Consider the following 57,671-nt stretch of genomic DNA (forward strand, 5'->3'; position numbering starts at 1 on the left):
CAACGGTCCCGCCAGGTGGCGGCTGCCCGGCACGCCTCGTGGATCACCCAGCGGTCGATCGGCAGGATCAGCCCGGTCTCCTCGGCCAGCGGCAGGAACCGGGCGGGGGTGAGCAGCCCCAGCCGGGGGTGCCGCCAGCGCACCAGCGCCTCCGCGCTGCGCACCTCGCCGGTGGCCAGGTCGACGATCGGCTGGTACTCCAGGTGCAGTTGTTCCTCGTCGACGGCGCGGCGCAGGTCGGCGATCAGCTCGGCGCGGCCCACCGCCGCCTCCCGCAGCGCATCGGTGCACGTACGGTACGCGGACTTGCCGGCCGCCTTGGCCGCGTACATGGCGATGTCGGCGTCGCGGAGCAGGTCGGTGTGGGAGGCGTGCTGCGGGCCGTACTCGGCGATGCCGATGCTGGCCGAGGGGTGCACGCCGGCCTCCTCCTCGCCGGGCGAGGGTTGCAGGGCGTCGAGCAGCCGTTCGGCCAGGCGCTCCGGGCGGACCTCCCGGTCGCCGTCGACGAGGACTGCGAACTCGTCGCCGCCGAGCCGGGCGACGGTGCCGTCGTCGGCCACGGCCGCCTTCATCCGGGCGGCGATGCTGTTCAGCAGGTCGTCGCCGGTGACGTGCCCGAACCGGTCGTTGACCTGCTTGAAGCCGTCCAGGTCGAGCAGCAGCACGGCGACCGGGGGCCCGTCGCGCAGCGCCCGGCGCAGCCGGCGGGTGAAGGTCAACCGGTTCGGCAGGCCGGTGAGCTGGTCGGTGTAGGCGAGCCGACGCAGCCGGGCGACGAGCCGCAGGTTCTCGTTGGCGGCCAGCCCCTGCCGCAGCGCGAGCACCCCGAGCAGGGCCATCATGCCGACGAAGACCAGGTGGGGGGTCTGCCCGTTGGGCCGGCGGGCCAGCACCACCGCCACGATCGCGCCGCCCACCGGCAGGTACGGCAGGGCGACGCGCCACCACGGCGGCAGCGGCGGCTCGGCGGCCTCCTCGGCAGGGCCCCAGGGCGAGGGCGGCGGATAGTGGGCGGCGACGCCGATCAGCAGGTAGCTCAGCGGCCAGCACACGTCGATCGGATGGCCGGGGGCGTAGCTGCCCTGGGCGAACAGGGAGACGTACGCGGCGTCGGCGACCGCCCGGGTGCCCAGGCTCGCCCCGATCGCGGCGAGGGGCCGCCACATCGAACGGGCCGGGCCGGCCACCGCGACGAGGATGGTCAGCTGCATCAGGTCGAGCATCGGGTAGAGCAGCCCGAAGGTGCGCAGCGGGTCGGCCAGGTCGGCGTCGGCGATGTCCCGGAACACCACCACCCAGCCGATCGGGATGAGGGCGAGCCCGACGATCACCCCGTCGAGCACGGTGCGGGCCCGGCCGACGGCGTTGCGCGACGCGGCGGCGCAGCAGAGCAGCGCGGCGGTGCCGGTGCCGATGCCGAGGGTGAACAGCGCGCCGATGAGCATCGTGTGCGGCAGGGCGTCGTCGCCGAGCCGCTGCACCGTCCACACGGTGCGGCCGAGGGCGGCGAGGCCCATGGTGACCGCGAGCAGCACCCAGAACCGGCGCAGCGGCGTCGGGTGCCGGCGGGCGGCCCGGACGCAGGCGTGGCTGGCCCAGCCCGCCACGGCGATCGCGGTGAGGTCGCTGGCCAGGGCCGCGCCGGGCAGGGCGGCGACCAGCCAGGTCAGCTCGACGAGCAGGATCGCCGCGGCCACCGCGAGCCCGACCCGGGCGGGCCGGGCCGCCCGGGCGGGAGCCGCACGGGCGGGACGTGCGTCGTGGGGCAGCACAGTGTCGTCCGGCTCTCTCTCCTGCGCGCACGGCGAACCACGAAAGCGTAGCCAGCCACCGGGCGGGCCGCCAGGCCGGTGCACAGAGGACGGTGGCGCGGCCCCGGACCGGGGCGACGGGTCAGGCCCACTCCTCCGCCGGGTCGCCGTCTCCCGGCCCGGCGGCGGGGCCGGGGGCTGGATCGGTGGGGACGGAGGCGGCCGGCGGGCCGCCGTGCGTCCACGGGGTCTCCTCCGGGGCGGGGAACGACCCCGCCGGCAGGAACCCGTCCGACAGGGTGGTGAGGCAGAGCCGCTCCCCCACCTCCGGCACCGTGCCCGGCGGGGCGGTCAGCCCCCGGCCCATCCCGCCGGAGAGCTCCAGCACCACCTCGGTCTTGCCGTCGGCCGCCGGGGTCAGGAAGACCACCCGCGCCTTCTGCCCCGGCCGGGCCGGCGAGCACAGCGTCGCGCCGACCGGCACCGCCACCGGCTCGGTGGTCACCACCTGGATGCGGGGGCGCAGCACCGGGCGCTTGCCGGTGTCGTCCACCCGCGCCGGGTCGGCGAGCGTCACGTCGCCGACGAACGCCTCCCCGGTGAGCCGGTGCTCGGCCATCACCAGCGGGTCGTCGTAGGCGCGCTGCACCGCGTAGGAGGCCGCGGCCCGCTCCAGCCGGTGCAGGCGCACGGCCGCCGCCACCGCGCCGTCGCGGCGCGGCTGCGGGCCGCCGCCCGCGTCGACGTGCTCCGCGTGGCCGGTGAAGGCGTCCCGGTCGCCGGCCCAGCGCCCCGCCACCCGCGCCCCTGGCGGCAGGGCGGCCAGCAGCCCCAGGCCGCGCCACACCAGGTCCCAGGTGGGCGCGAGCTGGCCGCGCAGCGCCACCTCCAGCTCCGCGTACGCGGACCGCCGCGTCGCCTCGTCGTCGGCCGCATCGGCGTACGCGGCGATGGCCGGGGCGAGCACCCGGTTGTCGAACTCCGGGTCGGTGGCCGGGCCGGCGGGCGGGCAGCGCGCCGGGTCCTCGGCGCGGGCCGCCGCCTGCGCGCCGGTGAGCCCCGGCGGCGGGTCGAGCCAGCCCAGCACCGCCGGCAGGTGCTGGTCCTCCACCGCGCTCTGCCCGGTGGCCCAGTGCAGGGTCAGCGCGTCGGTCAGCGCCAGCAGCGCCGACGAGCCGGGGTGCTCGGCCCGCTCGGCGAAGAACGTCAGCCAGCGCCCGAGCAGCGACACCGACGGGTGCACCGGGTAGTCGCCGTCGGTGCGGCGGAACCGGGTGGAGCGGCCGAACAGCCGCAGGAACATCACCCCGCCCGGGTTCGGCACGACGAGCTGCGGCGCGTCGACGTACCGGTGCCGCACGTCGCGGCCCCGGTCGACCGCGACCGGCTCCGTGTCGCCCCGGAACGACTCCAGGTGGGGCAGCACGATCCCGGCCAGCTCGGCGGCGAACGCGAACCGCTGGTCGCGGTTGCGCGGCTGCGGCACGATCAGCAGCCGGGGCGCGTCGGGGGCGTCGCCGACCAGCGCCGCGAGGGGTGCGTTCGCCTCGCCCGCCATGGTCAGCGGCACCAGCACCAGCGGCCGGTCCGACAGGTGCAGGTGCCGGACGGTGGCCACCGGCTGCGCCACCCCGGCGGCGAGCGCCTGGGCCTTCGCGAGCGCGCGCAGCGTACTCATGCGGGCTGGCCGGCCAGGGCGTCGGCGCGCAACCGGGCCGCGGCCCGCAGCAGCGCGGCGGCCTCCGCCTGCTCGGGCGCGCCGGGGTCGGCGCCGGAGGCCAGCGCCAGGACCTCGGCCACCGTCGCGACCCCGCCGAGCGCCTCGCGGACGGGCCGGCCCAGCGCGGCCGTCTCGGCGCGGTTCTCGTCGCGGCAGAAGTAGGCCAGCTCGCAGGCCGCCAGGCAGTCCGGCGCGTAGCGGGCCGGCACCGACGACAGCGACCGGCGCAGCCGCTGCGGGTCGGCCGACGGGTCGGCGGTGAAGTCGGCGGGCAGCCGGGCCAGCAGGTCGTCGACGCGGGCCATCCGGTCGAGCTGGCGGCGCAACACCAGCAGTTGCTTGCGCACGTCGACCAGGCTGGCGACGGGCCGGTTGGCGAAGTCGCGCGGGCAGACGAGCACCACGTCGGAGGAGACCAGCTCCGGGGCGTGCCCCTCGGCGGCGAGCAGTTCGCGCAGCGCGAGCACGTAGACGGCGGACTGGATCGCGGCGGCGGCCACCTTGCCCGGGTCGGCCTGCCCGTCGATCACCGGGAACGACTTGATCTCCACGACGTGGAACCGGCCGGCGAGCCGGGCCGCCACCAGGTCCGGTTCCAGGTGCACCCGCTGGCCGGCGACGTCCAGGCCGAGCAGCGGGTGGTCGAACAGGGCGGCCGGGTCGTCGACGCCGGCCGGCGCGGCGGCGGCCAGCGCCGCCCGGGACCGCGCGGCCCGGCCGGGCTGCCCGGGCTCCTGCTCACCGGGCTGGTCGCCCCGGTCCTCCGCGCCCAGGTCCGTCCAGGTCGCCGGGCCGGTCGGGTCCACGCCCAGCCGCTCGGCGACCAGCCGCAGCAACTCGGCCCCGCCGTCGGCCTTGACCTGCGCCTCGAAGGCGTTGCCCCGGGTGATCGCGAAGCGGGACTGCCCGAACCGGGCCGGAAACCCGACCCGCTCCGCCAGCCCCGGCTTGTCGGCCCCCGCGCTGTCCAGCACGGCCCGGCGGTCGCAGCCGGGGTTGCCGGTCAGCGCGGCGATCGTCCGGGCGTTGTGCCGGCGCGGCGCACCGCCGCCCCGGATCTCGGCCAGTCGCCGCGCGGTGCTCGTCACGACACGCCACCTTAGGCGGTCCGCGCCGGTTCGGCGCGGGCCGCGCCGCGCCGGACCAACAAGGCCACCGCGACCGTGGCGACCAGCGCCGCCCCGGCCATCGCCCAGAGCACCGTACGCAGCCCCGAGGTGAAGCCCGGGTCGGCGAGCCGGCCGGCGGTGGTGCTGGCCAACACCGCCCCGACCACCGCGATGGCGATCGTCTCGCTGGCCAACCGGGCGGTGTTGATCATCCCGGAGCCGGTGGCCGCCCGGCCCGGCTCGACGCTGCCGATCGCGATCGCGTCCAGCAGCCCGATCGACAGGCCGATGCCCACCCCCATCGTCAGCAGGGGCCCGGCCAGCGCCGCGGTGCCGCTGCCCGGGGCGATGACGGTGGCCCAGGCCGCCCCCACCGCGACCACCGCCACGGAGCACACGATCACCGCCGGGGCCGGCACCAGCCGGGTCAACGCGCCGCTGAGCAGGGGCAGCACCAGGGTCGGCGCGGTGAGCAGGATCAGCGTGCCGCCGGCCGCGCCGGGGCTCAGCCCGACGACGGTCGTCAGGTACGACGGCAGGTAGACCAGCAGCGGCACCAGCACCGCGACGATGGTGGCCGCCGCCAGGCAGACGCCGACGAACCGGGGGTTCGCCAGCAGGGCCAGGTCGAACATCGGCGCGGCGCGACGGCGCTCCACCCGCACGAAGACGGCCAGCAGGGCCACCGCCGCGACGAAGGCCACCACGATCACCGGGGCGGACCAGCCGAGCTCGGGGCCCTGCACGAAGCCGAAGATGAGCAGCAGCAGCGCGGCCGTGAACGACACGGTGCCGGGCCAGTCGACCCGCCCGGCGTGCGGCTGGCGGGACTCCGGCAGCAGCGGCACGATGCCGAGGACCGCGCAGGCGACCAGCGCCGGGACGACGAACACGGCCCGCCAGCCGAACGCCTCGATCAGCAGCCCCGCGATCGACGGGCCGAACGCGAGGCCGGCGCCGATGGCCGTGCCGAAGAGGCTGAACGCGCGGGCCTGCCCCGCCCCCGGGAACGCGCCGGCCAGCAGGGCGGCGGCGCTGGTCGCGGCGGCAGCCGCGCCGATGCCGGCGAGCACCCGGGCGGCATCGAGCAGCACGATGTCGTCGACGAACGCGCCGGCCAGCCCGGCGGCGGCGAAGAGCGCCAGGCCGGTGGCGTAGACGCGGCGGCGGCCGAGCAGGTCGGCGAGCGCGCCGGTGGCGAGCATGAAGCTGGCGAAGGTGGCGTTGTAGCCGTTCACCACCCACTGCACCCCGGCCAGCCCGGCGTCGAGGTCGCGGCCGATGTCCGGCAACGCGACCGAGGCGCCGGTCAGCGAGATCGGCAACGAGATGGTGGACAGCAGGACGGCGACCAGCACGACCGCCGGATGGTTGCGCACGATTCTCCCCGTTCTTCGCGGCGGCCCCAGCCTAGGTGTCGTGGGCGGGGCGGTGCCGGGTTGGGGCGGAGATCACAGCGCGTCGCCGCAGGCCCAAGGCGGACAGCGGTCGGCGGGCCGGTCAGGGGTCAGGCGGGCCGGTCAGGAGTCAGGCGGGCCGGTCAGGGGTCAGCGGTCGGCGGAGCGGTTCCAGGGCGAGCGGGGCAGGGCGGTGCCGGCCAGCGGGCGGCGGCGGGGCCGGCGGCCCGGGGTGCAGGACGCGCGGGAGGCGGCGCGCGCGGTCGTATCCGGCTCGGGCACGGGCTCGGTCACGGGCTGGGGACCGGTCACGGGCTGGGGCACGGTCTCGGGCTGGTCGCCGGTCAGGGGACGGCGGCCGATCAGCCAGCAGAGGAAGCGGGCCATCGGCGGGTCAGCCGACCGGGAGGCGCGCGGCCTCGGCGGCGGAGATCTCGTGCTGGACGCCGCAAAAGGTGCACTGCTGGACGTGGCGGGTGCGGATCGGGATCAGCGGGACGAAGAAGAGGGTGAACTTCGTCGACCGACGGCTGATCACCTGGGCGGCGTGGTTGCCGCAGTTGCGGCACACCTGCTGCGCCACGCCCGACCGGTCGACCCTGGTGCGGAGCCCGAAGATGAAGAACATCGCCCCGCAGTACCCAGCCGCGCCCGCTTCTGCACCTGCCGATGCCTCATGATCCGTCCACGCGCCGCAGACCCCTGCGAACGGGCGACAAGATCGTGCTCGATCAGGGAAAGAGTGGTGTCGCTCCGAGTCGGAGGCCACTCGATCCGCGATCGAGCACGATCTTCGACCTACGCCTCGGTCGACGCCGCCACCGGATCGGGCACCTCAGGAGACCGGGGTCGGCTCCGGGAGCCAGATCGGCTGCCAGTCGGGCAGCTCGTGGAACCGGACCAGCTCGCCGAGCCCCGAGACCGTGCCGCTCCACGCCCCGTACGGCGGGTTCTGCTCGTCGAAGCCGCTCTGCACGAAGGTGAGCTTGGTCCTGCCCTGCGACTCGGCCAGCTCCCAGGTGGTGACGCCCGTCGGGCCCCAGTCGACCGACATCCGGCGGCCCGGCTCCAGGTCGATGATCTTCGCCGCGTAGCCGGCCTCGAAGCCGCCCATGGCGTACCGGCCGCCGACCCAGGGCTCGATGCCGATCGGGTAGCCGAACCAGGCGCTGGCCTGCGCCGAGTCGGTCAGCGACTCGTACACCTTGGCCAGCGGGGCGGCGATGAGCAGTTCCCCGCGCAGGTCGGCGGACGTGAAGTCGGTGCGCGGCAGGAGCTGGCGGCCCTCCAGGTGGGCGGCCAGGTTGGCGATCGCCAGCGCCCAGTACGTCTGGAGCACGCCCCGGATCGTGCTGCCGCTCATCGCCTCGGCGAAGTCGAAGTGGCTCTGCCGGAGGGTGAGGATCGTCGCGTCACCGTCCGGCTCCAGGGTGAACTCGGTGGTGGTCTCCACCCCGTCGAGCAGCCAGCCGAAGCGCAGCGTCCGCTCGTCGGCGTGCAGCAGCCGCTGGTGCGGGGCGTCGCCCTCGGGGGTGTGGCGCCCCCAGAACGCGTACCGCTGGGGCAGCTCCACCTCGGCGTGCTCGGCCAGCCACACGCGCAGCTCGGCCGGGTCGGTGAGCGCCCGGTGGACGGTCTCGACGGGCGCGGCGAGGCGGGCGCGCAGGGTCATCGGTTCAGTCATGATCTTCTCCCTTGGGATAGCAGGCCACGGCGAGCTTGAAGGCGTCTCCCTCGGCGCCCCCGTAGCGGGTGAACAGGTCTTCCAGTGCGGCGCGCAGGTCGGCCAGGAACTCCTGCCGGCGCTCGGCCGGCACCCGGATCTCCCCGGAGACGCCGATCGACGGCAGCTCGGGGGCCGCCCGGTCCAGCGCCGCGACGTCGGCCTGGACCTCCTCCATGAGGTCGAGCAGGTGGCCGAGGCTCAGCTCGTCGCGGGCCCGGCGCAGCCCGCCGATGCGGCCGACGAGCCGGGGCGAGAGCCAGTAGGAGCGGGCGGCGGCCTGGTAGATGCCCTCGCTGATGCCGCGCACCCTGCGCTCGGACACCTGCTCGGCCAGGCCGGCCGCGACGAGCTGCTTGACGTGGTAGTAGACCCGCTGCGGGGTCTGGCCGAGCCGGGCGGCGACCTCGGTGCAGGTGCCGGGCTCGGCGAGCTGCCGCAGCACCTCGATCCGCTGCGGCTTGAGCAGGGTCTCGGCCTGCGACATCTCTTCGAGGTACAGGACGTCTCTCATGGCAAAACCAGTTTGTACGTACAAAAACTTCTTGTCAATAGGTTCGACGAGAGGGGACGGCCGACGCGGCCGTCCCCTCTCGTCAGCGCCCGCCGGTCAGGCCGACCAGTCCGGCCGCAGCGGGTAGCCGTTCACCCCGCGCGGGCCGTTGCGGGTGGCCAGCACCTGATGGAGCTGGATCTCGTTGCGCTCGAACGCCAGCCGCGACCCTGCCATGTAGAGTCCCCACACCCGGGCGGTGCCCAGGCCCACCTCGGCCACGCACTCGTCCCAGTGCTCGACCAGGTTGCGGCACCAGCCGGCGAGGGTCAGCGCGTAGTGCTGGCGCAGGTTCTCCTCGTGGTGCACCTCCAGCCCCGCGTCGTGGATCTCGCTGATCAGCCGGCCCGGCCCGGCCAGCTCGCCGTCGGGGAAGACGTACCGGTCGATGAACGCGCCCGAGCGGTGCGGGGCCCGGTTGTCGGCCCGGGTGATGCAGTGGTTGAGCAGCCGCCCGCCGGGGCGCAACCGGCCGCCCAGCGCCCGGAAGTAGGCCGGGTAGTTGCGGACCCCGATGTGCTCGGTCAGGCCGATCGAGGAGATCACGTCGAACTGCTCGCGCGGGGCGTCCCGGTAGTCCAGGTGCCGCACCTCGGCCAGCTCCGACAGCCCCTCCCGCTCGATGGCCGCCTGCGCCCACTGCGCCTGCGCCCGGGACAGGGTCACGCCCAGCGCCTGCACGCCGTATTCCCGGGCCGCGTGCCGGACCATGCCGCCCCAGCCGCAGCCGACGTCGAGCAGCCGCATCCCCGGCTTCAGCCCGAGCTTCCCGGCGACCAGGTCGTACTTCGCCGCCTGGGCCTGCTCCAGCGTGTCGTCGGGGCTGCGGAACACGGCGCACGTGTACGTCATCGAGGGCCCGAGCACCAGCTCGTAGAAGGCGTTCGACACGTCGTAGTGGTGGGAGATGGCGGTGCTGTCCCGGGTGCGGGAGTGCCGCAGCCCGTTCACCACCCGCTTCCAGCGCGGCGCGGCCTCCTGCGGCGGGGGCGGCGGGGGCATCAGCCGCTCCCAGCCCAGCCCGCGCACCAGGGCCAGCCCCTCGGCCAGCGACGGCGGGCGCAGCTTCAGCTCGTCCTTGAGCACCCGCAGCGCCTCGTACGGGTCGCCGGGGTGCACGCCGCCCAGCTCCAGGTCGCCGCTGACGTAGGCCCGCGCCATGCCCAGGTCGCCCGGGGCGGTCAGCAGGTAGGACAGGCCCCGCTCGGAGCGGACGGCCAGGGTGATGCCGGCGTCGGCCGGGCCGACGGCGCTGCCGTCGTACCCCGTGATCCGCACCGGTAGGGCCCCGGCCGTGACGGCACGGACCACATCGGCCACGGTCGGGGTCGCGCGCCGGCCCCCGGCCGGCGGGACGGACGGGACGTCGGCCGCCCCCTGTTCTCGGTCAATCAGGCTCATTTTCGCGCTACCGCCTTCTCGTAAAGTCCGGTGAGCCGGTGGTCCGGGTCGTAACGGTCCTTCACCGCGCGCCAGGTGTCCCCGCCGTAGAGCCGGTCGAACGCCTCGCGGTCGTAGTACGCGTCCGAGTAGAGCGACTTGTGGCCGCCCGCGTCGGACACCGCGCGCTCGACCAGCCGGTTGACGTCGCCGTCGGCGGCGCCCCCGGTGATCGGCACGGTCCCCCAGAAGCCGATGTTGACGTAGTTCTGGCCGGGCCGCAGCGGATATAGCGGCCAGGCCCGCGCCGAACCGGGGCCGGTCGGCTCGCGCAGCCGCAGCGGGCAGAGCCAGACCGGGGACATCCGCACCTCGCGGGCGAACCAGCGCAGGAAGCCGGCCGTGCCCTCCAGGGGGATCTCCACGTCCTGCACCACCCGCTCGCGGGCCGGCTGGCCGCGCAGCCGGTCGATGCGGGCCGCCACCTGGTGCCGGTGCTCCAGCCGGACGAGGCGGTGGTAGACGTCGCTGCGCCGCAACCGGGCAGGCCAGAGCCTCCGCACGACCGGGTGCTGCGCGCCGAACGCCGCCGAACACCAGAACCAGTCGGTGTCCCAGCGCCACAGGTAGTCGTGGGTGGTCAGCCAGTCGCGGGTGCGCCGGGGCAGCGAGCGGTAATAGATGCCCTGGCCGGTGTAGTCGCTTACCCGCGGCGCGTCGTCGGTGAAGGTCGCCAGCACGAGGTACGCCTCGCCGGGGCTGAACATCACCCCGTCCATCGCGTCGACCGGCTCGCCGGCCCAGGAGCCGGTGGCGGTCACCTCGCCGATCGCGTCGGTCAGCGCGTCGAGGTCGGTGAAGCGGACGTTGCGCAGGGCCACGTACGTGCGCACCGGGGCGAGCTCGATGCGCAGCCGGGTGGCGTAGCCGAGGCTGCCCAGCGAGTTGGGGAAGGCGGCGAAGAGGTCGGCGTGCTCCCCGTCGGGCCGGGCGGTGACGATCTCGCCCGCGCCGGTGAGGACGTCCAGCTCCAGGACGGACTCGTGCGGCAGGCCGTGCCGGAACGAGGTGGACTCGATGCCGAGCCCGGTGACCGCGCCGCCCAGGGTGATGGTGCGCAACTGCGGCACCACCAGCGGCATCAGCCCGTGCGGCAGGGTCGCGGCGACCAGCCGCTCGTAGGTGCACATGCCCTGCACGTCGGCGGTGCGGGCGACCGGGTCGACGTCGATCACCCCGCCGAGGCCGCTGACGTCCAGGCCGGGGACGCTCGGGGCGGATCGCGGGCGGAACAGGTTGGAGGTGCGTTTGGCCAGTCGGACGGTCTCGCCGGCGGGCACCGCGGCATACGAGCGCCGCAGCAGTTCCACCGCTCCGTCGTGGTCAACTGCATGATCCACACGGCCTGCGCGCATGAGATCACTGTACGCGCGAACGATCGTTCCGGTGGGGACGCTACCGTGGGGCGCATGCCGAAAGCCGTCTGGAACGACCTGGTGATCGCCGACAGCGACGACACGGTGGTGGTCGAGGGCAACCACTACTTCCCGCGCGCCGCCCTGCGCGACGACGTGCTCCGCGACTCCGCGACGCACACGTTCTGCCCGTGGAAGGGCACCGCCTCCTACTACTCCCTGGAGCACGACGGGCGCAGCAGCGCCGACGCCGTCTGGTACTACCCGGACCCGTTGCCGGCGGCCGAGATGGTGCGCGACCGGGTGGCGTTCTGGAAGGACGTCTCGGTCGTCGGCTGAGCCGCCGCGCGCCGGCGCAGCAGCAGGGAGAGCCCGGCCGCGCCGATCGACAGCGCGCCCGCGACGTACCAGGCCGCGGCATAGTCGCCGAGCCGGTCGCGGACCAGGCCCGCCCCGGTCGCGGCGAGGGCCGCGCCGAGCTGGTGGGCGGCGAAGACCCAGCCGAAGACCACCGCGCCGGACGCGCCGAACCACTCCCGGCACAACGCCACCGTCGGCGGGACGGTGGCCACCCAGTCCAGGCCGTAGAACACGACGAAGACCAGCATGCTCGGCTCGGCGGTGCCCGCGAAGAGGCTGGGCAGCACCAGCAGCGACGCGCCGCGCAGCGCGTAGTAGGCGCCGAGCAGCAGCCGCGCGTCGAACCGGTCGGTGAGCCAGCCGGAGGCGATCGTGCCGACGATGTCGAAGAGCCCGACCAGGGCGAGCAGCCCGGCGGCGGTGGTCTCGGCCATGCCGTGGTCGTGCGCCGCCGGCACGAAGTGGGTGCCGACCAGGCCGTTGGTGGTCGCGCCGCAGATCGCGAACCCGCCGGCGAGCAGCCAGAACGGCCGGGTCCGCGCGGCGGCGGCCAGCACGCCGACCGCGCGGGCCGCCGCGCCGCCGGTGGGCGGCGCGGGCGCGACCACCTCCGCCGCGCCGTAGGCGGGCACGCCGAGATCCGCCGGGTGCTCCCGCAGCAGCCACCCCACCAGGGGTACGACCGCCAGCGCGGCCCCGGCGACGACGAGCGCCGCCGTGCGCCAGCCGTGGTCGCGGACGAGCACGGCGACCAGCGGGAGGAAGACGAGCTGGCCGGCGGCCCCGCCTGCCGTCAGCACCCCGGTCACCAGGCCCCGCCGCGCGACGAACCAGCGCCCGGTGACGGTCGCCACGAAGGCCAGGGCCATCGACCCGGTGCCCAGCCCGACCAGCACGCCCCAGCACAGGACGAGCTGCCAGCTCGCCGTCATGAAGACCGTCAGCCCGCTGCCCAGGGCCACCAGCACCAGCGCGGCGGCCACCACCCGGCGGATGCCGAAGCGGTCCATCAGGGCGGCGGCGAAGGGGGCGGTGAGCCCGTAGAGCAGCAGGTTGACCGAGACAGCGGCGGAGACGGTGGCCAGCGGCCAGCCGAACTCGGCGTGCAGCGGGTGCAGCAGCACCGACGGGGTGGCGCGGAAGCCGGCCGCGCCGACCAGCGCGACGAAGGCGACGGCCGCCACGGCCCAGGCCGGGTGGAGACGACGGGTACGGGTCACGAACCGAGTCTCGGGCCCCGACCGCCCGACGACGAGTGGCCAGAATGCCATGGTGCGCAATAATCGGGCCATGACGTTCGTCCCGCACCGGGTCGCGGTGCTCGCCGTGGACGCAGTGGTCGGGCTCGACCTCGGCACCCCCGCCCAGGTCCTCGGCGCAGCCCGCACCCCCGACGGCGACCCCCTGTACGCGGTGGACGCCTGCACGGCGGGCGGACGCCCGGTCCGCAGCACCGCCGGCTTCCAGGTGCTGCCCGACCACGGGCTGGAGCTGGTCGCCGCCGCCGACACGGTGGTCGTGCCCGGGGTGCACGGCGGCGGGCCGATGACCGACGGCACGGTGGACCCGGCCGTGGCGGCGGCGCTGCGCGCCGCCCATGCCCGGGGCGCCCGGGTCATGTCGATCTGCACCGGCGCGTTCGTGCTCGCCGCCGCCGGCCTGCTCGACGGCCGGCGGGCCACCACCCACTGGGCGTACGCGGGGCTGTTCCGCCGGCTGCACCCCGGGATCGAGCTGGACCCGGAGGTGCTCTTCATCGACTCCGGCGACGTGCTCACCTCCGCCGGGGTCGCCGCCGGGATCGACCTGTGCCTGCACGTCGTGCGCACCGACCACGGCAGCGACGTGGCCAACCGGGCGGCCCGGCGCTGCGTGGTGCCGCCGTGGCGCGACGGCGGGCAGGCCCAGTACATCGAGCGCCCCGTCCCCCGCGACCCGGCCCACGGCACCGCCGCCACCCGCGAGTGGGCCCGGCAGCGGCTGCACGAGCCGGTGGCCCTGCGCGACCTGGCCGCGCACGCCCGGATGAGCGTGCGCACCTTCACCCGGCACTTCCGCTCGGAGACCGGGCTCAGCCCGGCCCAGTGGCTGCTCCAGCAACGCACCGACCACGCCCGGCTGCTGTTGGAGACCACGGACCTCAGCGTCGAGCAGGTGGCCCGCCGGTCCGGCTTCGGCACCGCCACCGCGCTGCGCCAGCGCCTGCACGGGCGGGTCGGCGTCTCCCCGTCGGCGTACCGCAGAGCCTTCCGAGCCCGCGCCTGACCCGCCCCCCGCCGCACCACCCCTGCCGCCCTGCTCCCTGCCACCCTGCGCCCTGCCCGCCCTGCGGCTTCGCCGCGCCGGGGCCCCACCACCCCACGGGCCCTCCCATTCCACCGGCCCCGGCGACGGCGACGGCGACGGCGCGTCTTGCGGCGCACCGATTACCTTCCGTGATGCCTTCGCCGCCGCGCGCTCGCCGCGCCGGTCTGACGCTGCGTCACCCTCCTCCCGCCTCGCCCCACCCATTCCTTCCCCTTTGCTCTGCACCCACTCACGCAACACGGCGGTCGACCTGGGCCCACGCGCAAGGCGTGGGCCTTCGGCGAGGTCGGGCCGATCGCGCTGCGTGAGCGTTGCGTATGCGGGTGCAGAGCAAAGGGGTGGGCGCGGGTGGTGCGGGCCCCGGCGGCTGCGGTTGCGGTGCGTCACCTCTCGGCGCTGAGCGAGTGTGGAGGGTGCGGTGTGGGTGGCCGGGGGCGTGTCCGGCTCGGCTCTCGCACGCGGCTGCGGGCCAGCCGAGCCGGCGCTGCCGGGCTGCTGACCCAGCCGAGCCGGCGCTGCCGGCGTTGCCAAGCCTGCCGGCGTCGACGAGTCAGGCGCGGTGGGCGTGCAACTGCGGGCGCAGGGCCCGGAGCTGGGCCAGATGCTTCGGCAGGTGGACCCGGGCGTGCAGGTCGAGGGTGCGGGCCCAGGGCAGCGTCTCGTCGACCCGCAGGTCGACGTCCTCGTGTAGCCGGGTCTCGACCGGCGTCTGCGCCGCCGGGCCCAGCCGGTCGACCAACGCGCAGAACCGGCTGCTGGTCGCCCGCAGCCGGTCGGCCAGCCCACCCAGCGCCGCCGGGCCGCCCAGCGCCGCCGGGCCGCCCAGCGCCGCCGGGCCGCCCAGCACCGCCGGGCCCTCCGACGCCGCCGACCCGACGCCGCCCGTCTCCGGGCCGGCGTACTCGGCGACGAGGGCGTCGAGCTGCGGGCGGTGGATGGCGTCCAGGTCGTAGTACGCGAACGGGGAGCCGGCGAGCACCGCCTCGGTCGCCTCGCTCATCAGCTCGTCGTTGGCCACCAGGTGCGCCACGATCTGCTCGGCGCTCAGCTCCCCGTCGGCGGGCGGCTCGAATCCGCCGGCTGCCAACTCGGCGAGCACCTCGGCGTACGCCCGCCGCAAAGCCTCGCTGTCCACCGTCCCAGTCAACCCCGACGCCGGCCCGGCCGGGCAGCGCTACCGCGCCCGGGTCACCCGGACGGGGCTCAGCGGCGGCCCCGACGGGCGCGCAGGTAGTCGCTGACCACGTACTCGCCGAGGTCGTCGAGGTCGGGGGTGAACATCCGGCCCCGGGACCGGCGGGCCACCGCGTCGACGAAGCGGCGCAGGCCGGGATCCTCGCCGAGCATGAACAGGTTGAGCATCGCGCCGGCCCGGGTCAGCCGGTCCACTTCCCGGATCGTCGCCTCGATCGTCTCGGACAGCGGCGGCCAGTGGAAGTATGCCTCCCCGTCGTCGGGGTCGAGGTGGGCGGTGGGCTCACCGTCGGTGACCACGAGGACCACCGGCTCCGCGCCCGGGTGCCGGCGCAGGTGCCGCCCCGCCAGGCGCAACGCGTGCTGGAGGTTGGTGCCCTGCTGCAGGTCCGGCTCGACGGCCGCCAGCTCCGCCTGGGTCAGCGGCGCCGCCTGCCGGCCGAACCCGATGATCTGGAGCGCGTCCTGCGGGAAGCGGGTCGCCATCAGATGCGACAGGGCCAGGGCCGTCTGCTTCATCGGCCCCCACCGCCCCTGCGAGATCATCGAGTACGACAGGTCCACGCACAGCGCGACCGCCGCCGAGGCCCGGCGCTCCGTCTCCGCCACCTCGAAGTCCTCGGCGGCGAGCTGGACCGGCACCGCCGGCACCGCCCGGCGGACCGCCCGGTGCAGGGTGCGCACCACGTCGATCGGCTGCTCGTCGCCGTACTCCCACTGCCGTGACGCCCCGCTGACCTCGCCGGCCGCGCCCGCCGTACGCAGGTCGTGCTGGCCGCGCGGCCCGGCCGTCAGGTCGGCGAAGACCTGGCGCAGCGCGGTGCCGGCGAGGCGGCGCAGCGCCTTGGGGCTCAGCGTCAGCCCGTCGGCGTCCCGGGTCACCCAGCCCTGCCGGCGCAGTTCCCGCTCCAGCTCCCGCAGCCGGCGCACGTCGTCGGCGGCGTCGCGGCCCAGCGTCCGGGCCACCGCCTCGACGTCCACGTCGTCCAGGGTCGCGCCGGGATGCTCCTGGTCCAGGGCGTCGAGCAGCTCGTCCAGCTCGGCGATCTCGGCGAGCGCGCCGGCCGCCTCGCCGTAGCCGAGCGGCTGCTCGCCGCGCACCCGTTCGCCCCCGCCCCGGTGCAGGTCGGGGCGCAGCGCCCGCAGGTTCGCGTCGAGCGCGGCCAGCTCGCCGGCCAGGCGTTCGCCGAGGGACTCGCGCATCAGCCCCGCCAGCTCCTCGCGCTGCCGGTCCGACAGCGACCGCATCAGCCGCTCCCCGGCCGCCGCCCGCCGGGCCAGCACGTCGACCAGTTCGTCGACGTCCCTCGGCTGCTCCGGGAAGAACTCGCCGTGGCGGCGCATGAACTCGGCGAACGCGTCGGTGGTGTCCTCCGACCGGGCGTGCCGGGCCAGCAGCTCGTTGAGGTCGCGCATCATCTCCGCGAGCTGCCGCTGGGCCTGCGGGTCGGCGGCGGCCCGCGCCGCGTCGCGCAGGCCGGCGAAGCGCTGCTCCAGCACGTCGCCCCGCAGCCCGTCGAGGATCCGCCGGTACGCCTGCCGGGCCTCGTCGCTGGCCCACTCGTAGCCCGCCAGCTCCCGCACGGCGCGGGCGGTGGACCGGGGCAGGTTGTCCAGCACCGCCTCGGCGAAGCGGGCCGCCTCGTCGTCGCGCCCGCGCAGCTCGTCCCGCTCGGCGGCGAGGGCCTGGTCGAGCAGCGCCCGGGCCCTCGTGACCGCCCCGTCCAGGTCGCCCCGGCGCAGCGCCTCGCGGCGCAGCCGCCGCGCCCGGGCGGCGAGGTCGTCGAGGCCGCTGCGCCCCTGCGGGCCGCGCCGCAGCAGGTCGCGCAGCGCCTCGCGGAGGTTGCCGCCGGCCAGCACCTCCGCGCCGACCGAGTCGACGGCGGCCCGCACGTCGTACGGCGGGGCGAGCGGGTCGGGGCCGCCGCGCCACTGGCCGTACCGGAACCGGTTGCCGGCCACGTCAGCCCCGGCCGCCGTAGACGGTGCGCCCGGAGTCGGTGACGTCCTTGCCCAGCCGGCGGGTCAGGTGCAGCCCCTCCAGCACGAACTCGACGCCGGCCGCCGCCTGCTCCGGCGTCGGCGCGTCGCCCAGCCCGAGCCGGTCGAGGGCCTTGGCCAGCCCGGGCACGGTGCCGACCTGCCGCAGCAGCTCGGCCGAGGAGACCAGTTCGCCGGTCTCCACGACCCGGCCGTCGTCGACCAGCGCGGTGAAGCCGGACAGGTCCAGCCCGGCGAGCCGGGCCCGGAACGTCTCGGCGGTCGCGGTACGCAGCAGGTGGGCGAGGATCTCGACCTCCCGCCCGTCCTCGCCGCTCTCGAACTCGACCTTGCCGCGCAGCGTGGAGGTCACCGACACCGCGTCGCCGACCCGGGCGACGGGCGTCTCCTCGCGTACCCCGTTGGAGGTGGCATCGGCCGCGAGCAGGCCGGAGCGGCGCAGCGCGGCGGCGGCGACGGTCTCGGCGGCGGCGATCGCGAACCGGGCCGACACGCCGGAGCGCTGGTCGACCGACGGGGATTCGCGCACCGCGCGGGCGAACCGGGCCAGCACCTCCAGCACGTGCTGCGGCACCTCGGCGACCAGGTCGGCCTCCTGCCGGATCAGGGCCAGCTCCAGCTCCAGGCCGAGCGGGTAGTGGGTGTGGATCTCCGCGCCGAAGCGGTCCTTGAGCGGGGTGATGATCCGGCCCCGGTTGGTGTAGTCCTCCGGGTTGGCGCTGGCCACCAGGAGCAGGTCCAGCGGCAGCCGAAGCTGGTAGCCGCGCACCTGGATGTCGCGCTCCTCCAGCACGTTGAGCAGCGCCACCTGGATGCGCTCGGCCAGGTCGGGCAGCTCGTTGACGGCGAAGATGCCCCGGTTGGTGCGCGGCACCAGCCCGAAGTGGATGGTCTCCGGGTCGCCGAGGGTGCGCCCCTGGGCGATCCGGATCGGGTCGACGTCGCCGATCAGGTCGCCGACGCTGGTGTCGGGGGTGGCCAGCTTCTCGCCGTAGCGCATGCTGCGGTGCAGCCAGGCGACCGGCAGGTCGTCGCCGGCCTCGACGGCCAGGGCGCGGGACGCGGGGGTGAGCGGGTGCATCGGGTGCTCGTTGAGCACCGAGCCGGCGATGACCGGGGTCCACTCGTCGAGCAGCGCCACCAGGGAGCGGATCAGCCGGGTCTTGCCCTGGCCGCGCTCGCCGAGCAGCACCATGTCGTGTCCGGCGAGCAGCGCCCGCTCGACCTCGGGCAGCACCGTGTCGTCGTAGCCGACGATGCCGGGGAAACGGTCCCCGCCGGCCCGCAGCCGGGCGAGGAGGTTGTCGCGGAGTTCCTGCTTGACCGTGCGGTAGCGGTGCCCGGCGGCCCGCAGCGCGCCGAGGGTGGCGGGCAGGTCGGCGGGCGGGACCGGGAGAACCTGGTTGGGCTCAGTCACCCGACCCACGCTAGCGCGGCCGTGTTGCAAGGAGGGGCCCCCTGTTAACGCATTCTGTAGAGGAAGGGCCCCTTCCTAACCGCCGTGGATGGCGGGACCGGCCCGACGAGACGGATCGGCGATTGACAACTCCATAGGTGGACATCGATCGTTGGAGCGCTCCCAGCCACCGACTCCGCCCCCGGAGGCACCGCCATGAACCGTCCGCGCCCCAGATTCCGTCCCGGCCTGCTGGTGCTGGCCGGCGCGCTGCTGCTCGCGCCCGTCGCCCCGGGCCTCGCCCCGGCCGCCACGGCGGCCGAGGCGGCGGGAGCAGCCGGAGCCGCCGCCCCGCCCGCAGTGACGCCGGCCTGGACGCCGGCTCCCCCGACACCAAGCACGACGCCGATGAGCCCGGGCCCGACGCCGACGTCGACCTCGACCGCGCCGCACCCGACCGACTCACCGACCCCCACGCCGACGTCGTCCAACCCGACCGACCCCCCGAGCCCCACGCCGACGACCACTCTCCGCTGCTCGGCAACGTGGCGGCTGGTCAGCGACTGGCCGGGGGCCTTCCACGCCGAGGTGACGGTGCGCAACACCGGCACCTCGCCGATGGCCCGCTGGGCGGTACGTCTGACGCTCCCCGAGGGCCAAGACGTACGCGACATCTGGAACGCCACGATCTCCTCGACCATCGACGACGTGGTCACCATCAGCAACACCGGCTGGAACGGCCGGATCGGCCCCGGGGCCGACGCCATCTTCGGGCTGATCGGGACGGGCCCCGCCGCGACGCCCACGCTGAGCTGCATCGCCGTCTGACGCTGAGCTGCATCGCCGTCTGACGGCCGCCCGGCGGCCGGGGCAGCGCCGACAAGTTGCCCCTGTCCCGGCCACCGGCGCGGGGATAGGGTCGAAACCGTGACCTACCTTGCCTCGGACGAGCGCTACCAGACGATGACCTATCGGCGCAGCGGGCGGAGCGGGCTGCGGCTGCCGGCCGTGTCGCTCGGGTTGTGGCACAACTTCGGGCCGGACCGACCGTACGAGCGGCAGCGGGACATCGTCCGGCGCGCCTTCGACCTCGGCGTCACCCACTTCGACCTGGCCAACAACTACGGCCCGCCGCCCGGATCGGCGGAGGAGAACTTCGGCCGGATGCTCGCCACGGACCTGAAGCCGTACCGGGACGAGCTGGTCATCTCCAGCAAGGCCGGATACGACATGTGGCCCGGCCCGTACGGCGAGTGGGGCTCCCGCAAGTACCTGATCGCCTCGCTGGACCAGTCGCTGCGCCGGATGGGGCTGGACTACGTCGACATCTTCTACTCGCACCGGTTCGACCCGGACACTCCGCTGGAGGAGACGATGGGCGCGCTGGACGCGATCGTCCGCTCCGGCAAGGCCCTCTACGTCGGCATCTCCAACTACGATTCGGAGAAGACCGAGCGGGCCGCCGCGATCCTGCGGGACCTCGGCACGCCGCTGCTGATCAACCAGCCGTCGTACTCGATGCTCGACCGCTGGACCGAGCGCGACGGCCTGCTGGACACGCTGGAGCGGGTGGGTGCCGGCTGCATCGCGTTCAGCCCGCTCGCCCAGGGGCTGCTCACCGACCGCTACCTGGGCGGCATCCCCGAGGACTCCCGGGTGCGCACCAGCGTCTTCCTCAACGAGAGCGACCTCGACGAGCAGAGGATGGCCACGATCCGGGCGCTCGGCGGGGTGGCGGCGCGGCGCGGGCAGTCCCTGGCGCAGCTCGCGCTCGCCTGGGCGCTGCGCGACCCGCGCATGACCAGTCTGATCATCGGCGCGAGCAGCGTCGCCCAGCTTGAGGCGAACATCGCCGCCCTGGACAACCTGGACTTCACCGCCGAGGAGCTGGCCGAGATCGACGGCCACCTCGGCTGAGCGTCACCACCCGGGTCGAGAGGGCGGGGCGCGGTCGGAAACGGGAGATCTTGGAAGCAAAGGGCCCCTCTAGGGGCCGGATTCTTCCAAGATTCACCCCGATTTGCCGCTCGTCGGCGCGCTCGCGGGTCCTGGGAACCGCCTGCCCTTTTACCGCACCTGGACAAGAAGCCAGGGCTGGAGGGAGGGCGGCTCAGGGTGCGGGCAGGAGCTGATTCGTCAGCTCGCCGCGCCAGCCTTGAGCGTCGTCAGGAAGCTGGACCAGGAGCCACCGTCGAAGGCGAGCGTCGGGCCGGTGCGGTCCTTGGTGTCGCGGACGTCGACCGCGCCGCCGACGAACCGCACCTCCACGCAGTTGGCGTTGTTGGAGCTACGAGAGGACTTGAACCAGCCCTCCCCGGAGTTGTACGACGGACTCACGTCATCTCCTTGGCGATCTGGCGAATCAGGTCAATCGAGTCTTCGGAGCGTAACGCGCGCTCGCAGGCTTCCTCGAAGGTCACCTGGTAGTCGTTCACCCGCGTGGATTGATCAATGATGTCGATGGAGGTCAGTACCTCCTGCCAGACCAGGTCAGGCAGCCTTGGCGACGCGAACGACAGGATCTGGAAGGAGCCGCCCAGCGCAGGATGCGCCCCGGCGGCGAAGGGCAGCACGCGGATGTCGATCTGCCCAGGCCGCTCGGTCGCCATCTCGATTAGGTGCTCAAGCTGTGCCCTCATCACAGCCGGGCCGCCCACCTGCTGGCGCAACGCGCCCTCGCCGAGCAACGCCGCTACTCGGATGGGGTGCTCGGTGTGGAGTCGCGCCTGCCTGGCCATCCGGGCTGCCACCCGCCGCTGCACCTCGGTGAGCCGAATGGTGGTGGTCCCGCCAGAAATGACCGCTCGGGCGTACCCCTCGGTCTGCAACAGGCCGGGCACCAGCTCGCTGTCGTAGAAGCGGATCTCCTCGGCCCCGGCCTCGTAGCCGAGGAAGCGGATGAACTCGGCCGGGAAGAGCTGGGAATACTCGTGCCACCAACCGCGCCGGCTCGCGCCGATGCGCAGCTCCTCCAGCTCTGCCGCCTCCTCCGGCTCCAGCTCGTAGACATCGATGATCTGGGCCAGCCGGGCAGCGGGGAGTTTCACCCTGCCCGCCTCCACTCCCGAGACATACGTCTGGATGATGCCGATGGCGCGACCGGCTGCCGCTGCGGTCAAGCCGATCTCCTCGCGGCGCTGACGCAGCCGCAGTCCCAGTTCCCAGGCTTGCACGACCGGCGACGGCTCCACGCGGGCCGACGATCCGCGCGGTCCCGTTGCACTCGATGACGTGGCGGGCATTGCCTCTGCCTCTCCCTCGAAGAACACCCTTAGTATTCTCATCACCACTCTTGATAGCAAGAAGAATCTAGTGCAACCTCACCTACGACCACTAAGCATGGGTGAGCAAGAGGAGGCAGCATGTTGAACGAGGTCAGGTGGTTTGCCCCGGAGCCGGAGGTGCGGCACGCGTTCTCGCTTTGCCGGGTGCTCGAAGCGGGCACGCCCGACGAGTGGTACGACCTGCTCGGGGTCGTCCGGATGCCCGTCGACCGGCAGGCGCCGGACAAGCTGCGCGGCAGGCTGCTGCCCTGGGCCCTGGCCACCCTGACGGCCGGCGAATACGGCTTCGGCCGCTACCACGCCGGCTACTCCACCCTGGACGAGGACGGCGAGCCGGACAAGTCCATCGCCAGCGAGGACATCGACTGGTCCGGCAGCACCGTCCTGGTCCCCGCCGAGGAGCTGACCGGGATCAACCGTCGCCTGTTCGGCTGAGGCGGCTCACCAGACCCGGCGGCGGCCGGCGCGGTGGTTGCGGATCCTGCACGGCAAGCCGGGTGGTGGGGCGGCGGGCCGGCGCAGGCGTACGACCAGGGTGGCCAGCAGCACGATCAGCGTGACCGCCGCGCCCGCCGTGACCGGCCACCCGCCTGGGGCGAGCCGGCTCACCGACGCCACCGGCACCCCGGGCGCAGCCTCGACGGTCTCGCCCAGCGTGCCCCCGTCGGCGGCCAGCACCCCGGGGGCGTCGGCCGGCTCCGGCTCCCCGGCCGGGACGGCGGCGGTGGTCGCCGGCTTCTCCGCAGCCGGGCCACCGCGAGCGCCCTCAGCCTCGCGGTAGATGACGTCGGAGCAGGAGTAGTAGGTGTCCTGGGTGTCGGAGTTCTGCCAGATCGTGTAGATGAGGTGCCGCCCGCTGCGGCCCGCCGGCAGCCGGCCCGTCATCTGGTACGCCCCGTCGCGGATCGGCGGGTCGGTGACCGTGAGGAACGGCTCCGCCTCCAGGTCCACCCAGGTCAGCCGCCGCCTCGGGTCGTAGTCGTCGACCGTCGAGTAGAGCCGGAACGTGCCCCGGTGCGGGATCGTCGTGCGGTAGTGGAAGGTGAACCGCGCGCCCGCCGTCAGCTCGGTCGCCGGCCAGTCGGAGCGCGCCAGGTCCAGCCCCTGGTAGGCCGACAGCCCGCCGCTGCACAGCTCCCCGTCGGGGATGCGTTGCCGGTCCCGCCCGTCGATGCGGGCCACCCGGATGTTGTCCCACTCGCGCACCGCCGCGCCGGCCGACACGGCCGCCCGGCAGGCGGGGGTCGCGGCGTGGGGGCCGCCGGGCCGGCACGCGGCGGCGCGGCTGAGCGGGTCGGTGGGGGCCCCGTGGGCGTACGCCGGGGGCGCGGCGAGGGCCACGGTCGCGGCAGCGACCGCGACGGCGGCGAACATTCGGCGTACGGCCATGGTGTCGACCTCCCACCCATGGCACGGACGCGGGGCGGCAAAGGTTCGACAGCCGTCACCCTTACCTGCCGGAGCCCGCCGCGCGGAACGGCTGCGCCTGCCAGGCGGCCGGGTCCTCGGGTCGACGGGGCGGGTAGGCGCAGAGGACGTACGAGTCGGGGGCGGTCGCGCCGTGCCGGCCGCCGAGCGCCGCCATGATCGCCCGGTGCACGTCGCGCGGGCCCGTGCGCGGGTCGGCGGGCGCGGCGTACCCGACGATCGACCGGGCGCCGACGGGCCCGTCCCGCAGCACGACCTTGGCGGTCGGGTCGCCGGTCGCCTCCCGGAGCACCCGCTCGCTGAGAGCGAGGTCGATCCAGGCGGAGTCGATCTCCACCCAGTTGTCGCCGCGCTCGACCCGGTCGAGCCCGACGAGGTCGCCGAGCCGGTCGTAGTCGATGTCCCGCTCGGCGGCGGTCAGCAGGATCCGCTCCATCGACCACAGTAGCTCCGCCGCCTCGTCGGTGGTGACGTGCCGTACGTCGTGGGTCAGGCCGACCACGACGGTGGGCCGGGTACGCAGGATGACGAGATTCACCGGGCCGGTGGTCTGCGTCTCCAGGCCGCTCTCCACCTCGGTGCCCCGCACCGGCACCCCGGCCCGCCCGTCGAAGACGCCGCCCCGGGAGGTGCTCATGTCGTTGATCACCAGGTCCCGGTGCCGCTGGCAGCCCCGCTGCGCGCCGATCGACTGGACCATCTCCTCCACGGCGGTCGCGTCGAAGTAGGCGTACTGGAAGGCGTTGAAGATGTTGAGGTGCGTCTGCCGCAGCGTCTCGTGGAACGAGGGGGCCGGCGCGAACGGGACCAGCGCGCTCTGCGCGATGCTGCCGACGAAGTTTTGCATGCGGGGCAGCGCCCGGTTGCTGTAGAGGGCCTCCAGCATCGCCCGGTCGGTGTCGGTCCACCAGCACAGCAGCGTCGCCGTGGTGGCGACGAGGACGCTGGCCGGGGTGACCCTGGCCCGCTTGGTGATCTCGGCGAGGGCCATGGCGACGGGGGTGGAGCGCAGCGTCGCGAGCCGGTGCTCTGGCGGCCCCTGGCGGCGGGCCGGGGTGGAGACGAGGCAGGGCGGCTGGGTGTGCAGTTGCCTGCGCCAGTAGTCGAGCGTCCTCGCCATCCGTCGGCGGGCCTCGGGGGTTCGCTCGTGCTCGGCCTGGTCGGCGGGCTGCCAGACCGGCGGGGCCGCAGCGCGGCCGGCGGGCGAGGCGACGAGCCCGACGAGCTCGTCCAGCACGATGTTCGCCCCGACCAGGTCCGCGACGGTGTGGGAGAACTCGACGACGGCCCGCGCGGGCGCCCCGGCGTCCGTCGTCACCGCCACCCGGACGGGGAAGTCGACGCCGTGGTCGAACGCGCGGGGCGGATCGGTGATCCAGGTGCGCTCGCGCGCCTGCGGCCCGAGTTCGAGCAGCGTCACCTCGACGTGGCCGGACCGGCACACCACCTGGGCCCGCTCGACGCCCGGGCCGACCTCGTAGACCGTCCGCAGCCCCTCGTGGCGGGACACCAGCGCGCCCACCGCGTCGAGCACGTCGTCGACGGTGCGGCCGGCGGGCAGGTCGGCGTGGAGGACGAACACCCCGCCGCTGCCCTCGCGCGGCAGCCAGTCGAAGACGTTGCTCTGCCCGTGGGGCATCGGCCAGCGGCCCGCGCGGTGCCCCGCGAAGGGCACCCGCACCGTCCGGTGGGCGGTCGAGGTCTCGACGGTGGTCACGGCGTCACCTCCAGCTCGGTCCGGTCGGGCTTCTCCTCGGCGGGCACGGGCGCGGCCACGGGCGTCGGCTTCGGGCGGGTCAGCAGCCGCAGCCCGGACAGCAGGATCACCAGCGCCAGCGCGGCCAGCAGGACGCGGTAGTCCACGACGCCGATGAGGACGGCGGCCACCCCGATGCACGCCGTCTGCGGGACCGTCACCAGCATGCCCGCCGTGGTGAAGACCCGACCCAGCAGCCGCGAGGGGGTGTGCCGCTGGAGCAGGGTGTTCCAGCCGATCGAGAACCAGGTGACCGCGAGCCCGATGCCGATCGCCCCGCCGAGCACGACCGGGGTCGCGCCGACGGCCAGGGCGGCGCAGCCGAGCCCCAGGCCGATCAGCGCCCCGCCGATGGCCCGGGCCTCGCCGACGCGGCGCAGCAGCCACGCGCCGGTGAACCCGGCGGCGATGGAGCCGATGCCCTGGACGCTGACGACCACCCCGAAGAACGCCGCCGGCCGGTGCAGCCCGTCCTCGACCACCACGAAGATGATCGGCTCCAGGAAGCCCACCGCCCCGAACGCGACGGCGCTGACCAGGGTGACCTGGGACAGCAGCGGGACCGACCGGATGTGGCGCAGGCCGGCGAGCAGCTCCGTGCCGAACCGTTCGCCGGTGGGTTCCGGCGGCGACTCGGCGACCCGTACGGACGCGAGCGCGGTGATCGCGGCGAGGAAGGTCAGCGCGTCGATCAGCGCCAGCAGGTGGCCGCCGAACGCGGCGTAGATGCCGGAGCCGACCAGCGGCGCGAGGATGCGGGTGAAGCCGAACAGCGTGCCGAACGCCGCGTTGGCCGACGGCAGGTCACGGTCGGGCAGCAGGTCCTTGAGCAGCGCGTTGCGCCCCGCCGTGAGCACCGTGGCGACGCAGCCGTGCACGATGGCGACGGCGTAGATGATCCAGGTGTCCTCGGCGCTGCGCACGCCGAGCAGCGCCAGCACCACCAGCCCGGCGATGCCGTTGGTGACCATCAGCAGCGTCTTGCGGCGTACCCGGTCGATCTGCCGTCCGGCCAGCGGGGCGAACAGCACCGGCAGGCCCATGGCCAGGAAGACCACGCCGGCGGCGGAGTTGCTGCCGGTGAGGTCCTTGACCCAGATGCCGAGGGCCAGCAGCAGCGCGGTGTCCCCGAAGCCCGACAGTGCGTCGCCGATGTACAGCCGCCGAAACCGGCCGTCCCTGAACGCGGTCACTCAACTCAGCGCCTCTCGGTGGTTGGCGGGGCGGCCGACGGGTTCCAGCCGCACCTGAAGGTGGCGATAGCCGTGGACCAGGTTGGAGCGCAGCGGCACGGGCTCCCCGAGCACGGCCACCGCCCCCGCGAACTCGGCCAGGGCGAGCAGCAGCGCCCGCAGTTCCAGCCGGGCCAGCGCCGCGCCCAGGCAGTGGTGCGGGCCGTACCCGAAGCCCAGGTGGTTGGCGGCGCGGCCGGGGCGGAACTCGTCGGGGGCGGCGAAGTGGCGGGGGTCCCGGTTGGCCGCCGGCAGCCACGCCACGACCGCCTCGCCGGTCGACACCCGCTGGCCCGGCAGGTCGACGTCGTCGGTGGCGACCCGCAGCACGTGCATCGCGGGCGACGTCCACCGGATGACCTCCTCGACGACCGGCCCGACGAGGCCGGGGTCGGCCCGCAGGCCGGCGAGGGTCCCCGGCGACGTGGCCAGCGCGTGGAAGCAGCCGGCGATCGCGTGGCGCGTCGTCTCGTTGCCGCCGACGAGGACGTTGTCGCAGTTGAGGAGCACCTCGCGCAGGTCGAAGCGGCTGTCGGCGGCCAGGGCGCTGATCAGGTCGTCGCCCGGGCTGCGCCGCCGGTCGGCCACCAGGTCGGCGAGGTAGAGGATCATCTCCGAGTGGGCGGCCTCCGGCGACATCCGGTCGAAGGTGTCGTCCGCGCCGCCGAAGGCGTGGTTGGTCAGCTCGATGAGCATGTCGCGGTCGTCCGCCGGCACGCCGAGGATCCGGCAGACGACGCTCGCCGGGATCACCGGCCCGAGCGAGGCGGCGACGTCCACGCCGCCGGCCGAGACGGCGTCGGCGACGAGCCGGCGCACCTCCTGCCGGACGACGTCGTCGAGGGACTCGGCCATCGCCCGCGACAGGAACGGCATGATCACGCTGCGCAGCCGGCCGTGCTGGGGGCCGTCGGCGACCACGAGCATCCCGCCGCCCGCCTTGTCGGGGTGGTCGCGGTCGAAGCCGATCATCATCCCGTACTCGGAGGTGAACGGCGCCTTCGGCGCGAGGATCGCCCGGCAGCCGGCCAGCGAGAACACCGACCAGAAGCCGCCCGGCGACGTGCCGGCCTCGCTCCACAGCACGGCGTCGGCGGCGGCGTGGCCGCGCCAGCGGGCGAACCGGCCGGGGTCGAGGTAGAGGTCAGGGTCGCCCAGGTCCATCGCCGTGCCCCCTCCGCTCGGTCCCGGCCAGGTCGGCGGCCTCTCGGGTGAGGTCGGTGGCCTCCCCGGCCAGGTCGGCGGCCTCCCCCGCCAGGTCGGTGATCTCGCGGGCCAGGTCGGCGAAGGCGGGCCGGCGGAACACGGTGACGATCCGCAGGTCCACGCCGAACCGCCGGTGCACCGCGCCGACCAGGTGCAGCGCCTTGATGGAGGTGCCGCCCAGCGCGAAGAAGTGGCTGTCGGCGTCGACGTCGGCGACCCCCAGCAGGTCCCGCCAGATGTCGGCGAGCCCGGCGGCCACCGGGTCGTCCGGCAGCACCCCGCCGGGTGTCGCGGCCGGATCCGGGGCGGGGTCCGGAGCCGGGACGCCGGCCGCGTCGCGGCCCAGCTCCCCCAGCAGCGCCGGCCGGTCCACCTTGCCGTTGTTCGTCGTCGGCAGCCGCCGCACCCGGTGGCACCGCGCCGGCACCATGTACGCCGGCAGGTTGGCCCGCAGGAACTCCCGCACCTCGCCGGGGTCGGCCGGGCCGGTCAGCACGGCGACCAGCTCCACCGCGTCGGCGTCGGCGACCGCCAGCACCGCGCACTCGCCCACCCCGGGGCAGTCGCCGAGGACCCGCTCCACCTCGCCGAGCTCCACCCGGAACCCGCTGACCTTGACCTGGTCGTCGCGGCGGCCCAGGAACACCACGCCGCCGTCGGGCAGCAGCCGCACCAGGTCGCCGGTGCGGTAGAGCCGCGCGCCGGGCTCGACGGCGAACGGGTCGGCGACGAACGCGGCGCTGGTGCGCCCCGGATCGCCCACGTAGCCGTCGGCCAGCCCCTGACCGCCGACGTACAGCTCGCCGGTGCCGCCGGGCGCGACGGGGGCCAGCCGGTCGTCGAGGACCCGCAGGTACGTGCCGTCGATGGCCCCGCCGATCGGCAGGACGCCCCGGTCCAGGTCGGCGGCGGTCACCTCGTGGGCGGCGGAGAAGGTGGTGTTCTCCGTCGGCCCGTACGCGTTGACGAGGTGCCGCGGCGCGCCGGCGGCCAGCATCCGCCGCACCGGCTCCAGCGCGTACTGGTCGCCGCCGATGAGCAGCGCCCGCAGGCCGGCGAACGCGCCGGGCACGTGCGCGACGATGGCGTTGAGCAGCGCGTTCGTGGTGAACATGACGCTGACGCCGGTGTCGGCGAGGAACCGCCCCATCCGGTGCGGCGACAGGGCCACCTCGCGGGGCACCACCGCCAGCGTCGCGCCCGCGCACAGCGCGCCCCAGACCTCCAGGGTGGCCGCGTCGAAGGCGGTGTTCGACAGGTGCGCGACGACGTCCTCCGGGTGCAGGCTCAGGAAGTTGGAGCGCGGCACCAGCCGCAGGATCGCCTCGTGCGGGACCACCACCCCCTTCGGCGTGCCGGTGGAGCCGGAGGTGTACATGACGTACGCGGGATGCCGGACAGTCACCGGCACCGGCGGCGGCGCGGGCCGGTCGGCGGCCCCGGCCAGCGCGGCGGCCAGGTCGACGGCCGGCACCCCGGCCGGCACGTGCTCCTGCGCGCCCGGCTGGCACAGGGCGAGCCGCACGCCGCTGTCGCGCAGGATCGTCCGGCTGCGAGCGGTCGGCTGGGCCACGTCGACGGGCACGTACGCCGCCCCGGCGCGCAGCACGGCCAGGAACGCGGTCACCGCGTCCGCGCCCCGCTCGACGGCCACGGCGACCCGGTCCCCCGGGCGTACCCCCGCCTCGACCAGGTGCCCGGCGAGCCCGGCGGCGGCGGCGTCCAGCTCGCCGTAGCGCAGGATCTCCCCGCCGTGCCGGACGGCGACCGCCTCCGGGTGGGCGCGCGCCCGCTGCGCCACCAGCTCGTGCACCGGCCGGTCGGCGGGCTGGCGGGCGTACCCGCCGGGGGCCCGGCCGGCGGGCCGCGCCGGGGCCGCCGCCCCCGGCGCGGCCGAGAGGGACGCCGCGACCGGCGACGGGGCCGGCGGCTGCGCAGGGGGCGGCGTCGCCGCGACGGGGGCGTCCGGGGCCTCGCTGAGCCGGGCGAGGTCGGCCAGCAGCCGGCCGTGCAGCTCCTCGGCCCGGCCCCGGGTGAACAGGTCGGCGGCGGCCTCCAGGGCCGACGTCGCCGCCGTCGCGCCGGTGGTGACCGTCCACAGCAGCTCGTACTTGGCGGTGCCGGTCGACAGGACGTCCCGGGCGGCGGTGGCCCCGGCCGGGGCCCAGTGCCAGGCGCGGTCGTCGACGTGCGAGATGCTCACCTGGGTCAGCGGGTGCCCGGCCGGACCGGCCGCGGCGGTCGCGTCGGCCACCAGTTCCTGCAACGGCGTCCACTGGTAGGCCAGCGCCGCGCTGACCTGCCCGCGCACCTGCGCGACGAGCTGCCGGAACGTGGTGTCGGGCCCGATGCGTACCCGGATCGGCAGGACGTTGACGAACATGCCGACGGTGTCCTCGTCGTCGGCCGTCCGCCCGCCCAGCGGCGCGCCGACCACGACCTCCGGCGCGCGGTCCGCGCCCCCGGGCGCGGCGACCCGGGCGAGGAACGCCGCGTACGCGGCGAGCAGCACCATGAACTCCGACGCCGCGCAGGCCGCCGCCAGTTCGGTGAGGCGGGCCACCAGCGCGGCGTCGACGGGGGCGGTCACCACCTCGCCGGCCGGGCCCACCACGTCGGGGCGCGGCCGGTCGGCGGGCAGCGCCATCCGGCCGCCCAGCCCGGCGAGCTGCCCCCGCCAGTGGGCGCGCGCCGCCGCCGCGTCGGGGCGTCCGGCCAGGCCCCGGCGGCGCAGCGGCGGCAGCTCCCGGGCCAGGCCGACCCGTTCGCCGTACGACTGCTGGAGCTGGCGGTCGAGCAGGTCCAGCGAGTGCTGGTCGGCGATCAAATGGTGCAGGGTGAGCAGCAGGACAGCGCGGTCCCCGGGCTCGGTGACCAGGCAGGCCCGCGCCAGGGGCGGCACGTCGGTGGGCACCGGGCGGCGGGCCTCCTCCGCGACGTGCCGGCGGGCCTCGGCGGCGGCCCGCGCGGGTTCCTCCCCGGACAGGTCCACGACGGTCCACGGCAGCGCGGCGGCCGACCGGACCAGCCGCCGGCCGTCGGCCGTGAAGCAGGTGCGCAGCGCCTCGTGCCGGTCCACCAGGTCCTGCAACGCGGCGCGCAGCGCCTCGGCGTCGACGTCGCCGGCGAACCGGTAGCGCACCGGGACGCAGTACAGCGGCGAGCCGGGGTGCAGCCGCTCGAGGAACAGCAGCCGCTCCTCGGTGGGCGACATCGGGGTCTGCCGGGCCGACGGCGCGTGCCGGGCGAGGTGCGCGGCCACGTCGACGGGCCGCCGGCAGGTGAACAGCAGGTCCAGGTCGACGGCGATGCCGGTGCGCCGGCGCAGTTCCAGGGCCACCTCGACGGCCTGGAGGGACTGCCCGCCGAGGTCGAAGAAGTCGGCGTCGGGGTCGATCCGGTCCCGCCGCAGCACCTGCCCGAAGGCGGCGTGCGCGATGTCGGCGTACGGCGCGGCGTCGGCCGTCGCCGGCTCGTTGTCGATGCTCACGCGGCCCTCCCCGCGTCGGCACCCGCGCCGCGACCCGCGTCGTCGTCCGCGCCATCAGCGGCGGCGGCGCGCCGGACCAGGTGGTCGCCGAGGACGAGCGCGTCCAGGGTGGACCGGGCGAACGTGGCGACCGCCTCGGCGGGGGTGCGGACGATGGGCTGGCCCCGCAGGTTGAACGACGTGTTGACCAGCACCGGCAGCCCCGTGCGGCGGCCCATCTCGCGCAGCAGCCCCCAGAACAGCGGCGCGGACTCGCGCTGCACCACCTGCACCCGGGCGGACCCGTCGACGTGGGTGACGGCGGGCAGCTTGTCCCGGTAGGGCTCCCGCACGCCGGTGACCATCAGCATGTGCCGGAAGGCTGCCGCCGTCCCCGGCGGGATGTCGAAGTAGGTGGCGGCGTCCTCCACGGGCACCGCCGGGGCGAACGGGCGGAACTCCTCGCGCTGCTTGACCACGGTGTTGAGGTGGGCCCGCATCGTCGGCGAGCGCGGGTCGGCGAGGATGCTGCGGTTGCCCAGGGCGCGCGGCCCGAACTCCATCCGGCCCTGGCACAGCGCCACCGTGGCACCGCCCTCGATCAGCGCGACGGTGGCGCGGATCAGGTCCTCCTCGGCGTGCCGCTCGACGGCGAAGCCGGGGCCGAGGTCGCGCAGCGCCGCCGCGACGTCGGCGTCGGCGAGGCCGTCCCCCCAGTACGGCATGTCCATGCCGGCCGGGGCCGCCGGCCGCGCCTCGCGCAGCGCGGCCAGGGCCGCGCCCAGGGCGGTGCCGTCGTCGCCGGCGGCGGGCTGCACGAACACCTCGTCGAAGAGGCCGCTGCGCAGGATCACCCCGTTGGCGGAGCAGTTGAGGGCGACGCCGCCGGCCAGGCAGAGCCGGCGCAGGCCGGTGCGGCGGCGGTACTCGGTGAGCACGTGCAGCAGCGTCCGTTCCAGCGCGTCCTGGAGGGCGGCGGCCACGTCCATGTGGTGCTGCGCCAGCTCGGAGTCGGGCTCGCGGGCCGGGCCGAGCTTCTCCTCCAGCCGGCGCAGCACGCCCTGGTGCGTCTCGCGTTCCATCGGGGACTTGTTGGCCGACAGCAGCGGCACGGCGAACCGGCCGTCGGGGTCGAGCCGGACGAACTCGTCGAGCGGGCCCCGGTAGCGCTGCCGGTCCCCGTACGGGGCCAGCCCCATCACCTTGTACTCGTCCATGCCGGGCTGGAAGCCCAGGTAGTGCGTGAAGACGCTGTAGAGGATGCCCAGCGAACTCATGATCGGATAGCTGCCGCACTGGTCGAGCGACGCGCCCCGGCCCTCGAAGACGGTCAGCGACTCCTGCTCGCCCATGCCGTCGGCCACGACCACCAGCGCCTCGTCGAAGCCGCTGAGGTAGTAGCTGCTGGCGGCGTGGGCCACGTGGTGCCGCACGTGGACGAGGCGGGGCTCGGCGACGGCGGGCGGATAGTGGGCGCGGAAGGTGTCCCGCTGGACGCGCTGGGCGTACACCTCCTCGTACCACCGGGTGGCGAGGTGGTCGAGCTGCCAGACGGGGGACGGCTCGTAGCGGAAGCCGTGGGCGACGACCTCGACGTCGCGCATCGTCGCCCCGGCCGCCCGCAGGCAGGCGTCGATCGCGTCGCGGGGGAAGCGGCCGGTGCCCTTGTCGCCGTCGTAGCGTTCCTGCGCGGCGGCGGCGATCACCCCGGTCTCGTCGACCAGGGCCGCCGCGGCGTCCAGGCCCTGGACGATCCGTTGTTCCCGCCGCCACCCGTCGCCGAGTATCGCGCGCTTGAGCGCCGTGCCGCGGTCGAGGCCGCTGAATCCCAGCGTCAGCATTGTCGTCAACCTTCGTTCGCAGGGGTGGGTTCGGGCAGGTGCGCGGCCAGCCGGCCGGGGGTGGGGTGCAGCATCAGTTCCAGGACCTCCAGGTCGACGCCGAGCGCCTCGACGCCGTGCACCAGCCGCATCGCCGTGAGCGAGTCCCCGCCGAGGTCGAAGAAGTCGTCGTCGACCCCGGCGGGCACGCCGAGGACCTCGCCGAACAGCGCGCACAGCCGGGCCTCCCAGGCGGTGACCGCCCCGGCGTCGGCGTCGGCTCCGGAGTCCGCCCCGGCGGCCGGTGCCGGCGGCGCGGGCAGGGCGGCGCGGTCGAGCTTGCCGTTGGGCGCGAGCGGCAGCGCGGCCAGCTCGACGAGCGCCGCCGGCACCAGGTACGCCGGCAGGCTCGCCGCCAGCTCGGCGCGCAGCCGGGCCGGGTCGAACGGGGTCCCCGGCTGCGGCACGACGTAGCCGACGACGCGGCGGATGCCCGGCACGTCCTCCCGGACCGCCGTCGCCGCCGCGGCCACGCCCGCGCAGCGGGCCAGCGCGACGTCGATCTCGCCCAGCTCGACGCGGAAGCCCCGCACCTTCACCTGCTGGTCGTCGCGCCCGTGGAACACCACCTGGCCGGCGGCGTCCCAGGCGGCCCGGTCGCCGGTGCGGTACATCCGCTCCCCGGGGCCGCCGAACGGGTCGGCCACGAACCGCCCGGCGGTCAGGGCGGGCCGGCCCAGGTAGCCCCGGGCCAGGCCGACGCCGGAGAGGTAGAGGTCGCCCACCACGCCCGGCGGGACCGGGCGCAGGAAGCCGTCGAGCACGTGGACCCGGGTGTTCCAGATGGGCCGGCCGATCGGCACGTACGCCGGGCGCGCGCCGGCCGGCACGGGCCAGTGGGTCACGTCCACGGACGCCTCGGTGGGCCCGTACAGGTTGTGCAGCTCCGCGCCGCAGGCGGCGTGGAAGCGGTGCGCCAGGTCGGGGTCGAGCGCCTCGCCGCTGCAGATCACCCGGCGCAGGCCGGCGCAGTACGCGGCGACCGGCTCGGCCAGGAACGCGGCGAGCACCGACGGCACGAAGTGTGCGGTGGTGACGCCCTGCCGGGCGATCAGCCGGGCCAGCCGGGTCGGGTCGCGCTGCTCCTCCGCGTCGGCGACGACGACCGCCGCGCCGGTGGACAGCGGCCAGAACATCTCCCACACCGACACGTCGAAGCTGAGGCTGGTCTTGTGCAGGACCCGGTCGCCGGCGGTCAGCCCGTACTCCTGTTGCATCCACCGCAGCCGGTTGACGATGCCGGCGTGCGGGACGACCACCCCCTTGGGCCGCCCGGTCGAGCCGGACGTGTAGATGACGTAGGCGGGGTGCCCGGGGCGCAGCGGCGCGCGCCGGTCCCGGTCGGTGGGCGCGGTGGCGGGTTGCCGGTCGAGCAGGTCCGCCACGGCCGGGTCGTCGACGGCGAGGCAGCGGTCGGCGGGGCAGCCGTCGGCGACCAACCGGCCGGCGGTGTCCCGGGTCGCGACGACGCAGACGGCCGCGCTGTCGCCGACCATCAGCGCCCGGCGCGCGGGCGGGTAGTCCGGGTCCACCGGCAGGTACGCCGCGCCCGCCTTCACGGCGGCGAGGATCGCCACGAGGCTGGCCGTGGAGCGGGGCAGCCCGACGGCCACCACCCGCTCCGGGCCGGCCCCGCGCGCGATCAGCAGGTGGGCCAGCCGGTTGGCGGCGGCGTCGAGGCCGGCGTAGCTCAGCTCCTCGTCGCCGCAGCGGACGGCGACCGCGTCGGGGGTGCGCCGCGCCTGCGCCTCGACCAGCCCGGCGAGGGTGAGCGAGGCCGGATCGTCGGCGGCCCCGGCCGGGTGGGCGGTGTCGTTGGCGTCCGCGAGCAGGCGCAGTTCCGCGCCGGTGAGCGGGGCGAGCCGGGCCACCGGGACGCCCGGGTCGGCGACGACCGCCCGCAGCAGCGCCGCCAGCCGCTCCAGCACCGCCGTCGCCGTCGCCGCGTCGACCAGGTCGGGCTGGTGGCTGACGCGGACGCGCATCCGGGCGCCGGGCAGCACGACAACGGCCAGCGGGTAGTGGGTGGCGTCGCGGCCCGCCACGGCGGTGATCCGGGCCTCGCCCACGGCCGGCGCGCCGTCGAGCGCGACGGGGTAGTTCTCGAAGACGTACAGGGTGTCGAAGAGGGTGCCCTGGGTGCCGGCGAGCCGCTGCACCGCGCCCAGCCCGAGGTGCTGGTGCGGCACGAGGGCCGACTGTTCGCCGTGCAGCCGGGTCAGCAGGTCGCCGAAGGTCTCCCCCGGGCCGGTGCGCACCCGCACCGGCAGCGTGTTGAGGAACAGCCCGACCATCTGCTCGACGCCCGGCAGGTCCGGCGGGCGTCCCGCCACCGGCGTGCCGAACACGACGTCGGCGCGGCCGGTGAGGTAGCCGAGCAGCACGCCCCAGGCGCCCTGGAGCACGGTGTTGACGGTGACGCCGCGTCCCCGGGCCAGGGCGGTCAGCGCCGCCGTCAGCTCCTCGTCCAGCTCCAGGTCGATGTCGCGCGGCAGCGCCGTCGGGTGGGCCGCGCCCGGCCCGGCCAGCAGGGTCGGCTCGGTCAGCCCGGCCAGGGCCGCCCGCCACGCTGCCTCGGCGGCCGACCGGTCCTGCCGGGCCACCCACGCCAGGTAGTCGCGGAACGGCACGGCCGGTGGCGGGGCGGCGGCCCCCCGGTGGTGCTCGTAGCCGGCGATGAGGTCGCGCACCACCAGCGACAGCGACCAGCCGTCGAGGAGGATGTGGTGGTGGGTGAAGTCGAGGCGGTGCCGCTCGGCGTCGAGCCGGGTCAGGCTGAACCGCAGCAGCGGCGGCCGGGCCGGGTCGAAGCGCCGCCGCCGTTCGGCGTCGGCGATCCGGGCGGCCTCGGCGTCGCGTTCCGTGCCGGGCAGCGCCGACAGGTCGGTCTCCTGCCACGGCAGCTCCACGCCGTCGCCGAGAACCTGCACCGGTGGGCCGGCGAGCCGCTGCCGGAACGCCGCGCCGAGGTGCGGGTGCCGGGTGAGCAGGTCCCCGGCGGCGCGGCGCAGCGCCTGCGGGTCGAGGCGGCCGGTCAGCTCCAGGGTGAGCTGGGCGGTGTAGACGTCCGCGCCGGCCTCGGCGTACGTGGCGTGGTAGAGGATGCCCTCCTGCAACGGCGCGAGCGGCAGCAGGTCCGCCAGGCGGGGATACTCGGCCCCGATCGCGTCGAGTTCGGCCTGCCCGACGTCGACCAGCGGAAAGTCCGACGGGATCCGGCCCGCCGCCGGGGTCGCCGCGCTGTCGGCCAGCACCTGTAGCGCGCGCAGCCACGCGGCGGCCAGCTCGCGGACCCGGTGCTCGGGCACGGCGTCGCCGGCCCAGGTCCAGGTGGCCCGCAGCCGGGGCCCGTCGGCGTCGTCGGTGGTCACGGCGTTCAGCGACACGGCGTGCGGCAGCGGCATGTCCGCGTCGACGTCGCCGCCGAGAGCATCCTGCGCGATGGGCGTCCAGTCGGCCTCCGCCGCGCCGCCGCCGAGCCGGCCCAGGTAGTTGAAGCCGAACTGCGGGCGGCCCAGCCCGGCGAGTTCGGGGCCGGTGACCGGGTTGAGGTAGCGCAGCAGCCCGTACCCGATGCCGTTGTCGGGCACGGCCCGCAGCCGCTGCTTGACCTCCCTGACGACGACGCCGACGCCCGCCCCGGCCGCCCACACGTCCGCCCAGTCCACGCCGGACGGGTCCACCCGCAGCGGGAACAGGCTGGTGAACCAGCCGACGGTGCGGGAGAGGTCGACGTGCTCGGTCAGCGGCTGCCGGCCGTGGCTCTCGACGTCGACGAGCAGCCCGCCGGGCCGGGCGGACGCGACCGCGATGGTCAGCGCGGCCAGCAGCACCTCGTCGACCCCGGCGTGGAACGCGGCGGGGACGCGGCGCAGCAGCGCCGCCGACAGCTCCGCCGGCACGGTCTGGGCCAGGCTGCGGGCGGTGCGGGCGGTGTCCCGGGCCGGGTCGGCCGGGCGGGTGCCGACGGGCGGCGGGGGTGCGGTCAGCGCGCCGCGCCACAGGTCCAGCTCGGCGACGCGCGCCGGCCGGGTCGCCTCCTCGGCGAGCAGCGCCGACCACCGCCGGTACGAGGTGGTGACCGGGGCCAGCTCGGGCCGGGCCCCGGCCGACGCGGCGGCCCACGCGGCGGCCAGGTCGGGCAGGATGATCCCCCAGGAGGTGGCGTCGACGGCGAGGTGGTGGGCGGCCAGCAGCAGCCGGCCCCGGGCCTGCGGGCCGGCGTCGAACCAGACGGCCTGGAGCATGACCCGCGCGGCCGGCGCGAGCCGGGCCTGCGCCGCGCGGGCGTGCGCGGCCACGACCGCCCGCAGGGCCGGCTCCTCCTCGGCCGGGTCGACGGGCACCCGGGTCAGCACCGAGGCGGCCGGCACGCTGCCCGGCGCGGCCACGTCGAGCCGCCACGGGCCGTCGGGGCAGGACGGCCGGTCCAGCCGCATCCGCAGCGTGTCGTGCCGGTCGAGGACCGCCTGCACGGCGGCGCGCAGGTCGGCCTCGGTGAGCCCGGCGGGCACGCGCACCACCATGGACTGGTAGTAGCCGTCCACCGGCCCGCCGGCCGACCGCAGCCACTCCATGATCGGCGTCGGGTCCAGCTCGCCGGCCCCGTCGTCGGCGCGGGCGACGGCGGCGTCGCGGGTGCGGTCGGCGGCGACGTCGGCCGCGAGGTCGGCGGCGGCGGCCAGCCGCGCGACGGTCGGGTGGGCGACGACGTCCCGGGGCCGGATGGCCAGCCCCGCGCTCTGCGCCCGGCTCACGAGCTGGATCGACGAGATGCTGTCGCCGCCGAGGCCGAAGAAGCTGTCCCCCACGCCGACGGTGGGCACCCCGAGCACCTCGGCGAACAGGTCGCACAGCAGCTTCTCGGTGGCGGTGCCCGGCAGGTCGTCGCCGGGGGCGGGCTCCTGGCCGGGGGCGGGCAGGGCCAGCCGGTCGACCTTCCCGTTGGGGGTCAGCGGCAGGGCGGCGAGCCGCACGAAGATGTTCGGCACCATGAACTCGGGCAGGTGGGCGGCGAGGAAGGCGCGCACGGCCGCCGGGTCGGGGGCGGGTCCGCCCGCCGCCCCGACGAGGTACGCGACGAGCTGCCGGCCGCCCGTGCCGACCTCGCGGACGACCACCGCCGCCTGCGCGACCGCGTCGTGGCGGGTCAGCACCGCCTCCACCTCGCCGGGCTCGATCCGGTGCCCCCGCACCTTCACCTGGTCGTCGACCCGCCCGACGAACTCCAGTTCCCCGTCGGGACGCCAGCGCACCAGGTCGCCGGTGCGGTACATCCGCTCGCCCGGCCCCGAGTACGGGTCGGCGACGAACCGGGTCGCGGTGAGCCCCGGCCGGCGCAGGTAGCCGCGGGCCAGCGCCCGCCCCGACACGTACAGCTCGCCGGCCACCCCGGCGGGGACGAGCCGGAGGCTGTCGTCGAGGACGTACACCTGGCAGTTGCGCACCGGGCGGCCGATGGGCACGGCGGCCCCGGCCTCGACCCGGTCGGCGCGCAGGTCGGCGCTGATGGTGGCGCACACCGTCGTCTCCGTCGGGCCGTACGCGTTGACCATGCGGCGGCCGGTCGCCCAGCGGGTCACCAGCTCGGCGGGCAGCGCCTCGCCGGCCAGCACCAGGGAGCGCAGGGTCGGCAGCGGCTGCACGGCGAGCTGGGTGAGCACCGCCGGGGGCAGCGTCGCGTGGGTGACCCCGTGCGCCCGGACGCACTCGGCCAGCGGCTCGCCGACGAGCAGCCGCTCGGTCGGCACGACCAGCGCCGCGCCGTTGGTCAGCGCCATGCACAGCTCCCAGAAGGAGGCGTCGAAGCTGGGCGAGGCGAACTGGAGGACCCGGGCCCGCCCGTCGACGCCGAGGTGGGCGGCCTGGGTGGCGGCGAGGCTGCTGACGCCCCGGTGGGTGACGACGACGCCCTTGGGGCGGCCGGTGGACCCCGACGTGAAGATCACGTACGCGGGGTGGGTCGGCAGCAGGGGGGCGCGGCGGTCCCGGTCGGTCGGGTCGCGGTCCGGGCGGCCGGCCAGCTCCGCCGCCAGCGCCGGGTCGCGCAGGTCGAGGCGGGGCAGGCCGGCGGCCTCGGCGGCGGCGCGGGCCACCGGCGCGGCGTCCGCCCCGGCGAACACGACGCAGGCCGGCTCGGCGTCGGCCAGCATCTGCTCGACGCGGGGGCGCGGGTATTCCGGGTCGACCGGCAGGTAGCCGCCGCCGGCCTTGGTGACGGCGAGGATCGCGGTGACGAGGTCGACGCCGCGCGGCAGGGCGAGCGCGACGAGCCGCTCCGGGCCGATGCCCCGGGCGACGAGCGCGTGGGCGAGCCGGTTCGCGTCGGCGTTCAGTTCGGCGTACGTCAGCCTCCGTGTGCCGCAGCGCACGGCGACCGCGTCGGGGGTGCGGGCGGCCCACGCCTCCACCAGGGCCGGCAGGGTCGCCACGGGCACCGGGTCGGGGTTGCGGGACTGGGTGGACAGCCGGTGCCGCTCCTCGACGCCGAGCAGGTCGAGCCGCCCGGTGCGGGTCGCCGTCGCGGCGGGCAGCTCTGTGAGCAGCCGGGTGAACCGGCGCAGCAGTCCCCGGGCGAAGGCCGCCGGGAACAGGTCCGGCCGGTACGACAGCCGCAGCCGCAGCCGGGTGCCCGCCGCCGCGTTGAGGCTCAGCGGGTAGTGGGCGGCGTCGTCCGCGCCCGCCTCGACGCGCAGGGGCCCGCAGCGCAGCTCCCCGGACTCGGGGAAGTTCTCGAACGCGACGCAGGTGTCGAACAGCTCGCCCGTCCCGGCGACCTTCTGCACGTCGGCGAGGCCGAGGTGGTGGTGTTCGATGAGGTGCGCCTGCTCGTGCTGGATCCGCGTCAGCAGCGCCGACAGCGGTTCGTCGCGGCGCAGCCGCACGCGCACCGGCACGACGTTCATCAGCAGGCCGACCATGCTCTCCGCGCCGGCCAGCTCGGGGGGCCGCCCGGACACGGCCGCGCCGAACGTCACGTCGGAGCGGCCGGTGAGCTGGCCGACGAGCAGCGCCCACGCGGCCTGCACGACGGTGTTGACGGTGAGGTCGTGCCGGCGGGCGAACGCGACGAGGTCCGCCGTCTCCTGCGGCCCGAGTTCGCCGGGCAGGCTGCCCGGCCAGACGGGGGCGCGGGCCGGGTCGGCGGGGGCGACGAGGGTCGGCCCGTCCAGGTCGGCCAGCGCCGCCCGCCAGGCCGCCTCGGCGCGCGGCCGGTCCTGCGCGGCGAGCCAGGCCAGGAAGTCCCGGTACGGCACCGGCGGCGGCAGCGCCGCGCCGTCGCCCCCGTGCTCGTAGAGGGCGCACAGCTCGCGGATCAGCAGGGACGTGGACCAGCCGTCGAGCAGGATGTGGTGGTACGTGACGACGAGCCGGTGCCGGTGGCCGTCGACGCGGATCAGCCGGAACCCGATCAGCGGGGCCCGCCGCAGGTCGAAGCGGCGGCCCTGGTCGGCCTCGGTGTGCCGGGCGAGGGCGGCGTCGGGGTCCTCGCCCGGCTCGACGGTCACCTCCGTCCACGACAGGCCCGCCCCCCTGGTGATCACCTGCACGGGCGCGCCGGAGCGGCGGTCCCGGAAGCTGGCCCGCAGGTTGGGGTGCCGGCGCAGCAGCCCGCCCGCCGCCGCCTTCAGCGCGGCGGCGTCGAGGGGGCCGTGCAGGTCGAGGATGAGCTGCGCGGTCTGCACCTCCGGGCCGGCGCTGCCCTGCCAGGAGTGGAACATCATCCCGGCCTGCAACGGCGACAGCGGCAGGATGTCCTCGATGTTCGTCGTCGTCATGACACCGCTCCCTGTTCCGCCGCGAGTTCCTGCTCGAGGTCGTCGATCTCGTCCTGGGTCAGCGAGACCAGCGGCAGGTCCGCCGGCGTGTGACCGCCGGCGGACGGCGTCGCCGAGCTGGCCACGACGGCCTCCAGGGCGGCGTGCCAGTCGTCGGCCAGGTCGGCCACGTCGGTCTCGGCCAGCAGCCCCGCCGGCCACGACCAGGTGGTACGCAACTGCGGCCCGGCCGGGCCGTCGACGGTGACGGCGCCGATCTCCAGGGCGTGCGGCACGGGGTCGCCCGGGTCGGCCCCGCCCCGCAGCACGAGGCCCTCCTCGGCCGGCCCCCAGTCGTCCGGCTCGGCGGCGGGGAACCGGCCGAGATAGTTGAAGGCCACCTGCGGGGCCGGCATCCGGGCGAGCGCGGGGCCGGTCCGGGGGTCGAGGTAGCGCAGCACGCCGTACCCGCCGGCCGGGGGCAGGGCGGTGAGCTGGTCCCTGACCCGCTTGACGGCGGCGCTGACGGTCGGGCCGCCGGTGCGCGCCTGCGCCCCGTCGACGGGGCCCGGGTCGAGCCGGACGGGGTGGATGCGGGTGAACCAGCCGACGGTGCGGGACAGGTCGGCGTCGGGCACGAGCCCGTCGCGGCCGTGCCCCTCCAGGGCGACCAGCACCCCGCCGGAGCCGCCCCGGCCCCGCCGGGCCAGCCAGGGCGGCAGCGCCAGCGCCAGGGCGCTCAGCAGGATCTCGTCCACCCCCGTCCGGTACGCGGCCGGCGCCGTGGTGAGCGCGGCGGAGGTGCAGGCCGGCGACGCGGTGCGGGAGACGCTGCGCAGCCGCCCGTGCACGTCGACGCGGCGGTCGAGGGGCCGGTCGCCCAGCGGCGGGTCGGGCCGGTCCAGCAGCCGCGTCCAGGCGGCCAGCTCGTCGGCGCGGTTTGGCGCGTCGGCGCGGTTTGGCGCGTCGGCGCGGTTTGGCGCGTCGGCGCGGGTTGGCGCGTCGGCGCGGTTTGGCGCGTCGGCGCTGGTCGGCCCGTCGGCGCGGGTCGGCTCCCCGGCCAGCGCCGCGACCTGCCGCGCCCAGGCGCGCAGCGTGGTGCCCGCCGGCTCCAGCGCCGGCGGTCGCCCCGCGTCGAGCGCGGCGCAGGCCGCGCGCAGGTCGGACAGCAGGATCCGCCACGACACCCCGTCGACGGCGAAGTGGTGCACGACCAGCAGCAGCCGGTTCCCGACGTGTGGGCCGGCGGCGAACCAGACGGCCTGCACGAGCACGCCGTCGGCGGGGCGCAGCCGCTCGCGGGCGGCCCGCGCCTGCGCGGCGATCAGCGCCGGCCGGTCCGCCGCGTCGGCGTCGGCGAGGTCGACGACGCGCAGGCAGTCGTCGGCGCGTACCGCCCCGGCGGGCGGGATCTCCAGCTCCCACGGCCCGTCGCCCGGCCCGGTGCGGGCCCGCATCCGCAGCGCGGGGTGGTGGTCGAGCAGCGCCTGCACGGCCTCACCGACCCGCTCGACGGTCTGCCCGGCGGGCACCCGCACCAGCATCGACTGGCTGAACGCGTCCAGCGGGCCGCCGAGCTCCTCCTTCGCCCAGGCCATGATGGGCGTCAGCGGCACCGCGCCGGTGCCGTCGTCGGCGGTGCCGCCGTCGGCACCGTCCACGGTGGTCGCCACGGCGGCCAGGGCGCGCACGGTGCGCTGCTGGTAGACGTCCTTCGGCTTGAGGCGCAGGCCGGCGCGGCGGGCCCGGCTGACGAGCTGGATGGACATGATGCTGTCGCCGCCGAGGCCGAAGAAGCTGCCGTCGATGCCCAGCTCGGGCACGCCGAGCAGCTCGGCGAAGAGGTCGCACAGGATGCGCTCGGCCGGGGTGCGGGGGGCCGGGCCGGTGGCCGACCCGTCGAGTGCGGGCTCGGGCAGCGCCGCCCGGTCGACCTTCCCGGTCGGGGTCAGCGGCAGCGCGTCGAGCACCACGAGCCGCGCCGGCAGCAGGTACTCGGGAAGCTGGTGGCGCAGCCACTCGCGTACCTGCGCCGCGGTGAGGGTGGCGGAGCCGGCGGGGGTGACATAGCCGACGAGCCCGGCGCGGCCCGCCTCGTCGGGGCGGGTCACCACGACGGCCGCGCCGACGTCCGGGTGCCGGGCGATCGTCGCCTCGACCTCGCCGGGCTCGACCCGGAAGCCCCGGATGTTGACCATGTTGTCGACGCGGCCGGCGTACTCCAGGTCGCCGTCGGGGCGCAGCCGCACCCGGTCCCCGGTGCGGTACAGCCGCCCGCCGGGCGGGCTGGCGTACGGGTCGGCGACGAACCGCTCCGCCGTGAGTCCGGGCCGCCCGACGTACCCGCGCGCCAGCCGCGCGCCGCCGACGTAGAGTTCGCCGACCGCGCCGGGCGGCACGGGCACGAGCATCGGGTCGAGGACGTGGGCGGTCAGCCCGGCCACCTCGCGGCCGATCCGGCTGAGGCCGTCGCCGACGTCGTCGGGCCCGAGGGTACGGGCGGTGACGTGCACGGTGGTCTCGGTGATCCCGTACATGTTGACCAGTCGCGGCCGGTCCCAGCCGTGCCGGGCGGCCCACCGGCGCACCGAGGCGTGTTCCAGGGCCTCGCCGCCGAAGACCACCCAGCGCAGCGAGTGGGGCCGGTCGGACCGGGAGTCCACGTCCTCGAACTGGGCGAACGAGGAGGGGGTCTGGTTGAGCACGGTGACCCCGGCGTCGGTGACCAGGCGGTGGAAGTCCTCGGGGTTGCGGGAGACCCAGTAGGGCACCACGACGACCCGGCCGCCGGTGCTCAGCGCGCCCCAGATCTCCCACACGGAGAAGTCGAACGACGAGCTGTGGAACATGGACCAGACGTCGTCGGGGCCGGCGGTCAGGAACTCCTCGCCCCAGTGCAGCAGCCGGGCGACGGCGGAGTGCGGAACGGTGACGCCCTTGGGGCGGCCGGTCGACCCCGACGTGTAGATCACATAAGCCGCGCTGTCCCCTGTCGTCGGCACCGACGGAACCGCCGCCACCGGGACCGCGACCTCCCCGTCCACCTCCACCACCCGCCACGGACCCGACGGCAACCGACCCGCCGCACCCACACCCCCCAACACCACCGACACACCCGAATCCACCAACATCCACGACAACCGCTCCGCCGGATAATCAACATCCAACGGCACATACGCCCCACCAGCCTTCAACACCCCCAAACACCACACCACCAACTCCACCGACCGCCCACCACACACCCCCACCAACGAACCCCCACCAACCCCCAACCCCCGCAACAACCCCGCCACCCGATCCGACCGCGCACCCAACTCCCCATACGTCAACACCACCTCCCCACACACCACCGCCACCGCACCCGGCGACCGATCCACCCACCGACCCACCAACTCGTGCACCAGCAGCGCGCGATCGGCGGGCTCCGGTTCCCGGGCCGCCGCCGACCAGGAGGCCAGCAGGGACCGCTCCGCCGCCCCGGCCAGCGGCTCGCGCAGGTAGCGGCGGTCCGGCGCGGTCACCATGTCCCACAGAGCGGCCACGAACCAGTCGCGCAGCAGCCGGACCTGCTCGGCCCGGACGGCGTCGGTGTGGAAGTCCATGGCCAGCAGCACCCGGTCGGACACCGGGTCGCGGACGACGCCGATGTTGAGCGGGAAGTTCGTCGGCTCGGCGCGGACGGTGGAGAAGCTGCCGATCTTGCCGTCGAGGATCTCGGTGCCCCGGCCGGAGAGCATCTCGGCCATCACGTGGAAGTGGTTGTAGACGAAGTTGACGTTGACCGGCTGGTCCATGCCGAGCCGGCGCTGCATCTCGGCCATGGGGAAGCGGCGGTGCGGCAGCATGTCGCGCTCGGCCGCGAAGACCGCAGCGATCAGGTCCGTCCATGTGCCGTCGGGCAGCGCCAGCCGGAACGGCAGCGTGTTGAGGAACAGCCCCCGCACGTCGTCGCCGCCGGCCTCCTCCGGCCGGCCGTTGGCGGTCACGCCGACCAGCACGTCCGTCGCGCCGGTGGCGTAGCCGACCGTACGCAGGCAGGCCGCGACGAAGAGGGCCTTCAGCGGGGTGCCGCACCGGTTGGCCAGGTCCCCCAGCGCCGCGCAGAGCTCGGGGCTGAGCACCGTCTCCACCGAGCCGTAGCGCTGGCGGGCGTCGGTGGCGTACCACCACTCGCCCGCGAAGCGCCGCTCGCCAGCCAGCTCCGGCACGGGGCCGTCGGGCCAGCGCAGCAGTCGGGTGTCCGGCGGTTCGGCCAGCCGCTCGCGCCAGAACCGTTCGGTCTCGGTCGAGGCGAGGGCGGCGCGTTCCAGCTCGACGAAGTCGCGGTACTGCGCGGTCAGCGGCGGGTCCGCCGGCTCGACGCCGTCGCGCAGGCCCTGGTAGACCCGCATGATCTCGCTGAGCGTGGAGTGCAGGCTCCAGCCGTCGAACACGGCGTGGTGCTCGGTGAGCGTCCACTGGAACACGTCGTCGGTGCGGCGGTGCACGTGCATCCGCAGCAGCGGCGGGCGGTCGTGGTCGAACGGGGTGACCCGCTGGTGCTCCAGGTAGGCCCGGACGATCTCGTCCTGCGCCGCCTCGTCGAGGCCGCGCAGGTCGTCGCAGCCGACCGGCAGGACCGCCTCGGCGTGCACGAGCTGCAGCGGCTCGCTGTAGTCGGTGAGCGCCAGCGCCGTACGCAGGATCGGGTGCCGGCGCACGACGTGCGCGACCGCCCGGGAGAAGGCGTCGGCCTCGAACGGCGCGCGCACCTTCATGCTGTCGACGTTGTGGTACGGCAGCCGCTCCGGGTCGCGGGTCATCTCGTAGACCATGCCGACCTGCAACGCCGTCATCGGGTACGCGTCGACGAGCCCGCCCGGCAGGTGGGCCCGGTCGGCGGCGTCGACCAGCTCGAACGGGCGGCGCGTCGGGGCGTCGGGGACGTCGACGACCGTGCAGGCGGCGGCGAGCTCGGCGATCGTGGGGCGGTGGAACAGCTCCTGCAACTCGAAGGAGATGCCGCTGGCGCGGGCCGCGCCGAGCACCCGGATGCTGCGGATCGAGTCGCCGCCGAGGTGGAAGAAGTTGTCGTGCCGGCCCACCTGGACGGGCCCGAGCGCGTCGACCCAGATCTCGGCGAGCCGCCGTTCCACCGGGCCCTGCGGCGGGACGTAGTCGCCGCTGCCGGCGGGGCGGGCCTCCTCGACGGGGTCGGGCAGCCGCCGGTGGTCGGTCTTGCCGCTCGGCGTCAGCGGGATCGCCGCCAGCTCCACGAAGCGCGCCGGCACCATGTAGTCGGGCAGCCGGTCCGCCAGGAACTGCCGCAGCTCGGCGACCGGTGCCGCCGACCCGGCCTCCGGCACCACGTACGCGATGAGCTGCGGGGCGCCCGCGTCGTCGGGCCGGACGGTGACGACCGCGCCAGCGACGCCGGAAAACTGGTGTGCGACGGCCTCGATCTCCGACAGCTCCACCCGGAAGCCCCGGATCTTGATCTGGCTGTCGGCGCGGCCGGCGTACTCCAGGGTCCCGTCGGGACGCCACCGGGCGAGGTCGCCGCTGCGGTAGAGGCGGGCGCCCGGCTCGTCGCCGACGGGGTCCGCCACGAAGCGTCCGGCGGTCAGCCCGGGCTGGCCGAGGTAGCCCCGGGCGACCCCGGGCCCGCCGACGTACATCTCGCCGATGACGCCGACCGGGCAGGGCCGCAGGTGCCCGTCGAGGACGTGGATCGCCAGGTCCGCCAGCGGGCGGCCGATCTGGGTGAGGGCGCGGGTCAGGTCGTCCGGCCCGACCTCGCGGAAGGTGTTGTGGACGGTGGTCTCGGTGATCCCGTACATGTTGACCAGTCGCGGCCGGTCCCAGCCGTGCCGGGCGGTCCACCGGCGCACCGAACCGTGGTCCAGGGCCTCGCCGGCGAAGACGACGTAGCGCAGCGCCAGCGGCACCGGGTGCGACTGCGGGTGCGGGTGCGGGTGCGGGTGCGGGTCGGCGAGCCGGGCGTCGGCGGCCTCGAACTGGACGAACGCGGACGGGGTCTGGCTGAACACGGTCACGCCCGCGTCCCGCACGAGCGCGTACAGGTCGTCGGGGCTGCGGGAGACCCAGTAGGGCACCACGACGAGCCGGCCGCCGGTGCCCAGCGCGCCCCACGTCTCCCAGACGCAGACGTCGAACGACGAGCTGTGGAACATGGACCAGACGTCGTCGGGCCCGAAGTCGAAGTCGCGGGCGGCCGAGGCGAACAGCCGTACCGCGTTGCGGTGGGTCACGGTGACGCCCTTGGGGCGGCCGGTCGACCCCGACGTGTAGATCACATAAGCCGCGCTGTCCCCTGTCGTCGGCACCGGTGGAACCTCGTCGACCTCGGCCTCAGCCTCCCCATCCACCTCCACCACCCGCCACGGACCCGACGGCAACCGACCCGCCGCACCCACACCCCCCAACACCACCGACACACCCGAATCCACCAACATCCACGACAACCGCTCCGCCGGATAATCAACATCCAACGGCACATACGCCCCACCAGCCTTCAACACCCCCAAACACCACACCACCAACTCCACCGACCGCCCACCACACACCCCCACCAACGAACCCCCACCAACCCCCAACCCCCGCAACAACCCCGCCACCCGATCCGACCGCGCACCCAACTCCCCATACGTCAACACCACCTCCCCACACACCACCGCCACCGCACCCGGCGACCGATCCACCCACCGACCCACCAACTCGTGCACCAGCGGGCCATCCGGCTCCCCCGGCTCGACGGCCGCCGACCAGGAGCGGATCAGCGACCGCTCGGCGTCGTCCATCGCCGCGAGGTGTCCGATCGCCAGCCGGGGCTGGTCGAGCGCGCTCGCCAGCAGTTGCGACCAGTGCCGGAAGAAGTGTTCGACCGCGTCGCGGCCGAACAGGTCCGTGCAGTACTCGATCTCGATGTCGAAGCGGTCGCCGACGTCGTAGACGGTGAACGTGAGGTCCAGCTTCGCCGTGTCCGTGGGCACGAACTCGCGGGTCAGGAACGACCCGCCGGTCTCGGCCCCGATCGACGGGCCGGTCTCGGCCCCGCTTGACGGGCCGGTCTCGGCCCCGCTTGACGGTCCGGTCTCGTGGAACGCGAACAGCAGCTGCACGAGCGGGCCGTGGCTGGGCGCCCGCTGCGGCACGAGGCGGTTGACCAGCCGGTCGAACGGCACGTCGAGGTGCTCCAGGGCGTCCAGCACCGACTCCTGGGTGCGCGCCACGACGGCCTCGAAGGTCGGCTCGCCGCCCAGGTCGGTGCGGGTCACCATCGTGCCGGCGAACAGGCCGACCACGTCCAGGAACCGGCCGTCCACCCGGCCGGCGACCGGCGAGCCGACGACGAGGTCGGTCTGCCCGGTCTGCCGGTGCAGGAAGACGTGGAAGGCCGCGAGCAGCACCACGTACGCCGTGACGCCGCTGCCCGCCGCCAGGGCCCGCACCCGGTCCCGGACGCCGGGCTCCACGGCGAACCGCAGGGTCTCGCCGCGATAGGTGAAGTCCCGGGGCCGGGGCCGGTCGCGGCCGAGTTCGAGCAGCTCGGGCGCGCCGCGCAACTGCTCGACGCGCCGGTCGAGTCCCCGCTGCGCCTGCGGCCCGGCCAGCCAGCGCTGCTGCCGGGCGCAGTGCTCGACGTACGTGGCCTGGGCCGGGGGCGGCACGGGAGCGCCGCCCAGCCCGGCGGCCAACTCCCGTTCGACGATCTCCAGCGAGAGGCCGTCGACGGCGATGTGGTGGAACGTGAGGTGGAGCAGCCGCACCTGGCCGTCGACGGCGAACACCGCCGCGCGGACCAGGGGACCGACGCCCAGGTCGAACGGCCGGCGGGACACCTCCCGCACCACCTCGGCGCATCGCGCGTCGCGCCCGGCGGGCGGGCAGCCGGTGAGGTCGTGGACCTCCAGGGGCAGCTCGCGGCCCGGCAGGAGGCGCTGCACCGGCTCGCCGTCGACCTCTTCGAAGGCCGTGAACAGCGCGTCGTGCCGGGCCAGCAGGCGGCCGACGGTGGCGACGACCTCCGGCAGCGGTACGGCGTCCCGCAGCCGCCACGACACCGGAACGTGGTACGCGGCGCTGGCCGGCGCCAACCGGTCGAGGAACCACAGCCGCTGCTGCTCGCTGCTCAACGGCCAACGCCGGTCGTCCTCACCCATGGGACGCGGCGCTCTCGGCCTGCTCCATGGCGAGGGCGAGGCTCTTCGGCCGCATGTCCTGCCAGTTCTCCTCGACGAAGCGCAGCGCGTCGTCGCGTCCGCCCGGCCCCCATGCCACGGCCCAGCCCGCCGGCGCCTCGGCGAATTCCGGCCACAGCGAGTGCTGCGCCTCGGCGTTCACCAGCACCAGGAAAGTGCCGTCCGCATCGTCGAATGGATTCATGATCCGCCTCCGGTCCACATCGATGCCGCAGGGAGTCCACATAGCCCCCGGAAGCGGCCGGGGAGAATCCTGCCGGGCGATAGCAGCGGCGGCCAGAAATTGCCACTTTCACCAAGTGGCAGTTGGTGTAAACGGTTTCCGCGCGGGCACGCGGACAGCCGGACGCCGCCGGCGGCGGAATTCGCCGGGGCGAAAGCGGAGGGTGAAAGGCGGCTACGCCGGGTCGGCCACCGGAATCAGCGAGACGATCTGCAGCTCACTCGCGCTCGGATCGGTGAGGGTCACGACGTCGACAAGCGTCGTCCGGTGGTCGCTGGAGAGCCGGATGCCGCGCCTGGACCGCAGCGCGCACCCGTACGCTGCGTGGGCGTTCCACAGGCAGCGGGCCTCGGGGTTGGTCGCGAGGCAGGCGTCGACCAGGGCGGCGATCCCCGCGTCCTGGGGGTGCAGCGCCTGGGCGATACGCATCTGGGTGAGCAGCGGCGCCGCCCAGTCGGTCTCCCAGTTGACCAGCCTGCGGCGCGCGTCGGCGTCGGTGAACAGCCAGCGGGGATAGCTGGGATCGCTGCGCAGCCAGGGATAGTAGGCCTCGCAGACATCGTTGTGCAGCACCACCCGGGCATAGCGGTCGAGCACGTAGGTCGCCCAGCGCTGCCCCTCGACGAACTGGCGCAGGGCGGGGCCGAGGACGACGGCGGTCGCGCCGACCGGCGACGGCGGCGGCATCCGGCCGACGGCCAGGAGATACAGCAGCTCCCGCTCGTGCCGGTCGAGGCGCAGCGCCTCGGCGACGGCGTCGAGGAAGGCGTCCGAGTAGTTGGCCCGCACCCCGCGTTCGAGGTTGCTGTACCAGACGACGCTCACCCCGACGATCTCCGCGATCTCCTCCTGGGTGACGGTCGACCGACGGGCCCGGCGTCGCCGGGCGACCTGCCGGTCGTCGGGCACCAGCCGGTGCCGCCAGGCTCTGACGCAGGCGGCCAACTCGCTGTTCTGATCCGCCGAGACCTGCCGGATGGCAACCATTTCTACCTCGTTCTGGCGCAGCCGTGAATGATTGTTCCACGCATCTGGACCTGCACCGAAAAGGAACAACGGCCACCGGTCACACGGCTCTCCCGAGAGCCGGAAGCAGGGCGGATCGATCGGTCGACGGCTGCCCGTCGCCGGGACCGACGGATCCCGTGTACGAGACATTCGGCCAAATAGGCCAAAGCCCGCTCGCGACGACACGGACACAATCGCGTCCAGCGACCGTCACGAATGTGGATGCTACCGCTCGGGGACCCGGACACCAATAGCTGTGTATCGACCAGATCACGGTCCGGTCATCTGCCTGAAATCTTTCCACCCACCTGCACCAACTCGTCACGGACTTGGCCACACTGCACCCTTGGCCACCTCCACGGAGTGCCGCACGACTTGCCCGCGATAACCACTTTGCGTAGATCATCAAGCCCCCTCCCCACCCCTCCCCTCCCACCCCCTCCCCGGCCCCTCCCGCCCACTCCCGCCCCTCCCGGCCCGGTGATCAAGAGGTTTGCGTCAACGCAGAGATCAACTCTGACGCTTTTCTCTTGATCACCGGGCCGAGGCGGGCCGGGCCGGGGCGGGCCGGGGCGGGAGGGGCGCGTCCTCCATTCATCGGGGCGGCTAATTCGAAAGCTTCGGAACAGTTTGTGGCGGGCCCGACACGGCGGGCCGGCGTGCCGTTTTTGGGCGCTGAAATGAGTCACGAAGAAGCTCGGAGTCCCAATCGCCGCAGTTGCGGCCGGCTTCCCGTCCGGGGCGCATATCCCCTGGTAGAGGCGGTTTCGGTGCGCCGCGAGACGCACGTCATACGAAACGCGGGAGAAACGAGAGCTGGTTAGCGTCCCGCTCGTTGAACATTTCCGCTCCTTTCCGAGGAGACACTTTGAAGGCACGAACATCGAGGAGCATGCGTATTCTCCTCGCGGTGGTCGTCTCGCTGACGGCCCCGGTCGCGTTGGCCGCGCCGGCCAGGGCGGCATCCCCCACCGCAGCCGCGCCGCCCCCCGCCGCACCGGCGGGCCTGCCCGACCCGACGGCGCGCGGACCGTTCGGCCACCAGGCCGTCCAGGAGGCCAAGTTCGGCCTCGCCACCATCCAGGAGCCCAACTCCGCCGGGGCCGACCCGACGCCGGGGACGGCGCAGGCGGCGGAGCAGGTCGAGATCCGCGGCCAGCTCTACACCCCGGACTGGTCCAAGCGCGTCACGCCATCGCCGCTGATCGTCCTGGTGCACGGCAACCACGGCTCGTGCGACTCCGGGCAGAACAGCGCCCAGCTCACCTGCGCCCAGTTCAAGCACAACGAGAACGGCTACGCCTACCTCGCGGAGAACCTTGCCACCTGGGGCTACACGACGTTCTCGGTGTCACAGGACCAGCTGATGATGCGGCAGGACAGCAGCAAGGGCAAAGGCATGCACAGCCGGCGCAGGCTCATCGCCGCCACCCTGGACGCGCTGAGCGCGGCCAACCGCGCCGGGGGCCTGCCGGTCGACGAGCACACGACCGTCGGCACCACGCTCTCCGGCCACCTCGACCTGACCCGCATCGGCCTGATGGGCCACTCGCGCGGCGGTGACGCCGTGTCGAGCTTCATCGACTACAACCGCATCCGCACCGACGGCCCGCGCTACCCGCTGCGCGGCGTCATCTCCCTCGCCCCCGTGGACTACGAGCGCAAGGCCCCGTACGGCATGCCGTACCTGACGATCCTGCCGATGTGCGACGGCGACGTGTCCAACCTCCAGGGCGCGCGGCTGTTCGAGCGCAGCCAGTACGTCAACCCGGCCGACCCCTTCCCCCGCATCCAGGTCGAGCACCTCGGCGCGATCCACAACTGGTACAACACCGTCTGGTACGCCGACGGCGGCGCGGACGGCCAGGGCAACAACGACGCCGCCTGCGGCAACTCGGCGCCGTTCGCGACGAACAACATCCACCCGAACAACCTGCGGCTCAGCGGCGCGGCCAGCTACACCGACCCCGACCTGAACTACAGAATCGACAACTCGGACCCGCTGAACCCGGCCGTGAACACCAAGTTCTCCGGCGACGCGGCCCGCATGGGCGACCAGGAGAAGCTGGGGCTGGCCACGATGGCCGCCTTCTTCCGCCGCTACGTCGGCGGCGAGGGCGCGTTCCAGCCCTACCTGACCGGCGAGCTGGCCGACACCGCCAGCGGCCTACAGGTCCCGGCGACGGCCTGCCCGACCAGCCCGTCCGGCACGGCCATCCCCTGCAACGAGCGGGTCAACACCAGCTACTTCGCCGCGCCCCAGGAACGGGTGGACGTGATCCGCCCCGAGGTGGAGAACCCCCTCGGCCTCAACGCCCTCGGCGGCCCGCTGACCGGCAGCGGCTTCGCCGACCCGTACGCCCAGGCGGCCGGCGTCGCGCCGAAGCCGGCGGCGACGGCCGGCGGCTACGACTGGTGCAACCCGGAGCCCCAGGACTTCGCGCCCGCCCAGCTCGGCAAGAGCGGGCTGCCGACCGCCGCCAAGCCCTGCCCGCTGCCGGCGGCGGGCGCGCTCGGCGGGCAGAATGCCACCCGCGAGAACAGCCCGATCAACCATTCCTACGGCCGCCAGCTCACCCTCGCCTGGGAGCCGGCCTCGACCGCCACCCTCACCGCCGCGATCCCGGCCGCGTCGAAGGACGTACGGGGCCTCAAGGCGCTGGCCCTCAGCGCTGCCGTCAACTTCTTCGACACCCGCAACCCGGGCGCCGACAACCGGGGCGACAACACCCGCGACACCACCGTCGACGGCACCGCGGCGAGCCCGGTCTGGCCCAACGAACTGCCCACGTCGTACGACCCGACGTCGACCACGCAGCGCTTCGTCATCGCGCTGAGCGACACGGCCGGACACGAGGCCACCGTCGACGCCGGTGACCCGCGCTGGGGCAACGCCCTGCACATGTCCACCGGCACGAACACGCCGAACACCCACATCGTCCTCGACCAGATCCGCGTGCCGCTGAGCGAGTTCGCCGCGCAGGGCGTCGACGTCGGCTCCCTGGCCAAGCTCGAACTCCGCTTCGGGGCGGGCGACCTGCCGAAGTCCGGCTCGATCCAGCTCGCCGACGTACGCTTCCAGGAGAGCGCGGCCGGGGCGCGGCTGCTGTCGGACGGCAACCACGCCAACGGCGCGGGCTACGGCAAGCCGGCCCTCGGCGGCCCGGACCCGGCGACCTACCTCGCCGCGTACGACAACACCCCCGGCAGGGTCGCGCTTGTCGACCCGGTTGCGAACCCGCGCGGGAACACCACCTGGACCGTCGACGACGACGGCAGGCAGTGCCCCACCGCCCAGTTCGCCTCGATCCAGGCGGCCGTCGACCACGCCTCGCCGTGGGACACGATCGTCGTCTGCGCGGGCGTCTACCGGGAGTCCTCGACGCCGGTGAACCACGCCTCCAACCCCGTGCAGACCGGCGCGCGCAACGGCCTCACCATCACCAAGCCCCTGAAGATCAAGGGCGCGGGCGCGGACAAGGTGACCATCGAGCCGGACCAGTCGCTCGGCACCCTCGCGGGCGACCAGCCCTACCTGCGCGACGGCGGCGGCAACGTGATCACCGTGTCGCGGCAGTCGCTCGGCTCCACCGACACCGACGAGATGTTCGTCGACATTTCCGGCGTGACGGTCACCTCCGGCGACGTCTGGGCCGAGGCGGGCATCGCCTTCTTCGGCGCGGCCGGTCGCGTCGCGAACAGCGTCGTCGGCCCCCTGCGGGCCGCCACCACCGGGCAGGAGCTGGCCGAGCACCCGCACGGCTGGGGCATCGTCAAGACCGGCGTGATCCGGGGGGCGAGCGCCGCCACGGTCGAGAGCGAGGTGACCGTCACCGGCAGCGTGGTCACCGGCTACCAGTCCGGCGGCATCCTGTTCGACGGGGCCCGGGGCCGCGACGGCACCCCGGAAACCACCGTCCGCTCCGGCATCCGCAACCGCGGCCACGTGACCGGCACGGTCGTCGCGGGCGCGTCGACCAGCGTGTTCCCGCAGGTCGGCATCCAGTACGCCAGCGGCGTCACCGGCTTCGTGAACGACAGCCGGATCACCGGGAACCACTACCCGCCCGCGCCGGAGAAGTCCTACGGCATCCTGCTGACCGACGCCGGCACCGACACCGCCGGGGCGCTCACCGCCTCCGGCGACATCATCACCGGCAACGGGTTCGCCGTCTACAACGCCAACGCCGACAACACGGCCGTACGCGAGGCCGCCCCGGTCACCGTGACCGGCAGCTACCTCGGCAAGCGCGCGCCGCTCGCGGGCGGCCCGGCGGACCCGCGTACCGGGGTCGAGGCCGTCTCCGGCCCCGACAGCACGGGCGCGGCCACCGTCACCCTCGCCAAGCGCCTGCCCAAGCCGCCGAAGGCGGTGCCGACCGGGGTGGGTCGCGTAGCCGACCGCGCCCCGTGGGCCCAGGTCGCCGACCCGGGGCAGGGCGCGGTGTTCCAGGTCGGTACGACGGCGCACCCGCTGATCCGGGGCACCGACGACTTCGCCATCGCCTCGGCGACCCTGCTCGTCAACGGCGCCAGGGTCGGCACCAGCACCGTCGCCCCGTACCTGTTCGACTGGACGCCCAGCGCCAAGGACGCCGGCCGGCAGGTCAAGCTCCAGGCGCTGGTCGTCGACTCGTCCGGGCACGCGACGCTCTCCAAGGCAGTGGTGGGCAGGGTCGCCCCCGTGACGCCGCCGCCGACGGTGAAGCTCGGCAAGGCGACGACCGACGCCAAGGCGGGCACGGCGACGGTCGCCGCCACCGTCAACACGGCCGGCACGCTCACCCTCACCGGCGACAAGGTGGTCGCGGTGACCAGGCAGGTGAGCAAGGCGGGCACGGTCACGCTGACCGTGGCGGTCGACCCCGCGTACCGGCAGGAGTTGGTCAGGGCGGGGCGGCTCGACGTGACGGTCACGGTCGCGTTCGGCAACGCGACGGGGCAGAGCGCGAGCCAGACCGTGCAGGTGAGGCTGCTCAAGAAGTGACGATCCGGCAATTCGGAAGCTGACCGGAGGGGCCCAGCACCAGGGGCCCCTCCGGCGGTGTCCGCTCCGGTTCACCCGCTGTGCCGCCCCCGCGAAAGGGGCTCAGCCCCCGGTACGAGGCGCGGGCAGTCGGCGTTCAGCGGCGTACCGCAGGCGTTCGGCGGCGAGGAAGGCCCGCCCCAGCCCCGTCCGAACGTCCGCAGCACTGCGGCCGCTGCACTTGATGACGTAGAAAAAACGATGTTGATGGCGGTGACCGCACTGGCGTAAACGTAGACGTCCTTGACCAGGCCGAGGTAGATCAGCACACCGATGACCCCACAGGCGACCGCATAGAAGGCCGCAGAGGGCGTCCAGTGGCTGAAGGCTTCGAGTCCGGCGATCCGACCGGCCGGCACGGTCGACAGTTGCGCCGCCTTGGCTCGACGGAGCGCCAGGGCGGCGAAGGACAGGCATGACCAGTTGCAGAAGAACACGAAGAGCACGCCCACCGACGTCAAGACAGACCACCAACGCCCCTGCACCAATGTCGGCGGCAGGACGAGCAGAAAGGCAGCCACCGCAAAGAGCCGCATATGCAGTTCGGCAAGGACGGCGAGCAGGCTCAGCCACCCCTGGCGCAATCCGGCCACCAGCGGAGTCAGCCCGGCAAAGAGGTTCTGGTAGTAGCGCGCACCGACAAGGAGAAAACTCAATCCGACCATGCGTACCGGCAGGTTCTGCGCGAAATCGGAGATCGGATAGTCCGGCTGCCGCAAGTCATCGAGGTAAGGGAACCTGTCCGGCGGGGTGTCGGTCGCCTGCTGCAGAAAGGCGATCGCCTGGTTCCCCCAGTCCCACCCCAGGTCACGCAGCCACCAGGTGATCAGGACGGCCGCCGCGACATACCAGGCCGCCGCCGACAGCCAGGATGCAAAGAGGAGCCAACGAATGTTCATGCTGCGACGAGGATTTCGGTAGAGTCCCTGACGCCGTCGGATCCGCCAGACCTGCCACTGCCGGGATGGTGCTCCGGCCAGCGGCATGAACAGGTCGAGCAGGCCGGCCAGCCAGCGGATCCTGACCTGCTGGCCAGCCCGCCCCCTGCGGGTCGCCGCCATAGCGGCGAGTTCCTCATCGAAGAAGCGGCGAAGCTGTGGATAGAGGGGGGCCGGAGGCGGATCCGGTCGGAAGATGATTAGCCGACGGGTGGGTTCACCGTCAACAAGGTCTTCGATGAACCGGGCCATCACCGGGGTCTCGGCGTAGAACTGGTCTGGCACCGTGCCGTCGGAAGCGCCGGGTGCACCGGAGATGGCGACAAGTAGTTGACCGACCGAGTAGAGGTCGGTCCGGCTCGTGCCGGTGCCGCCCGCTCTGAGTTCGGGCGCGACGTAGGTTGCGTCCGGGCCCCCGATTCCGGGAAGAGCATGGGTGTAGAGGTAGTTCACGCCGAGATCGATAAGAACGAAGGAGGGGCGCGACTCGCCCTCTCCACTCGCGACGATGATGTTCGACGGCGACAAGTCGCAATGCCGAAGCCCGACCTCCTCAAGCTCAGCCATTGCCGCGAACAACTCCCGGCCCAGATCGGCCAACAGTTCGATGTCGATCTCACCCGCTGCGGCTGCGGGCCGCCGGATCGGCTTGCCGGCGGAAGCCGGCCGGGGTCCGTTGCCACGGCGGCGATCGAGGTACTCGGCGAGGGATTCCCCGGGAACGTAATCCATGAGGATCCAGCTCACGCTGCTCGCCCAGATCTTCACGAGGTGCCGAAGATCGCGACTGGGCAGGCCGTACTTGACATGGTATTCCAAGGTGTTCCTGACGATGGTCGGCACCTGTAGGAACGGATACACCAGGCACTTCAGCGCGAGCGGCCGACGCCTTCCGTGCGCCGCCCCGGCCGGGTAACCCGCCAGGATGAACGACGTGGTCCCATGCCGGTGAAACCGAAGAGTGTCGAAGTCGATGCTGTTCCACTCGCTGCGGACCGAATCGCTCAGCTCGATCCCGCTGGTTTCGTGCCCTGGAATCCAGGCATCCGGGCTGTATTGTTCGGCGAGCGCTCGACGCACGGCTGGGTCTCCCACCAGCGGCACGCACAACGATTCCCAGTCGTGACCGGTCCGCGCATTTCTGCCGTTCGGGTCAGCGGATTTGCGGGGATGGCGGTATTCGTCGGAGTGCCGCAGAGACACGAGTGTGATCAGGAGCAGCCCGAGGTGACCGAAGACGGTTTCCAGCTCTCGCTGGACCGGTTCCGGCCGGGCGCGAAATCCACTACACCACCCGTCTAGATCATCGACCACACTGTCCCAGGTGCGTTCGAACAGGCTCAGGAAACTCTGCGCGTCCGTCGGCAACTGGAGCAGTACGACCCCCCAGTTGTAGCGAGTCCAGTTCGCCAGCTCCCGCTCGGCAGGGGAGCTCTCCTCGGCCTCAGCAGAGATGGCTCGAAATACGACTGATAGACTCTCTCGCCTAGCGCTGCTCTGCATGATCCTTCGCAACTATTGTGAGGCGCGGAACAGCTCGAATACGCCCATCGGGAATGAGTCCGGGGTCGCGGTTCTCGATGGCGCAGTACATGACCTCATAAGCGCCCCGGGCTCCAGCGATGATGCGCCCGGAGTCCATCTCGTGCCTCTTGACCTCGGGCATCCACGGCAGGGGTGCCAGGTCGAGCACGTACGGCGCGTCACCCGGCTCGGTCATCCGTCGCTGCAACATCCGCCGCTCGACCCGGTAGTCACGCATCGCTCTCAGGTAGCCGGTCCCGAGCCCGTCTCTGATCGCATTGAGGTGCCGAGCGGCGTAGCGCTGCGACAGTGACACCCGGGACCGCGGCAGGCGGATCGGCCGGGTGCTGAGCGAGAGCACGTGGGTGCAGCCGTCCTGAAGTGCGATGCGGTAGGGGTGCGGAGTCAGCACACCACCGTCGACCGCCCG

General features: G+C 74.5%; 34 protein-coding genes (2 of these 34 running past the window's edge). 6 read left to right on the plus strand and 28 right to left on the minus strand.

Features of this window, described 5'->3' with window-relative positions; translation table 11 throughout:
* The 10 genes from ACFYWL_RS13445 to ACFYWL_RS13490 form a co-directional block, all read right to left on the minus strand.
* Window positions 1-1,775: the 5' portion of a putative bifunctional diguanylate cyclase/phosphodiesterase gene (locus tag ACFYWL_RS13445; protein WP_386971635.1), read on the minus strand. 520 nt of this gene lie to the left of the window's left edge; 1,775 of the gene's 2,295 nt are visible here — the first part of the coding sequence; it begins with the start codon at window positions 1,773-1,775; its stop codon lies off the left edge, out of view.
* Window positions 1,776-1,896: 121 nt separating this feature from the next.
* On the minus strand, window positions 1,897-3,432 hold the full coding sequence (locus ACFYWL_RS13450; protein WP_386971637.1) for a hypothetical protein: 1,536 nt from the start codon (window positions 3,430-3,432) through the stop codon (window positions 1,897-1,899).
* Complete coding sequence (locus tag ACFYWL_RS13455) at window positions 3,429-4,562, minus strand: hypothetical protein (RefSeq protein WP_386971639.1); 1,134 nt, start codon at window positions 4,560-4,562, stop codon at window positions 3,429-3,431. The genes ACFYWL_RS13450 and ACFYWL_RS13455 overlap by 4 nt, the downstream gene beginning before the upstream one ends.
* Window positions 4,563-4,573: 11 nt before the next feature.
* Window positions 4,574-5,962: an MFS transporter gene (locus ACFYWL_RS13460; RefSeq protein WP_386971642.1), complete on the minus strand. Its 1,389-nt coding sequence runs from the start codon at window positions 5,960-5,962 to the stop codon at window positions 4,574-4,576.
* 168 nt (window positions 5,963-6,130) lie between these two features.
* Window positions 6,131-6,367 (minus strand): hypothetical protein, encoded by a 237-nt coding sequence (locus ACFYWL_RS13465; protein ID WP_386971644.1) that lies wholly within the window; start codon window positions 6,365-6,367, stop codon window positions 6,131-6,133.
* Between the two features lie 7 nt (window positions 6,368-6,374).
* Entirely contained in the window at window positions 6,375-6,608 is a 234-nt protein-coding gene (locus ACFYWL_RS13470; protein WP_386971647.1) for a zinc-ribbon domain-containing protein, read from the minus strand.
* Window positions 6,609-6,815: 207 nt separating this feature from the next.
* Complete coding sequence (locus ACFYWL_RS13475; RefSeq protein ID WP_386971650.1) at window positions 6,816-7,664, minus strand: SRPBCC domain-containing protein; 849 nt, start codon at window positions 7,662-7,664, stop codon at window positions 6,816-6,818.
* The gene (locus tag ACFYWL_RS13480) at window positions 7,657-8,217 is read right to left on the minus strand and encodes a helix-turn-helix domain-containing protein (RefSeq protein WP_386971653.1); all 561 of its coding nucleotides are present in this window, start codon (window positions 8,215-8,217) and stop codon (window positions 7,657-7,659) included. Before ACFYWL_RS13480 ends, ACFYWL_RS13475 begins: the two co-directional genes overlap by 8 nt.
* Window positions 8,218-8,313: 96 nt before the next feature.
* Window positions 8,314-9,657 carry a class I SAM-dependent methyltransferase gene (locus ACFYWL_RS13485; RefSeq protein WP_386971656.1) on the minus strand — a complete coding sequence of 448 codons (1,344 nt, stop codon included), beginning with the start codon at window positions 9,655-9,657 and terminating at the stop codon, window positions 8,314-8,316.
* Window positions 9,654-11,051, minus strand: coding sequence for an FAD-binding oxidoreductase (locus ACFYWL_RS13490; protein WP_386971659.1), 1,398 nt, complete (start codon window positions 11,049-11,051; stop codon window positions 9,654-9,656). Before ACFYWL_RS13490 ends, ACFYWL_RS13485 begins: the two co-directional genes overlap by 4 nt.
* Window positions 11,052-11,105: 54 nt before the next feature.
* Here ACFYWL_RS13490 and ACFYWL_RS13495 point away from each other — a divergent pair, with 54 nt between their 5' ends.
* Window positions 11,106-11,390, plus strand: a complete 285-nt coding sequence (locus tag ACFYWL_RS13495) for a DUF427 domain-containing protein (RefSeq protein ID WP_386971662.1) — start codon at window positions 11,106-11,108, stop codon at window positions 11,388-11,390.
* Here ACFYWL_RS13495 and ACFYWL_RS13500 read toward each other — a convergent pair.
* A complete protein-coding gene (locus tag ACFYWL_RS13500; RefSeq protein WP_386971664.1) occupies window positions 11,312-12,631 on the minus strand; it encodes an MFS transporter in 1,320 nt (439 codons plus the stop codon). The genes ACFYWL_RS13495 and ACFYWL_RS13500 overlap by 79 nt on opposite strands.
* 70 nt (window positions 12,632-12,701) lie before the next feature.
* Here ACFYWL_RS13500 and ACFYWL_RS13505 point away from each other — a divergent pair, with 70 nt between their 5' ends.
* A complete protein-coding gene (locus tag ACFYWL_RS13505) occupies window positions 12,702-13,676 on the plus strand; it encodes a GlxA family transcriptional regulator (protein ID WP_386971667.1) in 975 nt (324 codons plus the stop codon).
* A gap of 592 nt (window positions 13,677-14,268) precedes the next feature.
* Here the strand turns inward: ACFYWL_RS13505 and ACFYWL_RS13510 are convergent.
* The 3 genes from ACFYWL_RS13510 to ACFYWL_RS13520 all read right to left on the minus strand — a co-directional run bounded on the left by ACFYWL_RS13510 (window position 14,269) and on the right by ACFYWL_RS13520 (window position 18,339).
* Entirely contained in the window at window positions 14,269-14,853 is a 585-nt protein-coding gene (locus tag ACFYWL_RS13510; RefSeq protein ID WP_386971669.1) for a hypothetical protein, read from the minus strand.
* Window positions 14,854-14,921: 68 nt separating this feature from the next.
* Window positions 14,922-16,874, minus strand: coding sequence for a VWA domain-containing protein (locus tag ACFYWL_RS13515; RefSeq protein ID WP_386971672.1), 1,953 nt, complete (start codon window positions 16,872-16,874; stop codon window positions 14,922-14,924).
* A 1-nt stretch (window position 16,875) separates the two neighbouring features.
* Window positions 16,876-18,339: a magnesium chelatase gene (locus ACFYWL_RS13520; RefSeq protein WP_386971675.1), complete on the minus strand. Its 1,464-nt coding sequence runs from the start codon at window positions 18,337-18,339 to the stop codon at window positions 16,876-16,878.
* A 186-nt stretch (window positions 18,340-18,525) separates the two neighbouring features.
* Between ACFYWL_RS13520 and ACFYWL_RS13525 the strand changes: the two genes are divergently transcribed.
* Both ACFYWL_RS13525 and mgrA read left to right on the plus strand, forming a co-directional pair.
* Complete coding sequence (locus ACFYWL_RS13525) at window positions 18,526-19,137, plus strand: cellulose binding domain-containing protein (RefSeq protein ID WP_386971677.1); 612 nt, start codon at window positions 18,526-18,528, stop codon at window positions 19,135-19,137.
* Window positions 19,138-19,236: 99 nt separating this feature from the next.
* The gene (gene mgrA / locus ACFYWL_RS13530; protein ID WP_386971680.1) at window positions 19,237-20,226 is read left to right on the plus strand and encodes an L-glyceraldehyde 3-phosphate reductase; all 990 of its coding nucleotides are present in this window, start codon (window positions 19,237-19,239) and stop codon (window positions 20,224-20,226) included.
* Between the two features lie 219 nt (window positions 20,227-20,445).
* Here mgrA and ACFYWL_RS13535 read toward each other — a convergent pair whose 3' ends face one another.
* Entirely contained in the window at window positions 20,446-20,646 is a 201-nt protein-coding gene (locus ACFYWL_RS13535; protein WP_386971683.1) for a DUF397 domain-containing protein, read from the minus strand.
* Window positions 20,643-21,578: a DUF5753 domain-containing protein gene (locus ACFYWL_RS13540; RefSeq protein ID WP_386971686.1), complete on the minus strand. Its 936-nt coding sequence runs from the start codon at window positions 21,576-21,578 to the stop codon at window positions 20,643-20,645. Before ACFYWL_RS13540 ends, ACFYWL_RS13535 begins: the two co-directional genes overlap by 4 nt.
* A 93-nt stretch (window positions 21,579-21,671) precedes the next feature.
* Between ACFYWL_RS13540 and ACFYWL_RS13545 the strand changes: the two genes are divergently transcribed.
* Window positions 21,672-22,028 (plus strand): hypothetical protein, encoded by a 357-nt coding sequence (locus tag ACFYWL_RS13545; protein ID WP_386971689.1) that lies wholly within the window; start codon window positions 21,672-21,674, stop codon window positions 22,026-22,028.
* A gap of 6 nt (window positions 22,029-22,034) precedes the next feature.
* Here the strand turns inward: ACFYWL_RS13545 and ACFYWL_RS13550 are convergent, their stop codons facing one another.
* From ACFYWL_RS13550 to ACFYWL_RS13595, 10 genes are all read right to left on the minus strand, one after another.
* Window positions 22,035-22,982 carry a lytic polysaccharide monooxygenase gene (locus tag ACFYWL_RS13550; protein ID WP_386971691.1) on the minus strand — a complete coding sequence of 316 codons (948 nt, stop codon included), beginning with the start codon at window positions 22,980-22,982 and terminating at the stop codon, window positions 22,035-22,037.
* 61 nt (window positions 22,983-23,043) lie between these two features.
* The gene (locus ACFYWL_RS13555; RefSeq protein WP_386971694.1) at window positions 23,044-24,738 is read right to left on the minus strand and encodes a condensation domain-containing protein; all 1,695 of its coding nucleotides are present in this window, start codon (window positions 24,736-24,738) and stop codon (window positions 23,044-23,046) included.
* Window positions 24,735-25,970, minus strand: a complete 1,236-nt coding sequence (locus ACFYWL_RS13560) for an MFS transporter (protein ID WP_386971696.1) — start codon at window positions 25,968-25,970, stop codon at window positions 24,735-24,737. Before ACFYWL_RS13560 ends, ACFYWL_RS13555 begins: the two co-directional genes overlap by 4 nt.
* Window positions 25,971-27,173, minus strand: a complete 1,203-nt coding sequence (locus ACFYWL_RS13565) for a cytochrome P450 (RefSeq protein ID WP_386971698.1) — start codon at window positions 27,171-27,173, stop codon at window positions 25,971-25,973. It lies immediately after the preceding gene.
* The gene (locus tag ACFYWL_RS13570; RefSeq protein ID WP_386971700.1) at window positions 27,154-30,705 is read right to left on the minus strand and encodes an amino acid adenylation domain-containing protein; all 3,552 of its coding nucleotides are present in this window, start codon (window positions 30,703-30,705) and stop codon (window positions 27,154-27,156) included. The genes ACFYWL_RS13565 and ACFYWL_RS13570 overlap by 20 nt, the downstream gene beginning before the upstream one ends.
* Window positions 30,702-32,525, minus strand: a complete 1,824-nt coding sequence (locus ACFYWL_RS13575; protein WP_386971703.1) for a carbamoyltransferase — start codon at window positions 32,523-32,525, stop codon at window positions 30,702-30,704. Before ACFYWL_RS13575 ends, ACFYWL_RS13570 begins: the two co-directional genes overlap by 4 nt.
* Window positions 32,526-32,530: 5 nt before the next feature.
* Window positions 32,531-40,342: an amino acid adenylation domain-containing protein gene (locus ACFYWL_RS13580; RefSeq protein ID WP_386971706.1), complete on the minus strand. Its 7,812-nt coding sequence runs from the start codon at window positions 40,340-40,342 to the stop codon at window positions 32,531-32,533.
* The gene (locus tag ACFYWL_RS13585; RefSeq protein ID WP_386971709.1) at window positions 40,339-48,456 is read right to left on the minus strand and encodes an amino acid adenylation domain-containing protein; all 8,118 of its coding nucleotides are present in this window, start codon (window positions 48,454-48,456) and stop codon (window positions 40,339-40,341) included. Before ACFYWL_RS13585 ends, ACFYWL_RS13580 begins: the two co-directional genes overlap by 4 nt.
* 19 nt (window positions 48,457-48,475) lie before the next feature.
* Window positions 48,476-48,706: an MbtH family protein gene (locus ACFYWL_RS13590; protein ID WP_386971712.1), complete on the minus strand. Its 231-nt coding sequence runs from the start codon at window positions 48,704-48,706 to the stop codon at window positions 48,476-48,478.
* Between the two features lie 213 nt (window positions 48,707-48,919).
* On the minus strand, window positions 48,920-49,732 hold the full coding sequence (locus ACFYWL_RS13595) for a helix-turn-helix domain-containing protein (protein WP_386971714.1): 813 nt from the start codon (window positions 49,730-49,732) through the stop codon (window positions 48,920-48,922).
* A gap of 913 nt (window positions 49,733-50,645) precedes the next feature.
* Between ACFYWL_RS13595 and ACFYWL_RS13600 the strand changes: the two genes are divergently transcribed.
* Window positions 50,646-54,740, plus strand: a complete 4,095-nt coding sequence (locus tag ACFYWL_RS13600; RefSeq protein ID WP_386971717.1) for an Ig-like domain-containing protein — start codon at window positions 50,646-50,648, stop codon at window positions 54,738-54,740.
* A 71-nt stretch (window positions 54,741-54,811) separates the two neighbouring features.
* Here ACFYWL_RS13600 and ACFYWL_RS13605 read toward each other — a convergent pair whose 3' ends face one another.
* Together ACFYWL_RS13605 and ACFYWL_RS13610 are read right to left on the minus strand one after the other, a co-directional pair.
* Window positions 54,812-57,220 (minus strand): hypothetical protein, encoded by a 2,409-nt coding sequence (locus tag ACFYWL_RS13605; protein WP_386971720.1) that lies wholly within the window; start codon window positions 57,218-57,220, stop codon window positions 54,812-54,814.
* On the minus strand, window positions 57,204-57,671 hold the 3' portion of the coding sequence (locus ACFYWL_RS13610; protein ID WP_386971722.1) for a hypothetical protein. Its footprint extends 201 nt past the window's final position; the window shows 468 of its 669 coding nt (coding positions 202-669); the start codon falls outside the window, past its right edge; the stop codon is at window positions 57,204-57,206. The genes ACFYWL_RS13605 and ACFYWL_RS13610 overlap by 17 nt, the downstream gene beginning before the upstream one ends.

The organism is Micromonospora sp. NPDC002575 (assembly GCF_042889525.1).
In the GTDB taxonomy this organism is placed as follows: Bacteria; Actinomycetota; Actinomycetes; order Mycobacteriales; family Micromonosporaceae; genus Micromonospora; species Micromonospora carbonacea.

What these genes read in the sequence shown, in the direction of transcription:
- ACFYWL_RS13450 (WP_386971637.1), bottom strand. Translation starts at nt 3,432, where the DNA reads ATGAGTACGCTGCGCGCGCTCGCGAAGGCCCAGGCGCTCGCCGCCGGG.
- ACFYWL_RS13465 (WP_386971644.1), bottom strand. Translation starts at nt 6,367, where the DNA reads ATGGCCCGCTTCCTCTGCTGGCTGATCGGCCGCCGTCCCCTGACCGGC.
- ACFYWL_RS13470 (WP_386971647.1), bottom strand. Translation starts at nt 6,608, where the DNA reads ATGTTCTTCATCTTCGGGCTCCGCACCAGGGTCGACCGGTCGGGCGTG.
- ACFYWL_RS13475 (WP_386971650.1), bottom strand. Translation starts at nt 7,664, where the DNA reads ATGACTGAACCGATGACCCTGCGCGCCCGCCTCGCCGCGCCCGTCGAG.
- ACFYWL_RS13480 (WP_386971653.1), bottom strand. Translation starts at nt 8,217, where the DNA reads ATGAGAGACGTCCTGTACCTCGAAGAGATGTCGCAGGCCGAGACCCTG.
- ACFYWL_RS13485 (WP_386971656.1), bottom strand. Translation starts at nt 9,657, where the DNA reads ATGAGCCTGATTGACCGAGAACAGGGGGCGGCCGACGTCCCGTCCGTC.
- ACFYWL_RS13490 (WP_386971659.1), bottom strand. Translation starts at nt 11,051, where the DNA reads ATGCGCGCAGGCCGTGTGGATCATGCAGTTGACCACGACGGAGCGGTG.
- ACFYWL_RS13495 (WP_386971662.1), top strand. Translation starts at nt 11,106, where the DNA reads ATGCCGAAAGCCGTCTGGAACGACCTGGTGATCGCCGACAGCGACGAC.
- ACFYWL_RS13505 (WP_386971667.1), top strand. Translation starts at nt 12,702, where the DNA reads ATGACGTTCGTCCCGCACCGGGTCGCGGTGCTCGCCGTGGACGCAGTG.
- ACFYWL_RS13525 (WP_386971677.1), top strand. Translation starts at nt 18,526, where the DNA reads ATGAACCGTCCGCGCCCCAGATTCCGTCCCGGCCTGCTGGTGCTGGCC.
- ACFYWL_RS13545 (WP_386971689.1), top strand. Translation starts at nt 21,672, where the DNA reads ATGTTGAACGAGGTCAGGTGGTTTGCCCCGGAGCCGGAGGTGCGGCAC.
- ACFYWL_RS13550 (WP_386971691.1), bottom strand. Translation starts at nt 22,982, where the DNA reads ATGGCCGTACGCCGAATGTTCGCCGCCGTCGCGGTCGCTGCCGCGACC.
- ACFYWL_RS13565 (WP_386971698.1), bottom strand. Translation starts at nt 27,173, where the DNA reads ATGGACCTGGGCGACCCTGACCTCTACCTCGACCCCGGCCGGTTCGCC.
- ACFYWL_RS13575 (WP_386971703.1), bottom strand. Translation starts at nt 32,525, where the DNA reads ATGCTGACGCTGGGATTCAGCGGCCTCGACCGCGGCACGGCGCTCAAG.
- ACFYWL_RS13580 (WP_386971706.1), bottom strand. Translation starts at nt 40,342, where the DNA reads ATGACGACGACGAACATCGAGGACATCCTGCCGCTGTCGCCGTTGCAG.
- ACFYWL_RS13590 (WP_386971712.1), bottom strand. Translation starts at nt 48,706, where the DNA reads ATGAATCCATTCGACGATGCGGACGGCACTTTCCTGGTGCTGGTGAAC.
- ACFYWL_RS13595 (WP_386971714.1), bottom strand. Translation starts at nt 49,732, where the DNA reads ATGGTTGCCATCCGGCAGGTCTCGGCGGATCAGAACAGCGAGTTGGCC.
- ACFYWL_RS13600 (WP_386971717.1), top strand. Translation starts at nt 50,646, where the DNA reads ATGCGTATTCTCCTCGCGGTGGTCGTCTCGCTGACGGCCCCGGTCGCG.
- ACFYWL_RS13605 (WP_386971720.1), bottom strand. Translation starts at nt 57,220, where the DNA reads ATGCAGAGCAGCGCTAGGCGAGAGAGTCTATCAGTCGTATTTCGAGCC.